48 protein-coding genes (1 of these 48 running past the window's edge) are annotated in these 57,671 nt (G+C 44.6%); 28 read left to right on the top strand and 20 right to left on the bottom strand.

Features of this window, described 5'->3' with window-relative positions; all coding sequences use genetic code 11:
• The 7 genes from V7R39_RS16140 to V7R39_RS16110 form a co-directional block, all read left to right on the top strand.
• Positions 1 to 301, top strand: the 3' portion of a protein-coding gene (locus tag V7R39_RS16140) for a DUF2726 domain-containing protein (protein ID WP_032097370.1). The gene continues 287 nt to the left of window position 1, outside the view; only the last 301 of its 588 coding nucleotides appear in the window; its start codon lies beyond the left edge, outside the window; its stop codon occupies positions 299 to 301.
• Positions 302 to 527: 226 nt separating this feature from the next.
• The gene (locus V7R39_RS16135) at positions 528 to 1,226 is read left to right on the top strand and encodes a 5'-methylthioadenosine/adenosylhomocysteine nucleosidase (RefSeq protein WP_334031953.1); all 699 of its coding nucleotides are present in this window, start codon (positions 528 to 530) and stop codon (positions 1,224 to 1,226) included.
• A 37-nt stretch (positions 1,227 to 1,263) separates the two neighbouring features.
• Positions 1,264 to 2,205, top strand: coding sequence for a cobalamin biosynthesis protein CobD/CbiB (locus tag V7R39_RS16130; protein ID WP_334031952.1), 942 nt, complete (start codon positions 1,264 to 1,266; stop codon positions 2,203 to 2,205).
• Between the two features lie 5 nt (positions 2,206 to 2,210).
• Positions 2,211 to 3,260, top strand: coding sequence for a cobalamin-binding protein (locus tag V7R39_RS16125; protein WP_334031951.1), 1,050 nt, complete (start codon positions 2,211 to 2,213; stop codon positions 3,258 to 3,260).
• 49 nt (positions 3,261 to 3,309) lie between these two features.
• Positions 3,310 to 3,714: a rhodanese-like domain-containing protein gene (locus V7R39_RS16120; protein ID WP_334031949.1), complete on the top strand. Its 405-nt coding sequence runs from the start codon at positions 3,310 to 3,312 to the stop codon at positions 3,712 to 3,714.
• A gap of 164 nt (positions 3,715 to 3,878) precedes the next feature.
• A complete protein-coding gene (locus V7R39_RS16115; RefSeq protein ID WP_032097366.1) occupies positions 3,879 to 4,262 on the top strand; it encodes a DUF2721 domain-containing protein in 384 nt (127 codons plus the stop codon).
• Complete coding sequence (locus V7R39_RS16110; RefSeq protein ID WP_334031948.1) at positions 4,262 to 4,891, top strand: GNAT family N-acetyltransferase; 630 nt, start codon at positions 4,262 to 4,264, stop codon at positions 4,889 to 4,891. The genes V7R39_RS16115 and V7R39_RS16110 overlap by 1 nt, the downstream gene beginning before the upstream one ends.
• A gap of 228 nt (positions 4,892 to 5,119) precedes the next feature.
• Here the strand turns inward: V7R39_RS16110 and tyrS are convergent, their stop codons facing one another.
• Entirely contained in the window at positions 5,120 to 6,319 is a 1,200-nt protein-coding gene (gene tyrS / locus V7R39_RS16105) for a tyrosine--tRNA ligase (protein ID WP_334031947.1), read from the bottom strand.
• Between the two features lie 358 nt (positions 6,320 to 6,677).
• Here tyrS and V7R39_RS16100 point away from each other — a divergent pair, with 358 nt between their 5' ends.
• The 3 genes from V7R39_RS16100 to V7R39_RS16090 all read left to right on the top strand — a co-directional run bounded on the left by V7R39_RS16100 (position 6,678) and on the right by V7R39_RS16090 (position 10,781).
• The gene (locus V7R39_RS16100; RefSeq protein WP_334031982.1) at positions 6,678 to 8,030 is read left to right on the top strand and encodes an OapA family protein; all 1,353 of its coding nucleotides are present in this window, start codon (positions 6,678 to 6,680) and stop codon (positions 8,028 to 8,030) included.
• A 45-nt stretch (positions 8,031 to 8,075) separates the two neighbouring features.
• Positions 8,076 to 9,479, top strand: coding sequence for an anhydro-N-acetylmuramic acid kinase (locus V7R39_RS16095; protein ID WP_334031946.1), 1,404 nt, complete (start codon positions 8,076 to 8,078; stop codon positions 9,477 to 9,479).
• Positions 9,480 to 9,659: 180 nt separating this feature from the next.
• Positions 9,660 to 10,781: an alkene reductase gene (locus V7R39_RS16090; protein ID WP_334031945.1), complete on the top strand. Its 1,122-nt coding sequence runs from the start codon at positions 9,660 to 9,662 to the stop codon at positions 10,779 to 10,781.
• A 160-nt stretch (positions 10,782 to 10,941) separates the two neighbouring features.
• On the opposite strand, the gene V7R39_RS16085 is transcribed toward V7R39_RS16090, so the two are convergent.
• The 3 genes from V7R39_RS16085 to V7R39_RS16075 form a co-directional block, all read right to left on the bottom strand.
• Positions 10,942 to 11,388: an SRPBCC family protein gene (locus tag V7R39_RS16085; protein WP_163104399.1), complete on the bottom strand. Its 447-nt coding sequence runs from the start codon at positions 11,386 to 11,388 to the stop codon at positions 10,942 to 10,944.
• A 342-nt stretch (positions 11,389 to 11,730) separates the two neighbouring features.
• Positions 11,731 to 12,675 (bottom strand): GGDEF domain-containing response regulator, encoded by a 945-nt coding sequence (locus V7R39_RS16080; protein WP_334031944.1) that lies wholly within the window; start codon positions 12,673 to 12,675, stop codon positions 11,731 to 11,733.
• A 14-nt stretch (positions 12,676 to 12,689) separates the two neighbouring features.
• On the bottom strand, positions 12,690 to 14,816 hold the full coding sequence (locus V7R39_RS16075; RefSeq protein WP_334031943.1) for a putative bifunctional diguanylate cyclase/phosphodiesterase: 2,127 nt from the start codon (positions 14,814 to 14,816) through the stop codon (positions 12,690 to 12,692).
• A gap of 261 nt (positions 14,817 to 15,077) precedes the next feature.
• Between V7R39_RS16075 and V7R39_RS16070 the strand changes: the two genes are divergently transcribed.
• Positions 15,078 to 18,530, top strand: a complete 3,453-nt coding sequence (locus V7R39_RS16070) for an ATP-binding protein (protein ID WP_334031942.1) — start codon at positions 15,078 to 15,080, stop codon at positions 18,528 to 18,530.
• Between the two features lie 74 nt (positions 18,531 to 18,604).
• Here the strand turns inward: V7R39_RS16070 and V7R39_RS16065 are convergent, their stop codons facing one another.
• Entirely contained in the window at positions 18,605 to 20,413 is a 1,809-nt protein-coding gene (locus V7R39_RS16065) for a trans-sulfuration enzyme family protein (protein ID WP_334031941.1), read from the bottom strand.
• A gap of 164 nt (positions 20,414 to 20,577) precedes the next feature.
• On the opposite strand from V7R39_RS16065, the gene V7R39_RS16060 reads away from it, so the two are divergent.
• Entirely contained in the window at positions 20,578 to 21,555 is a 978-nt protein-coding gene (locus tag V7R39_RS16060) for a D-2-hydroxyacid dehydrogenase (protein ID WP_334031940.1), read from the top strand.
• Positions 21,556 to 21,575: 20 nt separating this feature from the next.
• On the opposite strand, the gene V7R39_RS16055 is transcribed toward V7R39_RS16060, so the two are convergent.
• From V7R39_RS16055 to V7R39_RS16030, 6 genes are all read right to left on the bottom strand, one after another.
• On the bottom strand, positions 21,576 to 22,148 hold the full coding sequence (locus V7R39_RS16055; protein WP_334031939.1) for a glutathione S-transferase family protein: 573 nt from the start codon (positions 22,146 to 22,148) through the stop codon (positions 21,576 to 21,578).
• 177 nt (positions 22,149 to 22,325) lie between these two features.
• Positions 22,326 to 22,670 carry an iron-sulfur cluster insertion protein ErpA gene (gene erpA, locus V7R39_RS16050; RefSeq protein ID WP_163104394.1) on the bottom strand — a complete coding sequence of 115 codons (345 nt, stop codon included), beginning with the start codon at positions 22,668 to 22,670 and terminating at the stop codon, positions 22,326 to 22,328.
• 111 nt (positions 22,671 to 22,781) lie between these two features.
• On the bottom strand, positions 22,782 to 23,033 hold the full coding sequence (gene minE / locus V7R39_RS16045) for a cell division topological specificity factor MinE (RefSeq protein WP_032097356.1): 252 nt from the start codon (positions 23,031 to 23,033) through the stop codon (positions 22,782 to 22,784).
• Positions 23,033 to 23,842 carry a septum site-determining protein MinD gene (gene minD / locus V7R39_RS16040; protein WP_071980489.1) on the bottom strand — a complete coding sequence of 270 codons (810 nt, stop codon included), beginning with the start codon at positions 23,840 to 23,842 and terminating at the stop codon, positions 23,033 to 23,035. Before minD ends, minE begins: the two co-directional genes overlap by 1 nt.
• Before the next feature lie 31 nt (positions 23,843 to 23,873).
• Positions 23,874 to 24,644, bottom strand: coding sequence for a septum site-determining protein MinC (gene minC / locus V7R39_RS16035; protein WP_334031938.1), 771 nt, complete (start codon positions 24,642 to 24,644; stop codon positions 23,874 to 23,876).
• Between the two features lie 321 nt (positions 24,645 to 24,965).
• The gene (locus tag V7R39_RS16030) at positions 24,966 to 26,381 is read right to left on the bottom strand and encodes a class II fumarate hydratase (protein WP_334031937.1); all 1,416 of its coding nucleotides are present in this window, start codon (positions 26,379 to 26,381) and stop codon (positions 24,966 to 24,968) included.
• A 321-nt stretch (positions 26,382 to 26,702) separates the two neighbouring features.
• Here V7R39_RS16030 and azu point away from each other — a divergent pair, with 321 nt between their 5' ends.
• On the top strand, positions 26,703 to 27,179 hold the full coding sequence (azu, locus tag V7R39_RS16025; protein ID WP_334031936.1) for an azurin: 477 nt from the start codon (positions 26,703 to 26,705) through the stop codon (positions 27,177 to 27,179).
• Between the two features lie 133 nt (positions 27,180 to 27,312).
• Here azu and V7R39_RS16020 read toward each other — a convergent pair whose 3' ends face one another.
• Entirely contained in the window at positions 27,313 to 28,053 is a 741-nt protein-coding gene (locus V7R39_RS16020; RefSeq protein WP_334031935.1) for a DUF6776 family protein, read from the bottom strand.
• Positions 28,054 to 28,172: 119 nt separating this feature from the next.
• On the opposite strand from V7R39_RS16020, the gene V7R39_RS16015 reads away from it, so the two are divergent.
• From V7R39_RS16015 to V7R39_RS16005, 3 genes are all read left to right on the top strand, one after another.
• On the top strand, positions 28,173 to 29,849 hold the full coding sequence (locus V7R39_RS16015) for a chloride channel protein (RefSeq protein WP_334031934.1): 1,677 nt from the start codon (positions 28,173 to 28,175) through the stop codon (positions 29,847 to 29,849).
• Between the two features lies 1 nt (position 29,850).
• Positions 29,851 to 30,279 (top strand): CopD family protein, encoded by a 429-nt coding sequence (locus V7R39_RS16010; RefSeq protein WP_032097350.1) that lies wholly within the window; start codon positions 29,851 to 29,853, stop codon positions 30,277 to 30,279.
• Positions 30,280 to 30,544: 265 nt separating this feature from the next.
• Complete coding sequence (locus V7R39_RS16005) at positions 30,545 to 30,736, top strand: hypothetical protein (RefSeq protein WP_334031932.1); 192 nt, start codon at positions 30,545 to 30,547, stop codon at positions 30,734 to 30,736.
• 22 nt (positions 30,737 to 30,758) lie between these two features.
• On the opposite strand, the gene V7R39_RS16000 is transcribed toward V7R39_RS16005, so the two are convergent.
• Positions 30,759 to 31,463, bottom strand: coding sequence for a UPF0149 family protein (locus V7R39_RS16000; RefSeq protein WP_334031931.1), 705 nt, complete (start codon positions 31,461 to 31,463; stop codon positions 30,759 to 30,761).
• Between the two features lie 169 nt (positions 31,464 to 31,632).
• Between V7R39_RS16000 and V7R39_RS15995 the strand changes: the two genes are divergently transcribed.
• Positions 31,633 to 32,829, top strand: coding sequence for an Nramp family divalent metal transporter (locus V7R39_RS15995; RefSeq protein ID WP_334031930.1), 1,197 nt, complete (start codon positions 31,633 to 31,635; stop codon positions 32,827 to 32,829).
• A gap of 251 nt (positions 32,830 to 33,080) precedes the next feature.
• Here the strand turns inward: V7R39_RS15995 and V7R39_RS15990 are convergent, their stop codons facing one another.
• The 3 genes from V7R39_RS15990 to typA form a co-directional block, all read right to left on the bottom strand.
• Positions 33,081 to 34,226 carry a MalY/PatB family protein gene (locus V7R39_RS15990; RefSeq protein WP_334031929.1) on the bottom strand — a complete coding sequence of 382 codons (1,146 nt, stop codon included), beginning with the start codon at positions 34,224 to 34,226 and terminating at the stop codon, positions 33,081 to 33,083.
• 148 nt (positions 34,227 to 34,374) lie between these two features.
• Complete coding sequence (locus V7R39_RS15985; protein WP_334031928.1) at positions 34,375 to 34,752, bottom strand: response regulator; 378 nt, start codon at positions 34,750 to 34,752, stop codon at positions 34,375 to 34,377.
• Positions 34,753 to 35,027: 275 nt separating this feature from the next.
• On the bottom strand, positions 35,028 to 36,857 hold the full coding sequence (gene typA / locus V7R39_RS15980) for a translational GTPase TypA (RefSeq protein WP_334031927.1): 1,830 nt from the start codon (positions 36,855 to 36,857) through the stop codon (positions 35,028 to 35,030).
• A gap of 454 nt (positions 36,858 to 37,311) precedes the next feature.
• Between typA and glnA the strand changes: the two genes are divergently transcribed.
• The 4 genes from glnA (at position 37,312) to glnG (ending at position 42,038) form a co-directional block, all read left to right on the top strand.
• Positions 37,312 to 38,721, top strand: coding sequence for a glutamate--ammonia ligase (gene glnA, locus V7R39_RS15975; RefSeq protein WP_334031926.1), 1,410 nt, complete (start codon positions 37,312 to 37,314; stop codon positions 38,719 to 38,721).
• A gap of 116 nt (positions 38,722 to 38,837) precedes the next feature.
• Positions 38,838 to 39,428 (top strand): DUF4124 domain-containing protein, encoded by a 591-nt coding sequence (locus tag V7R39_RS15970; RefSeq protein WP_334031925.1) that lies wholly within the window; start codon positions 38,838 to 38,840, stop codon positions 39,426 to 39,428.
• Between the two features lie 125 nt (positions 39,429 to 39,553).
• Positions 39,554 to 40,639, top strand: coding sequence for a nitrogen regulation protein NR(II) (gene glnL / locus V7R39_RS15965; RefSeq protein WP_334031924.1), 1,086 nt, complete (start codon positions 39,554 to 39,556; stop codon positions 40,637 to 40,639).
• Positions 40,629 to 42,038, top strand: a complete 1,410-nt coding sequence (gene glnG, locus V7R39_RS15960) for a nitrogen regulation protein NR(I) (RefSeq protein WP_163104364.1) — start codon at positions 40,629 to 40,631, stop codon at positions 42,036 to 42,038. The genes glnL and glnG overlap by 11 nt, the downstream gene beginning before the upstream one ends.
• Positions 42,039 to 42,090: 52 nt before the next feature.
• On the opposite strand, the gene V7R39_RS15955 is transcribed toward glnG, so the two are convergent.
• Positions 42,091 to 43,233, bottom strand: a complete 1,143-nt coding sequence (locus V7R39_RS15955; RefSeq protein ID WP_334031922.1) for an HD domain-containing phosphohydrolase — start codon at positions 43,231 to 43,233, stop codon at positions 42,091 to 42,093.
• A gap of 352 nt (positions 43,234 to 43,585) precedes the next feature.
• Here V7R39_RS15955 and V7R39_RS15950 point away from each other — a divergent pair, with 352 nt between their 5' ends.
• The 5 genes from V7R39_RS15950 to V7R39_RS15930 all read left to right on the top strand — a co-directional run bounded on the left by V7R39_RS15950 (position 43,586) and on the right by V7R39_RS15930 (position 50,070).
• Complete coding sequence (locus V7R39_RS15950; protein ID WP_032097338.1) at positions 43,586 to 44,311, top strand: 1-acylglycerol-3-phosphate O-acyltransferase; 726 nt, start codon at positions 43,586 to 43,588, stop codon at positions 44,309 to 44,311.
• Between the two features lie 39 nt (positions 44,312 to 44,350).
• A complete protein-coding gene (rraB, locus tag V7R39_RS15945) occupies positions 44,351 to 44,761 on the top strand; it encodes a ribonuclease E inhibitor RraB (protein WP_334031920.1) in 411 nt (136 codons plus the stop codon).
• Between the two features lie 157 nt (positions 44,762 to 44,918).
• Entirely contained in the window at positions 44,919 to 45,950 is a 1,032-nt protein-coding gene (locus tag V7R39_RS15940) for a choice-of-anchor H family protein (protein ID WP_334031918.1), read from the top strand.
• Positions 45,951 to 46,052: 102 nt separating this feature from the next.
• Positions 46,053 to 47,330 carry an ABC transporter substrate-binding protein gene (locus V7R39_RS15935; RefSeq protein WP_334031917.1) on the top strand — a complete coding sequence of 426 codons (1,278 nt, stop codon included), beginning with the start codon at positions 46,053 to 46,055 and terminating at the stop codon, positions 47,328 to 47,330.
• Positions 47,331 to 47,361: 31 nt separating this feature from the next.
• Entirely contained in the window at positions 47,362 to 50,070 is a 2,709-nt protein-coding gene (locus V7R39_RS15930) for an ATP-binding protein (protein ID WP_334031915.1), read from the top strand.
• A 224-nt stretch (positions 50,071 to 50,294) separates the two neighbouring features.
• Here V7R39_RS15930 and V7R39_RS15925 read toward each other — a convergent pair whose 3' ends face one another.
• The 3 genes from V7R39_RS15925 to pepA all read right to left on the bottom strand — a co-directional run bounded on the left by V7R39_RS15925 (position 50,295) and on the right by pepA (position 55,130).
• On the bottom strand, positions 50,295 to 53,069 hold the full coding sequence (locus V7R39_RS15925) for a valine--tRNA ligase (RefSeq protein WP_334031912.1): 2,775 nt from the start codon (positions 53,067 to 53,069) through the stop codon (positions 50,295 to 50,297).
• 126 nt (positions 53,070 to 53,195) lie between these two features.
• Positions 53,196 to 53,618 (bottom strand): DNA polymerase III subunit chi, encoded by a 423-nt coding sequence (locus V7R39_RS15920; RefSeq protein ID WP_334031910.1) that lies wholly within the window; start codon positions 53,616 to 53,618, stop codon positions 53,196 to 53,198.
• Between the two features lie 6 nt (positions 53,619 to 53,624).
• The gene (gene pepA / locus V7R39_RS15915) at positions 53,625 to 55,130 is read right to left on the bottom strand and encodes a leucyl aminopeptidase (protein WP_334031909.1); all 1,506 of its coding nucleotides are present in this window, start codon (positions 55,128 to 55,130) and stop codon (positions 53,625 to 53,627) included.
• Positions 55,131 to 55,390: 260 nt separating this feature from the next.
• Here pepA and lptF point away from each other — a divergent pair, with 260 nt between their 5' ends.
• Together lptF and lptG are read left to right on the top strand one after the other, a co-directional pair.
• A complete protein-coding gene (gene lptF, locus V7R39_RS15910; RefSeq protein WP_334031908.1) occupies positions 55,391 to 56,491 on the top strand; it encodes an LPS export ABC transporter permease LptF in 1,101 nt (366 codons plus the stop codon).
• On the top strand, positions 56,492 to 57,553 hold the full coding sequence (gene lptG / locus V7R39_RS15905) for an LPS export ABC transporter permease LptG (protein ID WP_334031906.1): 1,062 nt from the start codon (positions 56,492 to 56,494) through the stop codon (positions 57,551 to 57,553).
• The last annotated feature ends 118 nt before the right edge of the window (positions 57,554 to 57,671 follow it).

The following is a 57,671-nucleotide window of genomic DNA, read 5'->3' as shown; positions in this document are numbered from 1 at the left end:
AGAAAAAGATACCATGAGCCCAGTGTTAGCCATCGACCTAGTACACAACCAGGGAAAGGAGGGCTACAAAACCCAAAAAGATTGGTTTGTTACTGGTGCTTTGGACGCTGCTGGAGTTCCTCATGTTCGCATTAAAGTGAAGTCGGGCTACAGTATTGAAGATATTCGAGAATGCCTTGAAAACAAACTTGTGCCATATCGTCGTCTACAGCAAAAGATGGCGCAACAGCCTACGCTGAATCCAGAGCCTACAAAACGCCCAACAAGGCCTATTAGATCAAGCCGCCCTGCTGCTGCTTAATCATATATACCAGTGCGCATAGACAATTACCTCTTCCCCCTGCCTTTGTTACAGCTCAAACTTACACAGAGTGACGGTAACAAAGGCATTTTTCTGTCAGTTTCACCACATTCCTTATACAATTAGGAATACAACAGCTTTTATAACTGCTTGCGTAACAGCTTATAATATTGCGGTTAAAGCAGTGCAACAGCACATTTTAAAACGTTAACTTGTCGGTACAATTATGAAACGAATTGGTATTTTAGGTGCAATGGATGAAGAAGTTGCGCTACTTAAAGCGTCACTCGACGACTTGAAAGAAACGAAGTGGAAACATTTAACGTTTTACGAAGGCACACTCAGCGGCATTGAAGTGATATTAGTAAAATGCGGCATAGGTAAAGTAGCGGCCGCTATCGCAACAACGGTGCTAATTGAGCAGTACGCTCCCGATGCGGTAGTGAACACTGGCTCGGCGGGTGGTTTTGATAAAGACCTAAATATTGGTGATGTGGTTATAGCCAGCCACGTTATTCATCACGATGCCAATCTTACTCACTTTGGTTACAAACTTGGCCAATGCGCCGGTATGCCAGAAGATTTTCGCTGTGATGAAGCACTCATTGAAACAGCCAAAAATGCCACATCACACATTGCTGAAATACAATCTACCAGCGGCTTAATTTGCACCGGCGACGCATTTATTGGCAGCGATGAAGCCGTAGCAAAATTAAGAGAAGACTTTCCAGAAATGAAAGCGGTTGAGATGGAAGGGGCCGCAATCGGCCAGGTTTGCTACATGCTGAATACGCCATTTCTTGTTATACGCTCTTTGTCAGATATTGCCGGGAAAACCTCGACAGTGAGTTTTAAAGAGTATTTAGAGACCGCAGCAAAGCACTCTGCACAGCTGGTAATGGCAATGGTAAAAAACTTTGCATAACTGATTGTCTAATCGAAAATAAAGACTTACCACACCAATGAATTCACTGATTAGTGGCATTGATTTTCAACCACTACTGATACTTTGGTTGGCCATCGCTATCGACGCCTCTTGGCGATGGCCGCAGCGTACTCACCCACTAACACTTATGCGCTATTTGGTCACTCAGATGGGGCGTAAAGTGTTACCGTCCTCATCGTTTGCACCCAGCCAGCACTACATTTCAGGTACACTGGCAGCCATTGTATTACACAGCCCTCTCGTTGCCTGCCTCGCCATTTTAGTTTCAATGGCACAATACCCTGTTTTTTTTGATGCTGTCATTATGATAGTGCTGCTTGATTACGGCTATCAGCGCCAGCAGTACAAAAAAGTGTTGGCGACTGTGGGCAGAAACAAAAAATCTCTCGCTCGTGAGTTAGTGTCGAGCATCACAGCGCGTCAATGCGATACGCTAACTGATATAGGTATTGCAAAAGCGGCTATAGAGTCGCTATGGCTAAAGTTTCTTTATCTCTTCTGTGGCGTTATTTTTTACTATATCGTCTTTGGGCCCATTGGCGCCTTAGTGTATCGACTCCTGCTTTTAACCTCATGGCAGTGGCACTATCGAGACCCCAAAATGGCGCTATTTGCTAAACCCATAAAAAAAGTTGTTAGCGTATTAGTGCTTCCGCCCGCTTTACTAGGCGCGCTCATCACGTTAATAAGCAGCAGACCTATTCGCGGTTTAAAAGCAGTTAAACGCTGTTCTGATAAAGATAAAACCTCGCTGCTATTGTCAACCCTTGGCGGTATACATAATATCAAGCTGGGCGGGCCTGCCATTTATGCCAACAGAAAAATACGCTACCCACGGGTAGGCGGAGTACACGAGGTTAAATTTTCAAGCATGGTTTATGTCAAAAGAACAATCACCAACGCCATGATTGGTGTCACTGCGATAGCCACACTGTTACTCATTGTTATAGGCATGTAGATATAATGACTTCACTAAAGCTCCGTATTCAACGCGCATCTCTTTTTTCTTGGCTTTTTTCTTGGTTTTTTTCGTGGCTTTTTTCTCATCTATTGTCTGGCTTTGCTTGTCGCTCTTCTGCTTTTTGTGGTGTGTTCCTGGCTAAAGGTTTAATAGGGAGTGCTACCCTTAGTTTCTTACTTGTTGCAAACGTAACCGTTGCCGCCAGCTTATTGCCACAAGGGCAAAATAAGGGCTCACCCAATAACTTCAACTCTGAATACCATCAAACAGAAAGCTCTGCATTGCACGAGGGGCAACAGGCTCCTAATAAAGACAGCTTGCGAATAGTTAGCCTGGCTCCACACCTCACCGAATGGGCGTACAGTTTGGGGTTAGGCCCTAACCTTGTGGCAGTCAGTGATTACAGCGATTACCCCGAGGCAGCGAAAGCGCTGCCTCGCGTTGCAGACTACCAAGGCATAGATATGGCCGCCATTCTCGCTTTTAAGCCCGATCTGGTGTTGGCATGGAAAGGAGGGAATAAGCCACAAGATATACAAAAGTTGTCGTCTTTGGGGCTTAACGTGTTTGATAGCGCAATAACGCAAATAGACGATATCCCATCAGAGCTCATTCGTTTAGGTACGCTAACGCATACTAGTTTAAAGGCGAAAACTCTGGCTGAAGCATTTAATGAGAAGATAGCGGCGTTAAAAAACGCTTATTCAAGGGAAACGCCCAAAAACGTGTTCTATTACTCGTGGTCCACACCCTTGATGACAGTAGGCCCTAAAGCATGGCCTAACAAACTACTGAACGTATGCGGCGCGCAGACGGCATTTTATGATAGCCCCATCGATTACCCTCAAGTATCCGTTTCAGAAGTGCTAGTCCGTCAGGTTGATGTAATTATTGCAGCAAGTAACGAAAGCAAAGCGTCATTGTCATCATTCTGGGAACCTCATTCAGACTTTTTAGATGCGGAAATAGTTACTGTAAATCCCGACATAACCAGTCGATTCTCACTGCGTCTTGCAGATGAACTAAAACGACTTTGCAGCGGTATTAATTAAACTTTTGTAGTATATTGTTCATTGAATTATCGCAACGGGAAAGGTCATCATGCGATTTGTTGTGACAGGTTTCTTAATTGCTGTGGGCGTTGCATTGTTTTTATCACTGCAATTTAGCGCTAAGGCCACCACTTATCGAAATATTGAAGCATCACCTTTTCTGCTAGAAAGAGTGGCCAGTAACGATTGGCTGCTAATCGATGTGCGCTCTCCTGAAGAATACGCCGACGGACACATTCCTGGTGCCATCAACATGCCCCACAAAAGCATTGATGAGTACATAAGCGAATTGCAGGAATATAAAGACAAGCCCATCATTCTCTACTGCCGCTCAGGTAGACGAGCCAAACTCGCAATGAAAGTGCTGCAAGAGCAAGACTTTACCGACGTTATGCATTTGGAAGGCGATATATTGGGCTGGAATGAAGCTGGGTATGCTGTGCAAAAAATGTAACAGCTCTGCATTTAGCTATTACCTAGAGATGGTCTTCCCATGCCCTATCTAAGCCCCTATCTAGTTCACAGTGATACCACAACGCGGGCCGTGCGAAGCTGTACAACTGTGTGGTACACTTTTTTCACTACACGTTTTCACACACGCAACCTCAAGAAAACCAAATGCAAATAGATATTGCTACTCCCGCTATGTTGTTTCCTGCTATTTCGTTACTGTTACTGGCCTATACGAATAGATTTCTTACCCTTGCGACTATCATTAGAAACTTTGCGAAAGAGGAACGCAACGACAATACGGTTGCGCAAATCACAAACCTGCGTCAGCGTATTTCACTGATAAAGCGTATGCAAATAGCCGGGGTAGGTAGCTTCTTTTTATGCGTAGTTTCTATGCTTGCCATTTACCTGACGTATCAAAAAGTCGGTAATTGGATATTTGCTGCAAGCTTGGTGTCGTTACTTTACTCACTCTGGATGTCTGTACGAGAAATCTTAATTTCTGTTGAGGCACTTGACGTTCATTTAGACGGTATGAAGGGTGACTGATGCACAACAATGCCTCTAAAGACGCCGCACGCGAAGGAAAAACTCGCCATGACATACACTATGTTCAGCTAGCCCCACAGTATTTTGAGGGCGTAATTGCACTGGGAAATCACGTTCATGGCGATAACTACTTAACTCCCGAGCTTATGACTGATTATTACACGCGTAGCTTTCACAATAACGTTAATGCTAGCTGGCTAGCATTGCACAATGACGTCGTCGTGGGATTCAGGCTTACGTTTGCGCACACTCAATGGACGCCGGATAAATGGTGTACAACAAACCTTTGGACCGTCGACAAAGACAAAGTCTGTTATTTTAAATGCAATACGGTTGTTCCTGACAAACAAGGCTTGGGGATTGGCAGTAAACTGTTGGCCAAGTCGATTGAAAGCGCATCAATACAAGGCGCTCTTGCTGGACTCGCTCATATATGGCTAGCCAGTCCGGGGAATAGTGCGTTTAAATATTTCTCGAAAAATGGCGGTGTACTTATCAAAAAACATCCTAATAAATGGCAGTACGCGTCAATCTACGAAGGTTACGATTGCCCTGTTTGCGACGAGCACTGTTACTGTGAAGGTGCCGAAATGATGCTTTCGTTTTCTCAAAATAAGTCGCAAATCTGACTATAATCTACGATCCCCTCGTTTCTACTTCAGTATCGCCATTACACCCAAAGCCTGCCAACACTATTCAAGTAAATAACTATTTAAATAAATAGCTATTTATGTAAAAAGCGTTGGCAGGCTTCTGATAATTCGCATCAGGGTTTACGCAACGATTGCACAGCGTTGCCGGTAAAGCGCTTATCGTTCGCCGTAAACGCTCGTAACTTTACCGTAAAAACCTTCGAATTAAGAAAGAGTGATACGAGCAAATTTACGTTTACCCACTTGGTAAACATTTTCGCCCTTTTCAACAAGCACAAGGCGTGTATCTTCTACTTTTTCGCCGTTAATTTTAACCGCACCCTGCTTTATCATTCTCATTGCATCTGAAGTTGAGCCCACAAGCTTTGCTTCTTTTAGCAAGTTACCAATAGCTACGCCATCGGCAGGCAGGGCAATTTCTAGCTCAGGCATATCATCTGGAATTGCGTTTTTTTGGAAACGCTGAATAAAATCTTGATGGGCGCCTTCGGCTGCCGCTTCGTCGTGGAAGCGAGCAATTATCTCTTTCGCAAGCAGAATTTTAATGTCGCGAGGGTTCTCACCATCAGCAACGCGGGTTTTAAGGCTGGCAATCTCTTCTAACGGCCTGAAACTGAGTAAGTCGTAATAGCGCCACATTAAATCATCAGATATTGACATCACTTTACCGAACATATCGTTTGGTGCATCGGTAATACCAATATAGTTATTTAGCGACTTCGACATTTTTTGAACGCCATCAAGGCCTTCAAGCAGCGGCACCATTACAATAGACTGCTGGCTTAAGCCCTGCTCTTTTTGAAGCTCACGCCCCATAAGCAGGTTAAAACGTTGGTCGGTTCCGCCAAGCTCCACATCCGATTTCAGTGCAACAGAATCCCAGCCCTGAACCAGTGGATAAAGAAATTCGTGAATTGCGATAGGCTGACCGCCGTTGTAACGCTTTTTAAAGTCGTCACGCTCTAGCATACGGGCCACTGTTTGGCTGGCCGCCAGCTTGATCATGCCAGCTGCGCCGAGGTTATCCATCCACTGTGAGTTAAAACGTATTTCCGTTTTTTCTTTGTCTAGAATTTTAAAAACCTGCTCTTGGTAGGTTTTTGCATTTTCCAAAACTTGCTCTTTGCTTAATGGTTTGCGCGTGACGTTTTTACCTGTTGGGTCGCCAATAAGACCGGTAAAGTCACCAATAAGAAAAACAACCTTATGACCTTGCTGCTGAAAAGTGCGAAGCTTATTGATCAAAACAGTGTGACCAAGGTGAAGATCAGGCGCAGTTGGATCAAACCCAGCTTTGATTGTTAGGGTTTTGCCAGATTTAAGTTTCTCTATTAAATCGTCTTCAGGGAGAATCTCATCAACCCCCCGTTTAATTTCAGCGAGAGCTGTTTGCCAATCATTCATTTGTTATTCACACTCTTTGATAACACTAATTCATTTTGTGCGGCATTTTACGCATACAACGGAACCATTAAAAGGTTTACTCGTCAAAATTGAGTTATAAGCAGTTGCCGTTTTATCAGGTAAGATTCCAACGTTGTGTTGATACTCTTTTTATCTTGCTTTTAAGAAGCTTTTGAATAAACAAACTTTGCCTACTTCACGGCACTGAACACATATAAAAATGGTGGCTTTTGCTTTATAAACAGTAAGAAAAGTTGCATTTTTAAGCAACCTATGTGACATAGTATTTGATGAATAGTACTATGTATGCAGTATTTCTCTAGAAAGCAGTAGAAAGAGAAAAGAAATGAGAAAAGAAATGGCGAAAAAAATAGACACTTCTAAAGCTGTCAATTTAATTAAAAAGTTACCAAAGCAGCACAGAACAAGCCTCGCAATAGCCAGCATGTTCTTAGGTGCGCTTATCCTTTTACCATCAGAGCCGGTAGAAGCGAGTCGCCATCAAGAGGCGTTATCTCTTGATGCAGGTATACGTTACCCCGTTGCACTTCAACTTACTTCGTCTTCCGACGTTTTCATTGGTGAAGAAGAATCACCTTGGCAGACATATAAAGTAAGAAGTGGCGACACGTTAGCAAAAATATTTAAGCGCGCAGGCTTTACTGCACGTGACGTTTATAACGTTACCAATTCGGGAGAGTTAGCGAAAACCTTAGTCACTTTACTCCCTGGCGACGACCTGTCCTTTAAAGCTGACCGCGAAGGTCGTTTTAGCGAATTGAAATACGCTTTATCGGCAACCGAGACATTGCTGGTACGCCGAAATAAACCTCAAAACGATGCAAGTGAACACACCAGCGTTCATTCAGACGCACTAGTCGCAGAGCTTGAAAAGCGTAGCGTAGATATTCGCTATAATTTTGCTCAAGGCGAAATAACGTCTAGCTTTTGGAATGCCGCCCGCGAAGCGGGTATGAGTAGCAACCAAATTATGAACCTTGCGGGGATCTTTGGTTGGGACATCGACTTTGCGTTAGAAATACGCGCTGGAGATACCTTCAATGTGGTGTTTGAAGAACAGTACATCGACGGTGAGTTTGTTGGCTATGGCGATATCGTTGCCGCTGAGTTTACCAACCAAGGCGAGCAGTTTAGCGCTATTTTACATGAAGATGGCAGATACTATACGCCTGAAGGGCGCAGTATGCGTAAGAGCTTTTTACGTGCACCTATTAACTTTCGATATGTTAGCTCTAACTTCTCTAAAGCCCGCTTTCACCCTGTTCAAAAACGATGGAAGGCTCACAGAGGCACCGACTATGTCGCGAAAGTGGGAACGCCAGTTATGGCAGCAGGCGATGGCAAAGTAGTTAAATCAGCTTACGATAAGTACAACGGCCACCACGTGTTTATTAAGCACGGTGAGAAGTACACTACAAAATATCTTCACTTTAGAAAGCGTGCGGTAAAAGTTGGCGATACCGTTAAACAGGGACAAACGGTAGGTTATTTAGGCAGCACGGGTCTTGCTTCAGGTCCACACGTTCACTATGAGTTTTTGGTAGATGGCGTGCACCGAAACCCAAGAACGGTTCAGTTACCTAAAGCGCTGCCCATTGCAAAAGAAGAAAAAACGCGATTTATGGAAATTGCGTCGGTAAGGCAACAGCAACTGGATAATAACAAGCGCATTATGCTTGCTATGCAATGATAGTATAATACCAGTCGGTATAAATGGTTATGTGAATATTTACTAATGGCTAAATACATTGGATTGATGTCAGGGACGAGTATGGACGGCGTGGACGCCGTCCTTTGTGATATTTCCGATGGCACTTCTGTCTCAGATAACGAAGGCAGAGAAAACAAAAAAGAAACCGTTTGTAGAACACTTGCCGCTTATTCACTTCCCTACCCGGATGAGTTACTTAGCGCCCTAAATGCGCTGTGTGTAGAGGGCTCCAATGAGCTAAATACACTAGCGATAGCAGACAGGCTAGTCGCCGAGGTATTTGCCGAGGCTGTGCATGCCCTGTTAGCGCAAGAAAAACTATCTGCTAGTGATATCACAGCAATCGGATCCCACGGGCAAACCATAAGACATCACCCAGACTGCAACGTGCTTTCATTAAGCTTTAGCAAGGACAATCTGCGCACATTTACCTGTCAAATTGGCGATGCCAATACCCTTGCCGTACTCACCGGAATTGATGTGGTTGCCGACTTTAGGAAAAAAGATATTGCACTTGGTGGTCAAGGTGCTCCCCTTGTGCCAGCCTACCATAATGCCGTATTCGCACATCCCTCAAAATACCGGGTACTGGTTAATATTGGCGGCATTGCCAATATAACTGTTGTGCCACCCGCTTATCAGCAACGTCCGCCTTTAGGCTTTGACACTGGGCCTGGCAATACGCTAATGGACAATTGGATCCGCCTACATTTAAACCAACCGTTCGATAACAAAGGCAGCTGGGCAGCCCAGGGACGCGTGAATCAGTCGCTGTTAAATCACATGTTAAGCGACACCTACTTCTCCTCACCCTGCCCTAAAAGTACCGGCAGAGAGTATTTCAATATCGACTGGCTAAGTAACTATTTATCATCCTTTTTCTCTGAGAGAACGGGGCACATTGACGAGAGCAGTAAAGACAACGCCTTTCGCCCCGTCGACATTCAAGCCACGCTGTTGCAACTCACGGCTAAAACTATTACCAATGCAATACAGCAAGTGGTAGGCACTCAGCATACAAACCATGATGAAAGGGATTTCGAACAAAACGATATTGAAGTGATTGTTTGTGGCGGCGGCACCTTCAATAGCGCGTTAATGAATCAGCTAGCTTCCGACTTAGCTTACGAGACACCTGCTGAACCTTTTGCTAATTTGGCTGCTAACTTGGCTGCTAACTCACTCTCCGACTTGGCTGCTAACTCACTCACTGACTCTTCTGCTAACTCACTCACTGACTCTTCTGGTCAGCCATCGGGCTACACCGTACTGAGTTCTGACCATGTGGGCATTCACCCACAGCACGTTGAGGGAGCGGCATTTGCTTGGCTAGCGTTTGCTTACCTTCATGATATTACAGGCAATGTGCCGCAAGTTACCGGAGCAAGCAGAGCTGCTGTTCTTGGAGGGCTTTACAAAAAGAACTAGCGTACTGATTTTGCATCAATACGAACATTTCACCGGTTTCCTCAGTTACAACGCGAGCCTTTAAAGACTCAAAACATCTTTATTATATAATTTCGCACTAATATCGCCTATTGAATCAATCCAAGTTACATCCACTTATGTATCCACTACGACTAAAGTAGAAACCATAAAGGATACTTAATGACAGATTCAGCATTATTCCAACCCATCGAGTGGGCCGGAAAGACATTACAAAACAGAATGGTGCTTGCACCAATGACCCGTGGACGCGCAGGCAACGAAAGCATTCCTAATAAAATCATGGGCGACCAGTACGTACAGCGTGCTGATGCAGGCCTTATCATTTCTGAAGCCACATCAATTTCTCCAGAAGGTGTAGGCTGGGTTAATGCTCCCGGTATCTATAACGATGAAATGGTAGAAGGCTGGCGTTCAGTCATTGATCGCGTGCACCAAGCAGGCGGAAAAATTGTACTGCAGCTATGGCACACAGGCCGCGCATCGCACAGCGACTTTCACAATGGCGAGCTACCTTTTTCAGCGTCGGCTATCAAAATTGAAGGCGACGAAATTCACACACCTAAAGGTAAAAAACCTTACGAAGTACCCCGCGCTATGACTGCTGATGACATTCAGCGCACGGTAGAAGATTTCAAAAAAGCGGCGATAAATGCAAAAGCCGCTGGTTTTGACGGTATCGAAGTTCACGCTGCCAATGGTTACCTGCTTAATCAATTTTTAGATAGCCGCAGCAATCAGCGTGACGATAACTATGGCGGCAGTTTGGAAAACCGCTATCGTTTCCTTGCTGAAGTTATGGACGCAGTGCTAAGCGTTTGGTCTGCAGAAGATGTAGGCGTGCGTTTATCGCCTAATGGTGTGTTCAACGACATGGGTGCCGACGACTACAGAGAAACCTTTACGTACGTAGCACAGCAACTTAACAAGCTGAAAGTTGGTTATTTGCATGTAATGGACGGACTGGCTTTTGGTTTCCACGAACGTGGCGAGCCAATGACTCTTGCAGAGTTTAGAGCGCTGTTCGACGGCATTATTATTGGTAACTGCGGATACACGAAAGAAGAAGCAGAAAAACGCATTAGCGATGGCGACGGTGACATGATTGCTTTTGGTAGACCGTGGATAACCAATCCAGACCTTGTGACGCGCTTTAAGCACGACTACCCGCTAACCCCCTTTGATGATCCATCTACATGGTATGGCGGCGACGAAAAAGGCTACACCGATTATGAAACGTATCGCGAATCAAGCGGTAAAGACGCGATGTCGTCGTTAACATAACAGGGTTTGCTTCACCACAGCCTAAGCACGGGCTACGAAATACAAAGTAATAAGCGCAGAATTAAGTAAGCGCCAGTAAAAATAAAAAACGCCTATCGTTTAACAACGATTAAGCGTTTTTTATTAGCGTGTAATTTGACGTAGCCCTGGAGATGCAACTTTAGCTAAGCGCTTTTTGCTTACTTGCCAACACGGCCAATTTCTCTAAGCATGACATCCATGCGTATTCATGTTGCTGGCACTCTTCTTGAGTCATAAAACCACTTTGCTCTAACACAACGTTAACGTGGCCTTCCTCAACTTCATTAAAATGAATGTTTACTGAAGTCATTACAGAGTCTTCTAGGTTATCTTCCCAAGCCCAAGAGAATACCAGTTGCTCGTTAGCTAACAGCGTAACGTACTCCCCCGTTAACGACATTTCGACTCCGTTAGGCTCCATCATTTTAATGCGATATCGTCCGCCCTCTTTAAAATCGTTCATTACTTGAGTTACTGAGCAATTGCCTGGTGCAAACCACTGAGAGAGGTACTCAACTTCATGGAACGAGGCATATATGAAAGGGAGTGACGCATTAAAGGTAACGTCTATAGTAAATTGATGCATAAGATGGCCTTTGTCATTTTACATGGAGTACTTTATAAAGAGTCACTTTTAACACTGACGTAAGCGAGATGGACTCTGCTTTGCTGTTGCTGTTGCTGTTGCTGTTGCTAATGATATCGACCAATGTCCATAAATGCTTAACGTTTCGTTCCTCTTCGCCCCTCTTTCTCCCTCTCTTTTCCTGTCTTTGTAACAGGTTGTTGACCTAGTAACGGCGCAACAAATTATTCAATCAAGGTTGTGCAACTAATGGAACTGTATAGACTGACCGCATGCTACGCAAATCTGCGTTGTCAGATTTACAGCTACAATAGGGCTCATATCAAAAACCCCTTTAATCTCCTAACCGCACAGGCGATTTTTACCAGCAGACTTGGCTTTAAATAATGCCTTATCTGCCTCGCCGATGAGCTGCTCTATCGACGTATTTTGCGATGGTTGACATGCTGAAAAACCAGCGCTTACCGTTACCTTGCCTAGTGGGCTTGCACTGTTGGTCATTGCCAGCGAACCAACAGCTTCTACTAGCTCTCTCCCTACGCTAATGCATCCATCCCTATTTGTGTAAGGCAATATTACTAAAAATTCCTCTCCACCATAGCGAACTACACAGTCTTGAGGGCGCTTGACATTATCATTCATGGCAGTAGCTACCGACTTTAAACACGCATCACCTTTTATATGCCCGTAGGTGTCGTTGTACCCTTTGAAATAGTCGATATCGAGCATGATGACACTAAAAGGGTCACCATCTCGGGCTGCATGCTTTAATAGCAGTGGTACTTCAGTCGCCAAATAGTATCGATTATACAATTCGGTTAACTGGTCGTGAAAAATTAGCTCTCTTAGCAGCGACAAACGCAGTGCATTCTGCAGCGCGTTTTTAACCCGGTGGACCAAGGTTGATGCCACTATGGGTTTTTCAATAAAATCAGCCCCACCCGCTTGCCAACAATTGTCTTGTACATGAGGATCTGCACTTCCAGTCACAAAAATAACCGGTGTATCAGCAAAGTTAGCGGTACTTTTTAACTCTTTACATAAAGTAAGCCCATCTTTTTTAGGCATATTTACGTCTAACAGTATTAAATCGGGGCGAATATCTTCACATGTCTGACAAACCAAACTACTGTCGTCAACGACATGACATTGTGCAAACTCATCAATAATTGAGGACAGCACTAGCCGACTCGATTGCTCATCATCCACAATAAGCACTTGGCAATCAGGTAAGCTTTTACGGTCAATATCAGGCAGGTCAATAGTTGTATAGTGGTGCTCTGACATGCTGACTCCTGCTATTATTTTATAAGTTCTAGAAGTAACTCATTGTGTGCTTCAGCAGGTTTAGGGTAAGCAAAATAATATCCCTGACCATACTCGCACCCCATTTCCTTTAATGCCTGCATTTGGCTTTGTGTTTCAATACCTTCGCACACCACCTCTAAATGTAGTGAATTAGATAAATCGAAAATGGCTTTTACAATGCTCAGAGCCTGTTTGTCTGTCTCAATATCAATAATAAATGAGCGATCTATTTTTAGAACATCGAAATTAAAGCTCTTTAAGTACGATAAACTCGAATAACCTGTGCCGAAGTCATCAAGCGCAACAGACACGCCTAATTGCTGTAAAGAGTAAATGGCTTTTTTAGCACTGGTGATATTTTGAATAAGCGCAGACTCGGTAATTTCGAGCTCTAACCATTGTGCCGGTAAACCATACTCAGCGAGGGTTTCCTTTACAGTTTGAGCAAAACCAAACTCATTAAACTGCGATGCACCTATATTCACAGCAACTTTTACTGGAGTACCACTAGCTAGCCATTTTTTTGCCTGCCTACAGCTCTCTTCTAGCACCGCTTTCCCTAAAGACTTTATTAATCCGCACTCTTCAGCAATAGGCACAAAGGTGAAGGGCGACATGAGTTCACCGTTATGCCCCTCCATCCTTACCAGCGCCTCCATGCCCGTTATACGATTATCTTTAAGGCTAAATTTTGGCTGAAAATGCACTATCATAGCGTTCTCTTCAAGGCGCTGGTGAAGCAGTTGCTCTATGCTCACGCGCTCCTCTAAATTTTCGGAAAGTTCATTTGCATAAAAAGAAACGCCATTCTTGCCATCGTTCTTTACTTTGTACATGGCGGTGTCAGCATGCCGCATAAGCTGTTCGGGCGTTTGAGCATCATCTGGAAACACACTCACGCCTACGCTCACTGTTAGCCTATGCTCTTGGTCATCAAGCTGAAATGGGGTATTAATAGTGCTGATTACGCTACTGGCAATTTGATTAACGTAACTATAGCTTTTACATCTGCTAAGCAGTATTACAAACTCATCGCCACCAATGCGAGAAACTGTTGTGTAAGCATCTCCCACACCTTCTAGTCTCGACGCCACGTGCTTAATAATGGTATCGCCTAAATGATGACCCTTGGCATCGTTAACATATTTAAAGTTATCAATATCAATAAGCAAGGCGGCTACCATAATGTCAGTATTCTGCGACAAACTAATTGCCTGCAGCATTCTATCGTGCAGCAATACTCGGTTGGGCAGCCCTGTTAATTGGTCGTGATGGGTGAGATGCGTCATTTGCGTTGACATAGCAACAGACGCGGTTACGTCTTGAAATACGATCACCCCACCAATTATGTGCTTCCCTTCCATATCAAAAATAGGGCAAGCAGTATCTTCAACACGATAACAAGTACCGTCGTTACCCATTAACTCGGCATTAAGCGCCATCGCTACTGCACGCTTTTGTTCTAGTGCAATTGATAGCGGATTTCTCATCGGCTCATGATTTGATGCATCTCGTAAATTCATAACCTCTGCAATCGGTCTACCTAGCGACTCTTTCTCTGAATACCCTGTTAGCCTTTGCGCTACCGTGTTGATAAACGTTACACACTCATTGTTATCTGTAGCAATAACAGCATCGCCAATAGAGCGTAAAATCGTATTTAAATGGTTTTTTTCGCTATGCAGCAGGGTATAGGCTTTGTGCAACGATCGAGCCTGCTGCTTAATGAGCATTTGGCTTTGCACACGCAGGCGGCAGATGTCTAGATGAATAGGCTTTCCAATAAAATCAGCCGCGCCCAATTCAAGCGCTTCGGTCTCTATAGATGCGTTGTTGTGACTAGTAATAAAAATAAAGCTGCTAAACGAGAGTTCAGGAATATTTTGCATAGCTCTACATAGCTCAAAACCGCTGATTTTCGGCATATCAATGTCTAACAAAATAACATCAGGCAGGTGCTGCTTTGCCAATACTAAAGCGTCTTCTGGCGACGTGGTAGTTATAACTTGGTACATGTCGGACAACGCACTTTCGATGACTAAAAGATCCGATTTTTGGTCATCAATTGCTAAAACTGTGCCCTTTTGTAGGACTAATTCCCTAAATTGTTCAGTTGCCAAATTGTACACTCTCTATTAATTTGTATTTAGTTCTGCGTAAATTATTACACTGTGTTGCAGATTATATGCGGAAAAATCTATACACAAATATAGACAGTTTTATACTCTTCCTGCAATAATTACGTTGCTATTTGTAGCGAACCTATCTAAATTTAATGTTGAAGAAATATGATTGCTTTTGGCTAACTCCTACGAAATTTGAGCTTTTGTTCGCCGATTTCGGTAATTAATCTCGCTGCTGCTCTATAAATTGTGTATCCAATGAAAATACATGCATCCTCCGCACTCTATTCAATGCTGGTTTTAATTAGCATCTCTATAGTGACATTTTTTGCCAATAAACAGGTTATCAATTCTTACAATACAGAGTTAAACGACGATATACGCAATGACCTTTTTGAACTAGAGACCTTGCTGGTAAGTGAGTTTGAAGCATTTAACGACGACTTGGCTTTGCTGTACAATACGCCCCCTATTAGCGGTCTTGCGCGTGCTGCGCAAAATAATGGTATAGACCCCTTAGACGGAACCACCACTGCACGCCTAAAAGACCGCCTAGCGCAAATTTTCGCTAGCCTAATACAAAGCAACGGCAGCGTTTTTCAGCTACGTGTTCTCAATGCTCAGGGTCATGAAATTGTAAGAGTTGATAAAGCGGAGGGCAGCGTGCGTCGCCTTACCAATAGTGAGCTACAGGACAAAAGCAAACGCTTTTATTTTCTGCAAGCCAAAGCGATGGTAGACGGCCAAGTTTTCACCTCGCGTATCGACTTAAACGAAGAAAATAATGCATTATCGTTTCCTTACACGCCAACAGTACGACTTGCTCGACCTATTTTCAGTACAACAAATGAATTTTTTGGTGTACTGGTTATGAATGTCGATACAACCGATTTACTAAACGCTATCGAGCAACTGGTTTCTAATAAATACAATATTGTACTATCTGACAGCGATGGTTTTTTTATAAAGCACTTCGACAGAGGTTTAGAATATAGCCGCGATTTAGCCCCCGACGCTACATTGAGAACTATTTATGAACAATCTCAGTTTTTAAACAGCGAAATGACGCAGTATAGTTTCAACGAAAAAAGCTGGATAGGACACAGTCAAACCATCACCGTTGCGCAAACACCTCAAGGCGGACTGCTTACGATATCGTTACTCCTTTCAGAACAACAATACCAAGATGGTCTGTTTTCGCGACGAATTCAATCATGGCTGCTGCTTGCTGGGGTTCTGGCAGTGTCATTGGTTGCAATATATTTTCTGCAGAGAAACAACTTAAAACTAACAGAACTACTGAAAAAAAGCGAAGAATCTGAGGCCGCGGTGGACGTTGCAGAAGACGCTATTATAACCACCGACGCGTCTTGGCAAGTTAATTCAATAAATAGGGCGTTTGAACAGCTTTTTTCGTTGCGTATTGGCGATGTACACAAAGCATCGCTGTCTCATGTTTTACAGCAGTTAGGTGATACTCAGTTTGATGTTGCGTGCAACGAGATGAGCCGAAAACTCATCTTTCCTGAATATGACTGGCTTTATGAACCGGCGAACAGCGATAAAAAGTGGCTGCGGATCAAGGTATCAAAGGTGCGCGCGGAACAGTCTAATGCGGCTTATGCCGTCGTTGTGCAAGACGTAACAGGTGAAAAAATAGCACTTGATAAAGTTGAAACGGTAAATCGAGAGCTTGAGTCGACGGTAGCCGAGCGTACAGAGGAACTTGAAAGAGCAATAGGTAAAGCACTTGAGGCAAATGACATTAAGACAAATTTTATTTCAAATGTTAGTCATGAAATGCGTACTCCCCTTAATGGCATTGTTGGCGCCACTAGCCTATTAAAAAAAGAAACGCTGAATGAAAGACAGATAAATCTCGTCAAAATTGCAGAAAATAGCGTAGATTCGTTGCGCGCTGTTATTAACGACGTATTAGATTTATCCAAAATTGAAGCGGGTAAACTTGAGCTAAATTTTCGTTTTTTCGAACCAGAATCACTGCTAGAGAGCGTAACCAGCACCATGTCGGTTATTGCTAAAGATAAAAACCTTACCCTTTACATAGATACTAACCACTTGCGCTTTGCACAAATTTATTGCGATCCCCACAGACTCACACAAGTACTCAACAATCTACTCAATAATGCAATAAAATTTACCGAGCAAGGCGAGATCTGGGTTAAGGTTTGGAGTGATATCAAGCCGCACGTCAGCTATTTACATATTGAAGTAAAAGATACGGGCGTTGGAATCGCCGCTGACAAAGTAGACAGTTTATTTGAACCCTTTGTCCAAGCCGAAGACACTACCTCAGCTAAATATGGAGGCACCGGTCTAGGGCTATCAATTTGTAAGCAGATACTCTCACTCTTGGGTGGGGAAATATCAGTAAGCTCGGTACTGGAAAAAGGCTCTGTTTTTAGTTTAGACATTCCTGTTGAAGACTGGAGGGAAAAACACGACAACACCACAAGTTTGATGGCGGGAAAAAGTGCAGGATTAGTCATTCAAAACCCGGGGTTACTGACACTTTTGCATGACATGGTGAAATCCTTTGGTGGCGAAGCTTTAACGCTGAATGGCCCATTCCACTCCCAAATGTTCACACAATGCTCTGCTTTAGTTGTCGATTATCAACACCCAGACTTTGCTTTATTTAAAGACCGTTGGAATGGACTCCCTTCTTCAGTCACACAGACTATTAAATTGATAGTAATATCTGACTCATCTCAACCTTCATTTAGCTTACCAGACAACTCGACTAATTTAATTACTCCCTTATATCGTTCTATTTTTGCCTCACAACTAAGTGGTAATACGTCGATTGGTCGAACAACTACCATTGAAACAAAAAATGCTCACAGCGCTGAGTCTGGCATGGTTTCTTTCAAGTCACATAGCGTTCTGATCGTTGATGACAATGAAATTAACCGGCAGGTTGCTCAGTTTATTTTAGAGCCCCTTGGCGTCACGTTAGCCACTGCAAGAAATGGTAAAGAAGCATTAGATGTGCTCACAAAATCACCTCACACTTTCGACCTTATTATGATGGACTGTAATATGCCGGTTATGGATGGTTACGACACCACAAAAGCGATTAGACGTGGAGACGCAGGGCAAGGCTACCAGTCTATTCATATTATAGCCGTCACCGCTAATGCCATGAAAGGCGAGAGTGATAAATGTTATCAGGTGGGCATGAACGATTATGTGACAAAGCCTATTGAACCGGATATTCTGATTGGTAAAATAACCGACCAATTTAATACAAACAAAGCGTTGTCGCCTAATACTGTTGTCGTCGACGAACATGAAGAAACACTATCAGAAGCGCCTTCGCAGCAAAAAAACAACCAAGAAAATGATACTTTATGGGATAAAGAAAGTGCCCTATCACGATTGAGCGGAAGACATAAATTGTTAGACCAACTCATTCAGTTGTTCACTAACGAGTGCGATCTTAAAGTTCAATCTCTAACCACTGCATTCGCTGCGCAAGACAGAGAGCAGATTAGAATGGACGCCCATGCTTTTAAAGGCAATTGTGGTGACGTCGGCGCAGCTGCGCTTTACAACACTCTCGCTATGCTAGAAGATCATGCTATAGAAGCAGAGTTTGACGCTTTAGAAACATTGTTCAATCAAATCAAGGATCAACTTTTTCTTACCTTGAAATTATTCGAATCTCACAACGCAGAACAAGAGTGACCTAATAAGGCTATATTCCCACAATCCAGCTTAATACCATTTTCTCATTAGAATGGCGCTGAGATAATCATTCCTCAGCATGAGTTGCCCATAAGTGACTTCATACTGGGCTTACCACCAAAATGCTGAGCGCAGACTCTTTGGCTTACCTTTACATACAGCGCATCAATTGCCTCATTATTCATAAATTGATGACTAAACCCTGGCGTGCTGGAATCAATGAAGTGACGAGAAGCCAGCATAAAATGTGCAATGAGCTGCTTTACGTTATCGCTACCCATCGCAATGCGCATAGTAGTAAGCTCAATTCCCGCTTTCGACTGCTCGCCTTTACTTAACTCAGAATGCGAGGTTAACGCAGGGCAAAGCACAATAGTGTTGTTCTGACCAATACTCACTTGATGACTAAACGCAGGCTCTAGGGCATCGAAAAAGCGAGTAAATACGTCTTTCGCTAAACCAGCGGGTGCCATATCGATAGTAAATAAGGTACACGGCCAGCCATGAGCGTGCTGTTTTTCCCTAAGTCCTGCATTTTCGTGCTCTGGCAGTGCATGGCAATTCACTCTAATGAGCGGATGAGAGCTTAAAAATGTCGTAAACACTTGTGTATTGATAACTTTCGTCATCATTCGCTGCTCTAACGTTTTCATGCCATTTAATACATCAAACGCTTTTTCAGAGTCTAAGAAAGCGCCCTTGATGTAATACACGTCCCAGAACATGGTTTGCGACCAATCTACACCGTCTACACTGCTTCCCTTAGGCTGAAACATGCGGTGGCCTTCACCTATCACCACACCAGCGGTTGTTGCGCCACTGCCGCACAAGTCTTTGGTATAGCTATGAACAACATAATCTGGGCGTGCAGCTTTATTTTTATGCTGCAGTGGCTGATGTAATACCGGCGTGGCAAGCGTAGAATCAAGCATTACCAGCGCACCTTCAGCATGAGCAAGCTCACTGATACCAGGCACATCGAGAACATAGCCATGGGGGTTACACGGAGACTCCATGTAAACATGCATTGAAGCACCATTGTTTAAACGCTCAGCGTGCTGATGCTTAGTGTGTGCTATAAAATCTGCAAAGCTCTCTTTGTCATACCCGTCGAACCACACAATTTGAATATCCATCCTATTTTCTCTGGCGAAGAAATCGTGAAGAAGCTGGTAAACGCCCCCATACACATTTCTAGACACAATTAACACGTCGCCATGACTTAATACGTTCGACAGCATGGCATCAATCGCTGCCATTCCAGAGTTAAAATTCCAAGCAAGGTATTCAGAAGCATAGGGGCCTGCTTCCATGTCCACAATGGCGTTCGCCAGGGAAATATTGGTTGGGTTCAGTAAACGAGAATATATTTGGTGAGTAAACTCTTTGCCTTGAAATGCATCGTCTACCCACTCTGTGCAGGCATACACGTAAGTTGCTGTTCTCACCACGACCGGAGTCGCTGAAAATAGCGCAGTAACGTTATCAAACATTGGGTAATGACCCTGAGAGCCATTGCCGCTAGACAAACTTTGATAAGTTGCGCGAAACGGGTTTTGTAATGTATCTAGCACCTTGGCAATTTGAAAAGACAAGAACTTTTTAGCATTGAAATAGGCGACCCTGTCTTCTTTGTCCAACGTTTGCAATGTGTTGGTAGTAATATTCCACAGCTCCATTACACTTGATTGTGCGCCATATAGGTGGTGCGCGGTTTGTGCTAAAGCCTTGCCGTAGTCGCTAGACGCATCGATGCCAAAATGGCTTAGCTGTTCGCTAACTAAATCCTCTGTGGTATTGGCCTCAGTGGTATTGCGTTTAGGTGAAAGTACTTTAGCGTGTTCAACCGAGATAGAATGATTGTGGGTATTATCCGACTGCATGATAGTTCCATTAAAATAGTGAAATTGGATTAGGACTGTTGGCTAAGCTAAAAAGCAAACCATTAACTAAAACTTAAAACGATATTTACAATTTGAGAACAAACAGGCATGCGATAGATGAACATGCACTAGGAAAGAAAAGTTTACTTAAGAGTAAAATCTGAATGAATGAAAGCGCTCAAAAACCATTAAAAGTCGTCATTTTAAGCAACGAGGCAGAGCAGATTGCTGACGCTATTCGTACAAAAGCGGAAATTTTACCCGATACTTTTCAGTACATTGATATAAGCATCGCCACTGAGAGCACCGAGGATATCGACTGTGATAACACCGAAGTGCTGCTTGCAGATCCCAATCTAGCGGCTAGGGTTATTCCGCGCTGCCAGCATTTGAAATGGTGCCAATCTACCTGGGCTGGCAATGCTCCACTTCTCAACCTTGAAAAAACTGACTATGAATTAACGGGGCTAAAAGGCGTATTTGGGGAGTTAATGCGTGAGTATGTGTTTGCCTACTTACTACAGTTTGCACGAAACATACCCGCATTTGCCGCGAATCAAAACGCTGAGCCACCGGTGTGGCGCGCTGAGACACGCTTTCCCCTCAACGGTTTAACACTGGGTATTATTGGTTTAGGTAATATCGGCCGTGCGCTTATTCCTGTAGCACGTAGTTTTGGGATGAAAGTGATTGGCGTGTCGAGAAGCGCTAAGCCAGTCGACGGTGCAGACGCCATGTATATGCCTTCGCAAATTAACCAATTTGCAGAGAATGTCGATCACGTTGTTAATCTTATGCCCGACACCTCGCACACCCAGCAGCTGCTCTCTAAAGACTTCTTTGCTCACCTACAGCCCCATTCTATTTTAATCAATGCAGGGCGAGGAAGCGCTATAGACGATGACGCATTAATTAATGCGTTAGACGAAGGCCGGCTGGCTCACGCTGTTTTAGATGTTTTTGACCATGAACCATTGCCAGCTACTCATCCATTTTGGCATCACCCAAAAATAACGGTAACTGCTCACACTGCGGCAGAGTCTCAACCTGAAGATGTGGCACAGGTGTTTTTAGACAATGCCGAGCGCTATCTCAACCATCAACCGCTACGCTATAAACTCGACTTCACAAAGGGCTATTAGAGGTTATCAGCAGTGCAAATTTATGTGCGAGGATCGGTAGCTGTCACTTCAATTTTGTTTTGATGTTTTTCATGAAACATCAGTAGCTCAGGATAATCTCGCATGTCGTGTAGCTCTCGGAACAGTACCCAATCGACTAATGAGTAAAGGCATATTTCAGGATAGTGCCAGCCTGCAAATTTCCCCTCATTTATTTGCTTTGCAAGTATAGATAACACGCCCTCTATACGTTCCCTTTGCAAGTTGAAATATAACTTTTCTTTTTCAATATCAAAGTCAGAGCGCTTGAGCAGTAAAAGCTGTACTAGGGAGTCGTTGACTGCGTCAATTAAGGTTAATTGATTCTCAGCCTTCCACGAGAGTCGCTCGTAGTTATACTTTTCGGCAAGGTAGTTATAAATAATGCGCGAATCGAGAATAATTTCACTGCCATCTTCTAAACAAGGCACTTTCATTGTGGGGTTGCGCGAAGCTAGCAGTAGCCTGTCATTACCAGAGAATATATCTAAATTTAAGAATTCATGCTCTGTTGAAGCGAGCACAATGCGGATTCGTCTTACATACGGAGAAGTTGTGGAGCCATATAATTTCACAATTGCGTCCTTCCATAGTTATGCTTTAATCATAGTGTAGACACAAAGTTGCCTCTATGAAAAGGATGAAACGAAATGAAAATGGATAAAATTGAGGAACAACAAAAGAGGGTAAATTAGGCAGATATAAAATGAAAAAACTATATCTGCCCGCTACTGGGTTTAAGATGGGCGACCTTATACGCTGAAGCTAGCTCCGCATCCACACGTTGTTGTGGCATTAGGGTTTTGCACTAAGAATCGAGAGCCTTCTAACCCATCAACATAATCGACAACACCGCCGACTAAATATTGTAAGCTCATTGGGTCAACAACCAGTGTTACACTGTCTTTTTCAATGGTCATATCGCCTTCATTGACTTTCTCATCGAAAGTGAAACCATACTGAAACCCTGAGCACCCGCCACCGGTAACGTAAACACGCAACTTAAGCTCTGTGTTCTCTTCTTCGGTAATCAGCGCTTTCACTTTATGTGCCGCCGCATCAGAAAACTCTATTGGCAACGCCGTTTCGACTGACATATTTACCCCTAACGTTAATTACTTTTCGTTCATTTTACTATGCCTTAGTATCTAATACATCAGTATTTACGGCAAATAACGTGAGTTTAATTCGGTACAAGTAAAAACTAACTACTCTGGCAACGTGACGTTTAGCTCTAACACACTACAGTCATCGTTGTTATCTAACTGTACAGACACTTGATCGTCCGCTATTGCCACGTACTTGCGAATAACTTGGATAATCTCTTGCTGCATCATCGGCAAATAATCGGGTTCAGTGCGCTTTCTGCGCTCATGAGCCACAATAATCTGTAAGCGCTCTTTTGCCACCGCCGCTGTGCTTGGCTTTTGCTTCTTCTTTAGTAAATCGAAAATGCCCATTACTTACCTCCTAGTAGACGCTTGAAGAATCCTTTTTTCTCAGCATCAAGGAAACGATGTTCAACGGTTTCGCCAAGCAGACGTTTTACGGCATCGGTATAGGCTTGCCCTGCATTGGCTTCTTCATCAAGAATAACAGGCTGGCCTTGGTTAGATGCTTTAAGCACAGACTCTGACTCTGGTATTACACCAAGTAGCGGAATAGCTAAGATTTCCTCTACATCTGCAACGCTAAGCATTTCTGCTGTTTCTACTCGAGCCGGGTTATAGCGAGTAAGCAGTAAATGCTCTTTTACTGCTTTGCCTTGCTCTGCGCGCATCGATTTGCTTTGTAAAATACCAAGAATACGGTCTGAGTCTCGTACTGACGACACCTCAGGGTTTGTCACTACAATGGCTTCATCAGCAAAATAAAGCGCCATCTGTGCACCTTGCTCAATTCCTGCTGGTGAGTCACAGATAATAAAGTCGAAGCTCTCTTTAAGCTCGTCTAATACCGCTTGTACGCCTTCAATAGTAAGCGCGTCCTTGTCTCTGGTTTGCGAGGCAGGCAGTATAAATAGATTGCTGGTGCGCTTATCTTTTATAAGTGCCTGTTTAAGCGACGCTTCTTTGTTGATAACGTTAACGAAGTCATACACCACGCGACGCTCACACCCCATGATAAGGTCGAGGTTTCTCAAGCCTACATCGAAGTCGATAACCACGGTTTTGTGACCTGCCAACGCCAAACCTGTGCTAATTGCTGCACTTGACGTGGTTTTACCCACACCGCCTTTGCCCGATGTTACTACTATAATCTTAGCCATTTACTGTTTTCCTTTGTACCCGCACAAACCGTTAAACCAACGCCTTTATGCGTAATGTATCTTCTTCTAAATATATTTGAGCAGGTTTTTTCCAACATTCACCTTTCACGGTGTCGTGCATAATAAACTGCCCTGCAATTGAAACGAGTTCTGCATCAAGAGACTGGCAAAAAACCCGTGCGCTACTATTTCCTTTTACACCCGCAAGCGCCCTGCCTCGCAGCGTGCCGTAAACATGAATGTTACCATCGGCCAATAGCTCAGCCCCTTCGCTGACTGACGCTGTCACTACCAAATCGCTGCCTTCGGCATAAACTTGCTGACCTGAGCGCACTGGGCGCATAATGACTTTTGCCGGTTTTAGGGCCGCGGCAGTGGGTGTCGCCACGGGCTCTGCTGCTTGGTAATTAACCGTTGAATGTGAATTCTGCTTATCACGATCTGAAGCTTTTTCCTTTGCGGGTTCGCTTCTAGGCGCGTTTACTTCGCTGTCACTAAACTTACTTTGACTAACATCAGCAAGCCCAAGGTCGTTGATGACGGCTTTTAGCGCTCCCACCTCACCTTTTACCGCCATTGGTTGCAATTGCAGGCGTCGGCAAAGTGCAATAAGTAGTTCAAACTCCGTTGCAGAGAGTGACTTCATTAGGTGTATTATCAGCGAGGAACGCGTAAAAAACTGAGGTGCACTGGCGACTTTACTCTCTAATTGCGATGTAAATGCATCTGGCTCAAAGTCGATTACTTCCAGTACTATGCTGGTGAGCGTAGTACCCTTCATGCGAAAGCACGTTGCTGTCATTTAATTTTCCCGAAAGACTTATAGGACGCTGGCTGTAAAGGCCATAAAACGCTGCGTCACACTTGTATGTTAACTGTATCAAAAATCCCCTTTACAGCAACTATAAAGCGAACATCATTCCCATAAACGTCTACTTAATAGCCAATAAAAGAAAATAAAAACGAAAGGCTGTGCAATTGCATCGAAAGGCAGGCTTCAATAAATATAATCGATAAGAAAAGCCTTATAGAAAATAGTGATAGAAGCCTTTGCAAAAGCAATTACAAAGGCCGTTTTTTTGGTCGACTGCGAGTAAACTACTTACCCCATATAACAACTGTTTCATTCACGGTTTGACGTTAGCTTTTTGGGGTCGAGCAATGCAGTCAGCTCGTCTTTCGGTATATCCGTCATTGCTTCTGCCACCTCTAAAATAGGCTTATTTTCTTTGTAGGCCACCTTGGCTATTTCGGCCGCTTTGGCATAACCAATCACAGGGTTTAACGCGGTCACTAACACCGGGTTTCGGTAAAGCACTTCCTCTAAGGCCTCTTTGTTAACGGAAAATGTTTTAATTGCCTTTTCGCCAATAAGCGAAGCGCTGTTTGTCATTAAGGTGATGGAGGAAAGTAAGTTACTCGCTATCATCGGCAGCATAACATTGAGCTCGAAGTTACCAGACTGACCGCCAATGGTAATTGCCCCATCGTTACCAATAACCTGCGCACTGGCCATGGCAACAGCTTCAGGTATAACCGGGTTTACTTTTCCAGGCATAATTGAAGAGCCTGGTTGTAATGCTTCTAGCGCTATTTCCCCTAAACCGGCAAGAGGCCCCGAGTTCATCCAGCGTAAATCATTGGAAATTTTCATCATGGTGACGGCAAGGGATTTTACCGCGCCTGACAAACTAATCGCTGTGTCCTGAGAGCTAATAACAGCAAAGAAATTTTCTGCTGGGGTAAATTTTAGCTCTGTTAACTCGCTGATGGTATCTGCAAATGTAGCGGCGAAATCTGGGTGGGCGTTGATACCTGTACCCACGGCAGTGCCGCCTTGGGCAAGAGATTGAATCGCAGGTTGATGGGAGCGAAGTGTACTTACCTGTTGTTTAAGTTGCGCCGACCATGACAACAAACTTTGATCCATTCTTATTGGCATGGCATCCATTAAGTGTGTGTGACCTGTTTTACAGTACTGGGATACCGACTCTGCTTTTTCTTCTATTTGCGCAATCAGTATTTCAACAGCGGGAATGAGGTGCTTTTCTAATTCTAATGCCGCACTAACATGAATAGTGGTGGGTATAACGTCATTCGAACTTTGACCATAATTGACGTGATCGTTAGGGTGAATAGTCTCATTTGGGTGGATAGTCTCGTTTGGGTGAATAGTCTCTCTCAAATAGCGACTCGCCACAGTAGCTATCACTTCGTTGGCATTCATGTTTGAACTGGTTCCCGAACCCGTTTGAAAGACATCAACCGGGAAGTGCGCCATGACATCATTGCTATTAAGAAGCTCATCGCAGGCACTTACAATTGCCTTCCCTCTTGATTCGTCGAGGGCTTCAAGTTTCATATTGGCTAGCGCGGCTGCCTTTTTTACGGTGATGAGTGCGCGGATAAAAGGTTCGGGTAATCGCTGACCACTAATTGGAAAGTTATTAATCGCACGCTGTGTTTGCGCGCCATACAAGGCATCATGGGGTACGTTTAATTCGCCCATACTGTCTTTTTCCACTCGCGTTTTAGTCATAGCATTCATCCTTTTTGCAATTCAAACATCTCGTTAAATAAATGGGGTTAACCAAGTAGGGTTAAATAAGTCGGGCTAAATCGATGCGTTAAAAAACGCAATACATCGAGGTATGTTTGCCCTACCTCTAACCTTACAAGTTTGTAATGCTATTTTACGGTTTTGATCACTTTATCGTTGAAACAACTGTATAACAAAGCCAACAAGAAATTAATGATAACTATTATCAATAAGGTGATCTCTCATTAACCCGCAGCGTAAAAAAGGTAAGAAAATTAGTAGGCTGGCAATTGCCGCCTCATGTAGTAAAAAAAGGAAAATGTGATGAGAAAATTATTGTTCAGTACAGCGCTATCGTTTCCATTGGCTATTGCAGCATTATTGACAGCAACTAACGCGGCGGCGGCAGACGAATGCGCCACAACGGTTGAAAGTAATGATGCAATGAAATTCAACACAGCTAATGTGGTCATTCCTGCAACCTGCGACGACTTTACCGTCACGTTAAAGCACACGGGACAGTTGCCTAAGCAAGCCATGGGGCACAACTGGGTAATGACGACTAAAGCAGACGGCCAAGCAGTCGCCACTGACGGCATGAGTGCTGGCTTAGCTAACAATTACTTGAAGCCAAACGATGCAAGAGTGATTGGCGCTACTGATGTCATTGGTGGCGGTGAAGAGGCAACAGCAACCTTTTCAGTAAAGGGGCTAGACGCTAACGAGGAGTACATGTTCTTCTGCTCTTTCCCAGGCCACATTGGTATTATGAAAGGCACTGTAACGGTCAAAGCGTAGCGCAGTAGAGGTGTCAGCGTAGCGCAGTAGAGGTGTCAGCGTAGCGCAGTAGAGGTGTCAGCCTAGCGCAGTAAAGGTAATAACCTAGCGCTGGAAAACCTAAAAGCCAGTTCGCCCCAGGCGGCTGGCTTTATTAAAGCGAGCTAACTGGGCTTTGTGACAGGCCATTCTTTCGAACATCCGTTTCGATGTCGCTCCAAAGCAGCGTTCGCTCATAATTACCCTTGTTCGTTTTATATCGATACACTGTGGTGAAGAGCAAAAGAGATTCGGGCTCAAAGGTTTCAGGGAGCGAGAAGTCTATGCTCACTGCTTGGAAATAGCGGAAGCGAAACGTAATGTCATCGCCAATAAAGTTATCATCGTTTGACTTATACGCCACGGCTTCACCCCCCAGCTCCCCTTTTATGATTAGCTTAAGCGAGCCGTTAATGACAGATTTCTGCTGAGTAGGCTGCAGCAATACCATTCGCAACTGATAGTTATTATCGCCAAGTGAAAATAGTTCGATATCGTCGGCAACAAATATGCTGTCAGACTTCTCTGGCGCAACTACCCTCTCGTAAAAAGTCAGTAGCTGCTGCTGCTCTTCAAGCTGCTGCTTAATCTCGACAAGTGTTTTTGTAAGAGACTCATTTTCGAGTTGCGTGAGTTCCATTTCTACATCTAACTGATTCACACGCGTGGTCAGCTTATTATTGTCAGTGGACAGGATGGCGATAGTTTCTTTTTGCGCTTTCACAATTAACCCATCGCCTTTGTCTATATAACGCGCTAATTGAAAGCCGAAGCCAAGCATTATCAGCATTAGAAACGCGACTAACAAAGCGAATTTGTGGTTGCCAAGAAGTGTTTTGAGTTGGTCTGTTGTCATAGTTGGCTGTGTGTAAATCTTGTTCAATGCTGATTACTGCTAAGACTACATTCTTAACATTATGAAATTTAAGTGGTTGTGGTAAGCTTTATAACACAATTACTTTACTGTACCACATCATGCGCTTTCAGGCTTTACGACAGGAAGTGGCTCACCCACGCACATCGGTTCAATTATGCCTTTTGGGCATTGTTGGAGGAACCCTTGCTGCGCTTATCATTATTCTGTTTCGTCTGTGCGTTGAATGGATACGCGAAAGTGGCGTGGCTACGCTAACATCCTGGCTGGCTCACGATTGGCTAGTGTTACTGCTCATGCCGCTTATCAGTGTAGCGATTATTCTTTTCATTGCCTTTTTAACCGGTTTTAAGCATTACCGGCTTGGTATTCCATTCGTTATTCACCGAGTAAAATATTTTTACGGCAACATTCCTTTTCGAACCACAATAAACCAATTTTTTGGTGGCATGCTCGCGCTGGCCGGCGGCTTTGTAGTTGGCAGAGAAGGCCCTTCTGTTCATATGGGAGCGTCAAGCAGCGGCCTATTGGGACAGTGGCTGCGCTTGCCCTACAACAGCGTGAGGATACTTGCCGGCTGTGGTATCGCGGCGGGTATTTCCGCCTCGTTTAATACCCCTTTTGCCGCCGTTATTTTCGTCATGGAAGTGGTATTAAGAGAGTACAAAACTCACATCTTTGTACCTATTATGCTTGCGGCGGCCTGCGGCTCGGTGCTTGCGCGCAGCGTGTTTGGTGAGGTCAATGAACTCTCCTTTCTCTCATTCACCGCGTTTAGTCAGTGGATGTACTTGTACTTAGTGGTATTAGGTATACTACTTGGCATGTTAGCTACCTTGTTCAACCGACAGCTAATGCGGGTGATGACGTGGTTTAGACCGGTGTCTATGGTGTGGCGTTTAATTCTTGCCGCCTGTATCACCGGAACCGTAGGCGCACTACTTCCAGAGGCGTTGGGCGCAAACTTTATTGATGTAGAGCACCTGTTTGACAGTGATCCCGGCACACTCTTGTTAGTGTCGGTGCTGGTGTTTAAAGTCATTCTTGCGGTTTTTGCCATTGGGCTTGGGATCCCAGGCGGTATTATTGGCCCAGTGATGGTCATTGGCATGCTCGCTGGCGCAGTGCTGCTATTGCCGCTGTCATACTTTATTGATGTGCCCGAATTTACCAATAGTTTTGCTCTCTTAGGGATAGCAGGCATGCTTACCGCTGTATTGCATGCACCGTTAGCTGCACTTTCTGCCGTAATGGAGCTGTCTTATAGCCCTCAAATTATACTTCCAGCAATGCTGGTGATTGTGCCGGCATACGTTACCTCAACCCAATTTTTTAAAAATCGTTCTATTTTCATTCTCCAGCTCGACTATCAAAACTTGCCTTACGCCATCTCCTCCATTAGAGAAGCACTAGAGAAAACCGGTGTACTGGCCGCCATGAATACAGACTATAAACTGTTTAACGATGCGCCAGAGAAAGCGCTGACCGATCATTTGGAAAAAGAGCCAACCAAAATAGTGGTTCAGCAGTCTAAATTTGAAATTGATGTTCAGTACAAGCTGGTGCAATACAATGTGAGCTTGGAACACGACGCTACAGCGCTTAGCTATTATCAAATGGAAGGCCTCAGCGCACAGTCGACACTGCATGAAGTGTACGAACATCTTAAAAAATCGCGTTCTGGCGCAGTTTATATTTACGACCAAGACTATAACGATATCATTGGCGTTATTACCTGGAATATTCTCCAAAGCTTTTTACTGAAGGCAAATTACTAGTATGCACATTTTATGGTTTAAGGCGCTTCATCTCTTTTTTATGTTGGCCTGGATGGCTGGCCTTTTTTATCTGCCTCGCCTTTTCGTGTATCACGCCACGACAACGTCACAGGTAGTGAAAGACGAATTTAAAGTCATGGAACGACGCCTTTGGTATTTTGTCACCCCCTTTGCGCTACTCACACTGGCCTTTGGTATTGCGCTTATCGTAAGTTACGGCGGCGCATGGTTTAAAGCGTCGGGATGGCTACATATAAAAATTCTTCTTTTACTTGCCATTTATGGCTATCACTTCTATCTGTTTAAGCTAATGAAGCAATTTGCTCGCGATGAAAATACACACACTCCACGCTTTTATCGCATATTAAATGAGGCGCCGGTATTAATTATCTTCGCAGTAGTATGCCTTGCTATTTTGAAACCTTTTTAACATCTAATCCTGCATAGGCATCTCAACCTACACAAAAGAGCAAAGTAAATGGATAGGACAAAAAGCAGCGAGAAAGATGCAATGAAGGAAGTTCGACTTATTGCAGCTTAATACGTTCAATAACAGTGTCATACTCACATTCTGGGTCTATGATAAGGAAGTTGATAGTGACTAAGCCTCGTTGCCTGAGTACTACAGCATTTGAAGCAATGCTTTAGAAACAAGAACTTACGTTCGTACGTAACGCTAAAATACAGGGAAGACCATGGACGACAGTAATCAGCACTTGAAAGAGCTATTGAAGCAAACCGACATTGCATTTAAAGCCCTCATGCGTGAGCCCAACTCGCTATCACTTAATCAGCAATACGAAGAGGCGAAAATAGCGCTCGATACCTACACCTCGTCTCTTAAACAAACTCTTAATGACAAATACCTTCAACAAAGACATCGCTAGCTGTCACTGCAAAGGCTGCGCCCTAAGACTGATTGTCCGTTGCCTTATTCTCCGTCGACTTACTAAAGGTCTCGAACTGATTGGGTAAAGCGCACGCCAAATCACCGGCAAGGTTGGTGTAATCTTTAAGTAGTGCAGGTAGCTGTTGTATGAGTAACGGCAGGTTCTCGCTAAGTTGAGCGACTTGCTCTACACGTCTTTGCTGATACGCTAACTCTATGTTGGCCAGCGTTGAAAACATCTTCAAACATCGCGTGAGTCGTGCCTCCGGTGGCTCACTTGAGCCCGTTTCAGCATTTCTCTCCTTTTTTTCTGCTTGTTGCCACGCGTTTTGCCATACTGACTCCACATTTTTATGAACATACAATAAACCGGTTAGCCATTGGGATAGCGCGTCGCTTGGCCGTTTGGTGTCATCGTTAGACTCAATAGCATCCACACAATAACAATAAGGTGGTAATGCAATTCGACCTTGACGCATATAGTCTAAATGAGAACGCAAGCCATTCATCAGTGTATCGGCCAAAATATCCACATCGCTGTCTACTAGTCGACTAGCGCCACTTTGAATAAGCCAGGGCATCCACTGTTCCGGCATCGGAATGTCAGGGCATGCAGCAACGGCAAAAATCATTCCATCCACCTTCTCTGCGCAGGGTAAGACGCTGCGAAAACTGTCTTGCTCTATTACTGGCTTTATAATTTCTATTGGTAATAACTCACTCACGGCGTCTTCTCATTTTCGTTTGCGTTATGATTTTTGAAACGTTAGGCTGCGCGCCTTTTTTAACATGGATATCAGATAGCGCAGACTGCTTTTTATGTCTAGGGTCTGTCTACCTATTGTCCGTCTAGCTGTTATCATACTAGCAAAACATAACTAAGAGTCGTTGCAAATGGCAAAAGATAAATCAGGATATATCATCGCGGCCGCCTTTATTGGCCCTGGCACTGTTACCACTGCTAGTTTAGCGGGCGCAAACTTTGGTTTTCACCTTGTGTGGGCGCTGATCTTTTCTGTTTTCGCAACGATTATTTTGCAAGATATGGCCGCTCGGCTCGGTGTTGCAACCGGTCAAGGCCTTGCTGGTGCTATGAAAGATATGGCCTATAAGCCATGGCTTAAAACCGTATTTATTATTCTTATTGTGAGTGCCATTGGCATTGGAAATGCGGCTTATGAATCTGGAAACTTAACAGGAGCGGCTATTGGTCTTAATGCATTTATCAGTATTGGTATTGGCCCCTGGGCTAGTATTTTAGGCGCCATTGCCATTATTCTGCTGTACTCTGGTAGCTACCAGTGGATAGAAACCGTACTGGTATATTTAGTGTTTATAATGGCTGGAGTATTTTTAATAACCCTACTCGTTGCCAAGCCCGACCTATCGGCAATGTTCAGCCAGTTAACGTCACCTAAACTTAACAGCGATGCCATTACTACCGTGCTGGCGTTAATCGGTACGACCATCGTCCCCTACAATTTATTTTTGCACGCTAGCCTGGTCGCTAAATCCTCTAAGGGACAAGATAAGCAACAGGCGGTTGTGGCCTGTCGAAGCCAGTCAGCAAGAGCCATTAGCATGGGTGGCCTTATCACGCTTATTGTCATGGCAACCGCCATGATGGCATTTTTCAATCAAGCTGCCACCATGGATGCTAGCAATATGGGTGAGCAGCTAAAGCCTGTTCTTGGCGATAAAGCGCAGTGGTTTTTTGCCTTAGGTTTATTCTCAGCGGGTTTAACTAGCGCTATTACCGCACCGTTAGCTGCGGCCTATGCCGTAACAGGTGCGTTAGGCTTAAGCGATGACATGAAAAGCAAAAGCTTCAAAGCGGTGTGGATGGTGATTATTTTGGTTGGGGTAAGTGTGGCCGCTCTTGGTTTTAAACCATTACCAGCCATATTGTTCGCCCAAGCGACTAACGCGCTGCTACTTCCCGTTATCGCTATTTTTCTACTGGTCGTTATGAATAAAAGTCAGGCTTTAGGCGCGTTTAGGAATTCTTGGAAGAGCAATGCTGCCGGTATTATTGTGGTTGGCACCGTTGTGGGCTTGGGCTGCTATAAATTGATCAACGTTTTTAGCTAGCCTGCTTTTTATAAAAGCGCTTTGAGCTTTATAAAAGGTTTAGCTGCATCATGGACACAACGGGCGCAGCGATTTATGCCAACGTAATATCAACACAATTTCACGCAACTCAGTACCACCAAAAAAGAAAGCCTTGTGGCTATGACAAGGCTTTGTTAACAAGGCTCTCTTCGTTTAACTTATAGCGTGAGAGCTAGTTTAAACGCTCTTTTTTAAGCGGTACTTTTAAATCACTCTTTTTATATAATCTTTTAAGCGCCCAGACGAACCAATATATCCTCTAGCATGGCTCGACTACAGCCAAAGTTTATTCTGAAATGGTCAGCCTTATGGAAGTCAACACCCGGAGATGGGCCCACGCCTTTTTGTTCCGCCCACGTTTGCACATTGTCAACGCCTAGCCCACTTGCATCTACCCATGCTAAAAAAGTAGCATCCGCTTTGAGCATGCTAAGCCCGTCGATATTATTGATAGCCTTAAACACTCTGTCTCGATTGCCACGAAGGTAGTCGAGTTCTTGCTCGTGCCAGTCGTCACATTGCGTGAAAGCTGCTTCAGTGGCGGCTAAGCCCATCACATTGACCCATGGAACAATGCCTGCTGCCGCATTAGTGAATGACTGTCTTAAGGCTCTATTTGGAATGATGGCGAAAGACGTTCCAAGACCTGCAATGTTGAACGTTTTACTTGCCGCCATAAGGGTGACGCTATTGTCAGCAAGCGACGCTTCGCGACCGGCAGGAATATGCTTCTTACCTGTCTCTAAAATGAGATCGCAATGAATCTCATCAGAACACAGTTTCACATTATTCTTGCTGCAAATATCAGCTATTTGGTCTATTTCCGCTTGCGTTAACACCGTGCCTACAGGGTTCATGGGGTTACACAAAATGAAGAGCGTACATTTTGGATCGGCTGCTTCGCGCTCAAGGGCGTCAAAATCGAGTGTATGACGCAGAGTATCACTTTCTGTGTCGATAACCGTACCAATATCCACCCGCTCTAATCCGTTAAGCTTAGGAGCAGCCAAAAGAGGCGGGTAGTTAGGGGTTTGGATGAGTACTTTGTCGCCCGCACTGCAGTATGCCTTACACGCTGTGTTAAAGGCCGGCACCACACCTGGCGTCCATACCAACCATTCAGGTTCAATATGCCAATCGTGCTTTTCTTTTAACCAACGTACTACTGCATTAATAGCACTAGTGTGTTGACCAGGAAGCATGTACCCCATGTTGCCATGTGCAACTTGCGCCGAAATAGCATCGAGTATGGGCTGGGCACAAGAAAATTCCGTGTCTGCTACCCAAGCCGGAATAATGTCTTTGCCCTTATATTTCTGCCATTTAAATGAATGGGTATCTTTACGAGAAGGAGTATTATCAAATAATGCGCTCACACTACATCCTGTTGCCGAGAAAGTTATGGATTGAGTGTAAATTTTTGCATTATAAGAAACTAGGGCAAATAACAACTTTCCCTATAACAATTTGTACTTAATTAGGACTAGCTGACAAGTGATGAAGCGAATCGAGGTTAGCTGTTGTTTAAATTAACGCTGCTGTCACTTTGCTAGACGTTGCCACAAGTTCTTCCATTCTGATTGGTTTAGCAAGGAAGCCAGCGACCTTCAGTTTTACCGCGGCTAATACAAGCGCCTTATTCGGGTCGGCGCTTATCAGCAGAAAAGGAATATCTAACCCTCTAGCACGGCATACCTTTAACAGGCTTAGTCCGTCGTAATCGGGCATTACTTGGTCACTTATAATTAGATTAAGAGAATCGGTGGTTTGCTGTAACAGAAAATCCCGGGCCAATTTGCTTCTACTAAAAGGATAAACCGTCGCATTAAGTTCGGTTTCAAGAGTAACAGTGATTAAATCGAGAGTGATGAGATCATCTTCAATTACAGCGACAGATAGCATTACAAACCTCTCGAAAAATGCCCTTTAGCTAGACAGTCCATAGCAACAATATGTCAAAGTGTAGGGTCAAATCGCCCAAATGGCTACTCGCCTTTGGTAGAAGTTTGCCAATTCTTTCAAACGCCATGCTTTCAAACGCAAATTCTTTCAAACAACATGGCTTTAAACATTATCGTTTTAAGCGCCGTGCATTCAAATAACAGAGAAGCAAAAACAAAAATGCCAACACGAGGTTGGCATTTTTTAACGTTTAAACGATGAGATTATCGCGTTAACTATTTTGGCGCTCGCGACGCACGCTTGCGTTCGTTCTCTGTAAGCAACTTCTTACGGATACGAATAGATACAGGCGTAACTTCTACCAATTCATCTTCATCGATGAACTCTAAGGCTTGCTCTAGAGACATTTTGATCGGTGGTACAAGTGTTTGCGCTTCATCAGTACCAGAGGCACGAACGTTAGTAAGCTGCTTACCTTTCAACGCGTTTACCGTTAGGTCATTGTCACGGCTGTGAATTCCGATAACCATACCTTCGTAAACTTCAACACCATGACCGATGAACAAACGACCACGTTCTTGAAGGTTGAACAATGCGTTAGTCAGTGCTTTACCGTTAGCGTTGGCAATGAGAACACCGTTTTTACGCTTACCAATAATGCCGCCTTTGTAAGGACCGTAGTGATCGAATGAATGGTATAGCAAACCAGAACCAGACGTCATTGTCATAAATTCTGTTTGGAAACCGATAAGACCACGACTTGGAATAACGAAGTCGATACGAACACGACCTTTGCCATCTGGAGACATATCAGTCATTTCTGCTTTACGAAGACCAAGCTGCTCCATTATAGAACCCTGATGCTGTTCTTCACAGTCAACGGTCAGTGTTTCAAACGGTTCAGTTGTTTTGCCGTCTTCTTCTTTCAGAATTACTTCTGGGCGAGAAACGGCAAGCTCGTAACCTTCACGACGCATATTTTCAATCAGTATGCCTAAGTGAAGCTCACCACGACCCGACACGCGGAATTTATCCGGATCAGCCGTTTCTTCAACACGTAGTGCAACGTTGTGAACAAGCTCGTCGTTCAAACGCTCAAGAATATTACGCGACGTGACATACTTACCTTCTTTACCCGCAAAAGGTGATGTATTTACTTGGAACGTCATTGTTACAGTTGGCTCATCTACCGATAGTGCTGGCAGTGCTTCAACGGCATTAACGTCACAAATTGTATCAGAGATCTTCAGTTCACCAAGACCAGAGATAGCGATAATATCGCCCGCATTCGCGCTGTCTACTTCGTGGCGATCTAGGCCTAGGTAGCCATATACTAGGCCAACTTTACCGTTGCGAGTTTTGCCATCAGCAGTAACAATTGTCACCTGTTGGTTGGTTTTAACTGAACCGCGGCTGATACGACCTACACCAATTACACCCACATAAGAGTTGTAATCTAGCTGTGAAATCTGCATTTGGAAACCACCGTTGGCATCAGCATCTGGTGCAGCAACCTGGTCAACAATAGTTTGGAAAAGCGGAGTCATATCTTCTGACGGTGTGTCAGCATCGTTAGATGCCCAACCGTTGAGTGCAGAAGCATAAACAACTTGGAAATCAAGCTGCTCATCAGTTGCGCCAAGGTTATCGAACAAATCAAATACTTGGTCCATTACCCAATCAGGGCGAGCGCCTGGCTTGTCGATTTTGTTGATAACAACAATAGGCTTAAGGCCTTGAGCAAACGCTTTTTGAGTAACAAAACGCGTTTGCGGCATTGGACCTTCTTGGGCGTCAACAAGCAGCAGCACTGAGTCAGCCATTGACATTACACGCTCTACTTCACCACCGAAATCAGCGTGTCCAGGAGTATCAACAATGTTGATACGGTAATCTTGCCAGTTAATTGCCGTATTTTTCGCCAAGATGGTGATACCACGTTCTTTCTCGATGTCATTCGAGTCCATAACGCGCTCTTCTTGTACGCCGCGAGATTCCAACGTTCCAGATTGCTGAAGAAGCTTATCTACCAAGGTAGTTTTACCGTGGTCAACGTGGGCGATGATTGCGATATTACGCAACTTACTTATATCAGTGGTATTCATGCTTATATAGAGCCTGTATAAATCGATACATACCAACACGGTATGCATGAGATTTCGTGCAAAAATGCAGATGGAAATTTTGCGCGGATTGTACAGAAAAAACGCGCCGTTTGCGCATCTTTTTTCACTTTGCAGTGAATGTTTACGGTTATCTTATGTTTTTAAAGGCCTTTAGCCCGATTTACCTCGCACCATAATTCCGCGCACGTTAGAAAAACGGTGGCAAGGGATGAAAAAGTATTCTAGTCTAAATCTCTAAGGCGCCTGCACACTGCACCAAAATGCAACTTCAAAGCACCAACATAGTGCAGCAGGAATCATTAACTAAGTATCGATCCTTTCTCACGTCACAGAATACGGTGGTTGGATAGATGGCATGATTATCGCTTTCACATTTTCACTGTTGGAGTGAGCCTGATCACTCTGCATTTTTACATTAAACCTGGAGGACACGATGTCAGTAGAAAAGGCATTAGAGCTGATTAAAGAAAGCGAAGCGAAGTTTATCGATTTACGTTTTACCGACACTAAAGGTAAAGAACAACACGTATCTATTCCTGCGAGCCAAGTTGATGACGATTTCTTTGAAGAAGGAAAAATGTTCGACGGTTCTTCAATCGCTGGATGGAAAGGCATCAACGAATCTGACATGGTTCTTCTTCCAGACGCAGACAGCTGCGTAGTTGACCCTTTCGCAGAAGAAACGCAAGTTAATATTCGTTGCGATATCGTTGAACCTACTACTATGGAAGGTTATGAGCGCGACCCACGCTCTGTTGCTCGTCGCGCGGAAGAGTACCTAAAATCAACAGGTATCGGTGACACAGTATTCTTTGGCCCAGAGCCAGAGTTTTTCTTGTTTGACGACGTTCGCTTCCATACTGACATGGCGGGTTCGTTCTACAAAATTGATTCATCAGAAGCAAAGTGGAATTCAGGCGAAGAGTTTGAAGGCGGAAACATGGGCCACCGCCCAGGCGTGAAAGGCGGTTACTTCCCAGTACCTCCAGTAGATTCAGCACACGATATCCGCGCTGCAATGTGTATGGTTATGGAAGAGATGGGCCTTGTAATTGAAGCGCATCACCACGAAGTAGCGACTGCTGGTCAAAACGAAATCGCGTGTGAATTTAACACGCTTGTTAAGAAAGCCGACGAAATTCAAGTGTACAAGTACGTAGTTCACAATGTGGCACACGCATACGGCCAAACAGCTACCTTTATGCCTAAGCCACTTGTTGGCGACAACGGTTCTGGTATGCACTGTCACCAGTCTATCTCTAAAGATGGCAAAAACATCTTTGCGGGCGACAAGTATGCTGGTCTTTCTGAAGAAGCGCTTTACTACATTGGCGGTATCATTAAACACGCTCGTGCAATTAACGCGTTTGCTAATGCATCAACTAACTCGTACAAGCGTCTTGTACCTGGATTCGAAGCACCGGTAATGCTTGCTTACTCTGCACGTAACCGTTCTGCATCTATTCGTATTCCTTATGTAACAAGCGACAAAGCACGCCGTATCGAAGTTCGTTTCCCTGACCCAACTGGTAACCCATACCTTGCATTTACTGCAATGCTTATGGCTGGCCTTGACGGTATCAAAAACAAGATCCACCCTGGCGATGCTATGGATAAAGACTTGTACGACCTACCGGCAGAAGAAGCAGCTGAAATTCCAACAGTGGCGAGTTCACTAGAAATGGCGCTAGACGCACTGGATAGTGACCGTGAGTTCCTTACTGCTGGCGGCGTAATGACAGATGACATGATTGATGCGTATATCGATCTGAAGTCGGAAGAAGTCACAACGCTTAACATGACAACTCACCCTATCGAGTTCGACATGTACTACAGCGTTTAATATCGTATCTACACAGATATTTTATTAGAACAAATATCAAAGCCCGCTTGTGCGGGCTTTTTTATTGCCCAAACATTATCTATTATGAAGACATACCACTTTCAGGAATAGCTATCATGACTCATCTAACAAAACGCGCTTTGCAGCTTTTATCGTTGTCGTCATGCTGCTTGCTCCTGAGTACGCAAAGCGCACTTGCATGGCAGGATGCTGAGAATGCACCAGAACAGCCACCCGCCAAGAGCGCCCCTCAAATATATAAGGTGGTTAACGAAGACGGCTCAGTGACCTATACCGATACGCCACCACCTAATGCAGATATCGTTGAACTTGATGTAAAGACCCGCAATGTGGTGTCTGCAATGAAAGTACCTAAACCACAAAAAAGTAAAATTACAAAGAAAAAGCCAGACTACAGCGTCAGTATTACCAGCCCCGCTCCCGAAGCCACTATTAGAAACAATGCGGGAGACTTTGTAATAAAAGCGTCACAAAACAGTGCATCAAAGGCACCTTTGTATCGCTTAGTGTTTGATGGTGCCCCAATTCAGCGCAACTCTTCGGGCATATTTAAGCTAGAAGGTATTAATCGTGGAGCACACGATTATAAAGTTGAACTTACTAACAATACGGGCAAGACTCTTGCATCGTCTCCTATACAAACCCTATACCTACATCAGGCATCGGTGTTTATTAATAACAACTAGCGTGCAGTCCTTACAAACAAGCGCACCACGGCGGTTCATTCAAAATAATTTTTGAGAGAATTCGAGGCGGTCTTCTTAGCTGTACGCTACAATGCACAAACTTGGTGCAAAGGAGACATGCTCGGATGGTATCTACCGAGTCAGAGACACAGCTGCTATTAAATAGTTTAAACACAGCGCTCGTTACCGTTGATAGTAGCCTGCGCATTGTTTACGCCAACCATGCTGGTGAGGCGCTATTTGAAACAGGGATGAAACAACTTCAAGGGCACTTTCTGCCAGACTTCTTTTTGCCTGATACTATTGAAACCACACGGCTTAAAGCGGCTATAAGAAAAGGCGAAGACTTTACTGAAAATGAAATAAAGCTCGCGTTTAAAGATAACCGCTATGTGTCTGTCGATTTAACCGTAACAAATATCACTACGGCAAATGGGCCCGGCCTACTTTTTGAAGTTAAGAAGATTGATCAGCAAAAGCGAATTACCCGAGAAAACCTACAAAACGCCCAACATTATGCGGCGCGAGAACTTGTGCGAGGCCTAGCTCATGAAATCAAAAATCCGTTAGGGGGCATCCGCGGCGCAGCCCAGCTTCTAGAAAAAGAGCTACCCGAGCAGCATAAAGAATTCACCCGCATGATTATTGAGCAATCTGATCGCTTGCGCACATTAGTTGACAGATTGTTAGGCCCGAACTCTCTTCCCCGCTTCGAGATAAGTAACGTTCATCAGGCGCTAGAGAAAGTTCGAAGCCTAATGTTGGTAGACTCGGTAAATCCAATATCAATTATTAGGGATTACGATCCGAGCATTCCCGATTTAAGAATCGATCCGGATATGATTCAGCAGGCAGTATTGAACATCGTCAGAAACAGCATTCAGGCGTTAAACGAGCACAATACGCCAAACCCAGAAATTCAATTGATCACGCGTATCGAGCGCCAGATGACCATTCAGTCTGAGCGCCATGCATTAGTGGCTAAAGTTAAAATTATCGATAACGGACCGGGTATTCCAGCAGATATCAAGGACACGTTATTTTATCCCATGGTAAGTAGTAAGCAGAATGGATCAGGCTTAGGGCTATCAATATCGCAAACTCTTATTAACCATCACGGCGGCAAGATAGATGTGGATAGCCACCCGGGTTATACAAAATTCGTGATATACATTCCAATTAACAGCAAGGAGACAGGCGATGACGAATGAATCGGTATGGATTGTCGATGATGACAGTTCAATTCGTTGGGTGCTGCAAAAAGCCTTACAGGCAGCAGATATCAGCTGCTTAAGTTTTGAAAACCCTGAAGACTTGCTGCGTCAAATCCAAAGCGGTCAAGCCCCTGAAGTGATTATATCGGATATACGTATGCCGCAGATGGATGGCATGACGCTATTAAATGAAGTACACAGCTCTCATCCGTTGCTTCCGGTTATTATTATGACTGCGCACTCAGATTTAGACAGCGCTGTGAACGCTTATCAAAAAGGTGCTTTTGAGTATTTGCCCAAACCCTTCGATATAGATGAAGCCGTAACACTGACCCAGCGTGCATTAGATCATTCCAGAGAGCAGTCTTCAGCCACTAAGGTACAGCCTGATGAAGTGGTCACTGAAATCATTGGTGAAGCCCCTGCAATGCAGGAAGTCTTTCGCGCTATTGGCCGACTTTCGCGCTCATCAATCAGTGTGCTCATAAACGGGCAATCTGGAACAGGTAAGGAACTTGTTGCTCACGCCCTTCACAGACACAGCCCGCGATCACACAAGCCGTTTATTGCATTAAACATGGCGGCCATTCCCGCTGACCTCGTAGAGTCCGAATTATTCGGGCACGAAAAAGGGGCGTTTACCGGTGCACAAGCAGCCCGCCAAGGAAGATTTGAACAAGCCGATGGTGGAACGTTGTTTCTCGATGAAATTGGCGACATGCCGTTAGACGTACAAACCCGGCTTTTAAGGGTGCTTGCTGATGGCCAGTTTTACCGAGTCGGTGGTCATCAATCGGTGAGCGTTGATGTGAGAATTATTGCAGCAACCCATCAAAATTTAGAAATTAGGGTTGCTGAAGGTAAGTTTCGCGAAGATTTATTTCACCGTCTCAACGTAATTCGTGTGCACCTGCCCTCACTTTCTGAGCGCCGGGAAGATATTCCGTTGCTGACTCGTCACTTTTTGCGTCGCGCTGCAAAAGAGCTCGATGTTGACGCCAAAAGCATTAGCAAAAACGCTGAGCGAGTTATGTCGCAATTACCGTGGCCCGGTAACGTTAGGCAACTAGAGAACGTATGTCGCTGGCTTACCGTAATGGCTAGCGGGCAGGAAGTCATACCGAGCGATTTGCCTCCTGAAATTCACAGCGATGGTAGTGTCGAAACCGCTGCCGCAACCGTGGGCGACTGGCCCGAGCTTCTTGCTAATTGGACAGACAAACAGCTAAGAGATGGCCGCAATGACATACTAAACGACGCCATGCTGACATTTGAAAAAGTGATGCTAGAGCGTGCGCTTCAGCACACCCACGGTCACAAACAAGAGGCGGCCAAGCGATTGGGATGGGGACGCAATACGCTTACTCGTAAATTAAAAGAGCTTGGGATTAACTAAAGCGCATTGCTCAAAAGTTTTCTTATATTCTACTCAAGAGTAACAAAAGGGCTTAATGCCCTTTTGTTAATAAGCCCGTCATGCCCTGATTAAATAAGCGTACCCATTTCATACTGAACTGGCCTTTCGCTTGCTTGTTGATATGTATAACCGCGTCTTTTTTCGACATTACTTTGTCTTCACTGTGCGCTCTGGCATGCGTTAAGGCATCATACGTATCAATAATTGCTAACAGCTTTGCGCCTTCACAGATATCGTCTTCTTTTAAGCCCAGAGGGTATCCTGAACCATCAGTACGCTCATGGTGCTGCATAACAATCTTTCTCGCTAAATCCCATTCGTCTAAATGCTCCAGCAATCGGGCACTTTTGTAAACGTGAGAACGCATCAAATTAAATTCATTTTCACTCAAGGTATCGCCCTTGTTGAGCAACTTCATAGGCATAAACGCCATACCAAAGTCGTGAACATAGCTGGCCACCGCGAGCTGGTCTTCATCAATGATATTATCGGCAACGTCGTTGATATACATAGCCAGTTTAGCGATGCGATCGCCCTTACCCGCCCAGAAGTTTGAACGGCGCTCTACCGTTTGCATAAGCTCTCTAAAGAACAAGACATCTTGCTTCTTTTCATTGCTAATGTCTTTTGGAATACCCGTGGATGCCAGCACCGGGGCTTTTGATTGGCCTGCGGTAGTCGCAGTGCTGTCATTTTTTGCTACATCGAGAGCCGGATTTAACAGTAATACTGCGTCGGTAAGCAGGTGCTCGTGTTCAGCTGAGTTTTCAGGTGAAACTCGACTTATCGCAAGCACTAGCTGCTCGTGCAGCGTGTTGTCATAGTCAGCTTTGCCCCGCTGCATCACTTCTTCAACAAACGCTTTCACCCTGTCCATGGTTAACAGAACTAGGTCGCTCATGGTGCTGGTGTAATCAACTTGGCCTTTGCGAAGAAAGTCGAGTAGGTCTTCTACGTGCTGCAGAAGAGGGATCATTGGAGAAAAATTAACTAACCCTAAGTCGCCCTTGATAGTGTGGATTGAGCGAAACAGAGCCCGTTGCAATTCGTTGTCTGCTGGGCGTAGCTCAAGTTCGATTAACGTTTGCTCACTTGACTCATAGAGTTCGTTAATTTCTTCCATGAGATCTGCAAGAATATCTTCTTCTAGTTCGTCAGGGGTAAATGTCAACATACTTATTGGTACCAACTACGGTTAGGCTGCACGTTCTTCTCTATTGTAATGGGCTATCGATAAAAATGCTTCATACTAAAGGTGATAAAACATCGTTTTAACGCAATTCACGTCGGCCCTGCTTATTGTTGCTGACAGCATGATTTTGAATCTAAGCGGTTTATCACCTCGGTTGATGTAGCAACACGCTGGGCTATACCCATGTTAAGCTAAACCTGTGCAACCCGCAAAGTCACAAGGCACCGCCTTTAAGCGTAGACTAGATTAGAAACTTCACTATAAAAACTCATCGGACAAGTGTACGCTGAAATTTCTTCTATACTGCGCGCACAATTATTCGCTTGGAGTCGTTTTGATAGCATTGTTCCGTATTCCCATTCTTCTTATCGCATTCTTGGTTATTAACCTAGTGCTGCTATTCGTCTGTATCTTACGCCCGTTTCACAAAGATAACGTTCAGGCCGCTGGTGCACTGTATTCTCAAATGGCCAAGGTTGTGGGCTTAACAATTATTATTAAACGAGACCCAGCGGTGAAACTGAATGAGCCCTATGTGTTTATCGCGAATCATCAAAATAGTTTCGATATAATGACTATTTGCAAAGCCGCACTGCCCGGGGTTGTTACCATTGGCAAGAAAAGCCTTAAGTGGATCCCTATTTTTGGTCAAATATACTGGCTATCAGGCAACATCATGATAGACCGCAAAAATTCTGGCGCAGCCAGAAACACACTCGATATCGCTGCAAACCGCATTGCCAAAAAGAAAACCTCAGTGTGGCTGTTTCCAGAGGGCACTCGCAGTAATGGCCGAGGAATTTTGCCATTTAAACAAGGCGCGTTTCGTTTGGCAAAAACCACCAATGAGCCAGTGGTTATGGTAACGGCGAGTAATCTACACAAAAAGGTTCGCTGGAATAAGTGGAACAACGGCATCGTTCTTATCGACATTAGCGCTCCCCAGCCTTTAACCGAAGAGCACTCTATTAAAGAGTGGATGGGAATATTTAACGAGCAAATGAAAGAAAAGTTCGAACAGTTGAATGAGCAGGTCGATGATTTAGAGAAAAGCAGGTAAACTTGCAGCCAATTTCAACGCATAGGTTAGGCCGAAAAAATGAATCAATTTGACGAAAGAGAAGAGTGGTATGAATTCAATCAAGAAACGATTGATGCACTGCTAGAAGATGGCAGCCAAGCCGATGCCGATTACGCTATTGAACATCATTTTGCGAGTACCGACTTCGATGTGCTTGAAAAAGCAGCCGTAGATGCTTTCAAAGCCGGCTTTGAAGTTTCTGATGCAGAAGAATTAGTGCTAGACGATGGTGAAGAAGTGTTTTGTTTCGACGCCGTCGTGGAACGCAAACTCGATATCAACGTGCTTAACGAAGACATTGATAAGCTGTTAAAGATAGCCGACAAGCACGATGTTACCTACGACGGTTGGGGCACCTATTTTGAGCCTCGCGAAGACAGCGTAATGGATGGTGAAGGTGAAGAAGAACACCATCACTTAAACGACTAGCACGCTCTGTATTTACCCACGGTAACTCGCTAGCGTTAATAGGTAGAAAAAGCGCTAGCTTGCCGTAAAACCCATCTATTAAGTTTCGCTTCAGCTTTGGTTCATCTTTTTCCGTCAACAATGACAGTGTTATTATTGATTGGAAAAGGATGTACACATGAAATTGTTATCTGTTGTCACCGCACTACCCAAAGCTGCTTCTTGTAGACGTAACCCATGCAGCAACAGTTCTCATATCAGCGCCATTAACAGAAGAAGCAAGCTAGGCGTTAGCACTCCCCTTTTTAGAGTATTATCAGCACTTACATGTTTAGTACTGCCTGTGACATACGCCAATGCGGAAAATACTGAAGAGAGTGCTGCAGCAAATACTGCAGAAAGCACCTCTGTAAAGAAAACGGTGACCTCGAAAGAGTACCGTTACAACCAGCCTTATGTTGGGGCGGAACAAGCTGCCGTTAACGAAAATAGCGAACAAGAAAAAGGTAAAGAGGCGCCTCCTACGCCAACTCAATCTAATACTGACAGTTTACCAGCCCAGCCTAGCAAGGATGAAAGCGACGCTGATGTTGACACTGCCTCTACAGGGAGCATTTTGAAGACCGCCCCGAGCGGCTCAAAACAAGCTGCACGTATTGAGCTACATGCAAACACAACAAAGTCATCAAGTGATATTGTCATTACCGGTGTGAATGAGTTTTGGATTTACCATAGCTGGGTTAGCCTGCAGCATGATTTAGATTACGACGGCTATTACTCTGCGTTTTCGGTGGAATTTGATGCCGACACCATTTTTGTCGATGCGCCTGTCTATGCAGTGCTCTATTTAGGTCAAAACGGCGTCTATGATGCAATCCATGTGTCATCAGAATTTTTTATTTATGGCGAAGACTCCAGCGACAGCTTTGTAATAGAAAGTACCTTAGTGTCGGGATTTCCCTCTTACGATTACGACATTTTACTGGAACTGTACGATGCGCAAACTGAGCAGCTTGTGGCATTTTCTGACGGTTACGACAACGCTGAGTTTGCTTTTGTACCGCTAGAAAGTGAAACCAACGAATATATTGTAGAAGACACGGTTGTTATTGTTGAAGAACACGGTGGTTCTATGTCATGGCTCTCGCTTTGCTTTATTGTTAGCGCAGCAGGGCTGAGGCTTTTTGCAGCAGGTGCATCGCGAAAATGACTTAAACGCTAGGACTCGCCCTAGTTTCAAAACCTGTTGGTAACTTTCATAAATCAGTGCCACACTACAAAAAGTTAATGCTTTGAAAGTGATAGTAGTGACATGACGCAAAAGAAAAGTACACCATCTGTCTTCACTCGCCGCAGCGTGATCAAAGGAAGCCTCGCGCTTGGCATCACAGCAGGGGTTACTCCGTTTGCCATTGGTAAGCCTAAACCCACGCTTACGGTGATGGGAACCCACGTAACGCTTCAGGAGGCCATAAGACAGCGGGCAATGGAAGATTTGGGTATTAATATTCAGTTTAAGCCCGGCGGCAGTGCAACCGTGCTGCAAAAAGCATCGATGGACCCTACTTCTTTCGATTTGTACGAGCAATGGTCTAATAGTATAGGCGTGCTGTGGCGCGCAGGAGCTATTCAACCTATTGAGAAAAAACGCATTGGATATTGGGAAGAAATTAACGATCTGTCTAAAACAGGTAAACTCACCGCGAATGCGCGAATGGGAGCAGGAGATGCCCCCCATAAAATTTTAAATATTCAAAATGATGGTACTTTAGGTGCTAACTCTACTGATGAAGTCAGCTTTCTGCCCTACGTGCACAACGTAGATTCTTTTGGTTACGATAGAAGACGTTTACCTAAAGAAATGCAAGAAGACGCTGAGAGCTGGGGATGGCTTTTAGACAGCCGTTACTCGGGAAGCGTTGCCATTGTCAATGACCCCACTATCGGTCTTTTCGACTTAGCGTTAGCCGCCCAAGCTAAGGGCTTTGTAACATTCAACGATATGGGCGCCATGACCGAGCAAGAACTTGATAGCTTGTTTAGTGTGCTAATTGAGCTGATGCAGCTTAACCATTTTAATGGCTTTTGGACTTCCGTACCGGAATCAGTGCAGTTTATGAAAAGTGGCAGGGTGGCCATTGAAAGTATGTTTTCGCCTGCGGTTTCAGCACTCAACGGACAGGGCATACCAGTGACTTTTGCTGCACCCAAAGAAGGATATCGCGGATGGCATGGCGTGATGTGCCTCTCTTCTGCCTCCACAGGACGTAGCAAAGACGTAGCCTATGAATATATGAACTGGTGGTTGTCGGGCTGGCCTGGCGCATTTATCGCCAGGCAGGGGTACTATATCTCTAACCCTCAGCGTTCAGCGAAATACCTATCTCGTGCTGAGTGGGATTATTGGTATGAAGGTAAACCCGCCTCCTCTGACCTCACCGGCACAGACGGTAAGATAAGCGTTTTAAAAGGGGCGCAACGAACCGGTGGCAGTTACGAAAACCGCTTTAGTAATGTGGCAGTTTGGAATACAGTAATGCCAACCTATGAGTACAGCCTACAAAAGTGGTACGAATTTATTACCTCTTAGTCAGTAAACAAAAATAAGGCTTTCGCGCTACATGCTATCCTCAATACGAACTCAGCTTGTCATCGTTCTTGCTGCACTTATTGCACTGATACTTGTTCAAAGTTACATCGCCCATGAGAACCAGGTGGTATTAAATCGAGGTGTAGACTCTGCCAGCGCTGCAATTACTGCGGTAGGCACTGTAAAAGAACTCGAACGTGATGTAGTCGACCTACAGCGAAATGTGCTGATTTTTAAAGAAAATGCGAGTTCCTCAGCCATTACCCGTTTCACCCGACTAATGGCTTCAATAAATGTAAAGCTCGACACACTAGCGCAATCTAACATCGTCTATTCAGAATCAGATGAGAATCATGTGCTTACTCGAATGCATGAGCATCTCAATGCGTACAAGGATAATTTTTCTCACGTTGTTGAAGCTCGAGCAAAGCGCGATAACTTAGTTTCAGAGGGTACCCTTGCCAACATTATTGCCTTACAAAACCTCACAACCCGGCTTGTAGAGCAAGGCGAAATAAGCGCGACTACTTTTAGCGAGATTAAAAGCCAGCTTATTCTTGCCGAAAACGCCACCCTCAAGTACCTGCAAAAACCAGATATCATCTTTGTTAACGCCTTTAACCAGGCACTGCGCCCGTTTGCCTCAATTGTGAATGGAGAAAGTGATAGCCAAGCTGAGCGTATTACGGCGAGAGTGGATAGACTTAAAGCCGATTTTTTAACCCTGACTCAAATTACTCAAGGGAATTTGTTTTTAGTTAATGTGGTGATGGCTGGCTCGGCGAGAGAGTTTCTGTACTTAAGCGGCGAATTAGCAAATAACGTATCGGAGCAGTCTGACGCTATCACAAGGCAAACTTATGAACTTGCAGCAAGAACGCAGAAAAACGGTGAGCTATTTTCATTAATTTCTATTTTATTAGCCCTTGTAGCCGCCATTTTTACCATGGTAAGAATTCTTGGGCCTATTCGCTCTATTACGAGTGTTTTTAATAAGCTTTCTCAAGATGTGCAGATCGAAAATATTCCCGGTAGCAAACGCATTGATGAAATTGGCAAGCTGTCGAGAGCAGCTATGGTGTTTCGCGATAAGAACAGGCAAACCCAAAAGCTACTAGAAGATGCACAAAATTTAAATGTTGAACAAGAGCGTCTGAATCACGAACTGAGAGTATCAAAACTTAAAGCGGAACAGGCCACCGCATCAAAAAGCATCTTTTTAGCTAACATGAGCCATGAAATTCGTACCCCTATGAATGGCATTATTGGCTTAATAGAACTTGCTCAAAAGCAGACCCTCAGCAATACGGTGAGAGACTATCTTGATAAAGCCGCCTATTCCGGTCAAATTTTACTAAGCGTGATTAACGATATTTTAGACTTTTCAAAAATTGAAGCGGGCGAATTGAGAATTGAGGAAGTGAATTTCTCCCTCCATTCACTGTTTGATAATTTAATTGCCGTCATAGCGCTTAGGGCGAAAGAAAAAAACCTTTCAGTTCGTTTTTCAGTCAACCCTTCTCTGTATTCACAAATTGTCGGCGACCCTTTACGCATTGCTCAAATCATCATGAATATAGGTAATAATGCGGTTAAGTTCACCGAACAGGGACGCATTGAAATAGGTTTTGACGGCGCTTTAAGTGATTCTGGTGACGTATTCAATCTGACTATGCGAGTGTCTGATACTGGCATAGGAATGAGTCAATCCCAGCTTAGCCGAATATTTAAACCCTTTACGCAAGCAGACGGCTCAACAAATAGAACCTATGGCGGGACGGGGTTAGGCTTAGCCATTGTGAGCCAACTTGTCCAGCTCATGCATGGCGAATTACACGCCACATCAACCTTAGGTAAAGGCAGCGAGTTCGTTATCTCCCTTCCGCTTAAAGTGATTAATCAGCAAAAAGGTGTGTTACATCAAACCCCAGCGTTACCTAATGACAGTATATATGTGACTGACTGTGCACTGCTGCCTCAAGGTTATATTCAACATATTCAGCTTTCGTCACAGTCGATTGTGACTATTGAACAAGGGAAAGGTATGACTAATCTGCCAGCGCATATTCTTATTGACGTGCCCGACTTTGTTACATTTAGGCAAAATTTAAGCTGGTTTAAAACATTGATTGAAAAGGGCAAATCTGTAGGTCTAGTGTTGGAAAGTGCGGGTAGTGCGCTGCAAGCAAAATATGCATCCCTTTGGCATAGTCCGCTTATTATGCACCCGTTTACACCGCTTCAATTTGAGCGGTTTATTAAGCAGGTGATAACAAAAGACACACCTGAGGAGTCTCAGATTGTAAAAGACAAAGAGAATGAAGAGAAAAACGTTCTGTTTGAAGGGCATGTTCTACTTGTAGAGGATAACAATATCAATCAACTTGTGACGGGTGAAATGCTGACCAACCTAGGGCTAACGTTTGACGTGGCCGAAAATGGTCAACAAGCCGTTCGCAAAATAGAAAACTCTTCGGAGTACAACATCATTCTAATGGATGTTCAAATGCCAGTTATGGACGGTTTCGAGGCTACCAAAGCACTAAGGGCAAAAGGCTTTACCGACATTATCATCATTGGCCTCTCTGCTAATGCGATGAAAGAAGATAAACAAAATGCCATTGATGCAGGAATGAGTGACTATCTTACTAAGCCTATTAAGCAAAAGGCGCTAACCGTGAAACTTGCGCAATTCCTCTCAAGTGGCTCTCACGATGGGAATAACAAAAACAACTATTAAATTTAAGCCATTGCGAACAAAAAACGGGGCCGACTGTACACACATAGCGTACTGTAGCCCCGTTTTTTTATAGCTTGTTTAGCGTATGTACGTTACCGAATACTGAGACTTTAAGGCAAAGGTAAACGTCGCACCAGACATTGAGCGGGCTAAGCCTCAAGAAGGCTTAGCCTTAGCAAACGTCATTTAAAGTAACTTAAATATTCGTTAGCTGAATCACTCACTTAAAGTGCAGCAATAGTATCGTACTGCTCTTTAAGCTTGGCCAGTGCCTTTTCACCTTCGTCTAATTTTGCGCGCTCTTTTTCAATAACCGCTTCAGGCGCATTACTAACAAACTTTTCATTACCCAGCTTTCCACGAGTTCGAGACACGTCTTTGTCTACTTTCTCCATGGCTTTAGAGATACGAGCAAGCTCTGCATCTTTATCAATCAGCCCTGCCATGGGGATAAGAATTTCCATCTCCCCTACTAACGCAGTAGCACTCGCTGGCGCAGTATCGTCTTTGGTTAAAATAGTTACACTCTCAAGCTTGGACAGTTTGTCTAAGAAAGCTTTCGCAGCATCTAAACGTAACGCATCAGAGTCACTGACATTCTTCAGCAATGCATTTAACGGCTTATTCGGTGAAATATCCATTTCGCCTCGAATGTTGCGAATACCAACAATAAACTTCTTCACCCATTCAATATCAGCGAGAACAGTGTCGTCTTGCTTAGCGCTGTCTACTTCTGGGAACGGCTGCACCATGATGCTAGCGTCGTCGTCTATTTTAAGCGCACTTAATGGCACTACACGCTGCCAAATAGTGTCAGTGATAAATGGCATTATTGGGTGCATTAAACGCAAAAGACTTTCTAGCACGTTGATGAGCGTATGGCGAGTTCCGCGCTTTTCAGCTTCGCTACTCGCGTCGTTGCTCAGTACCGGCTTAGTCAACTCTAAATACCAGTCGCAGAACTGATTCCACGTAAACTCGTAAATTGTTTGTGCTGCAATATCAAAACGGTAGTCAGACAGTGCTTTTTCAAACTCAACGAGAGTTTGCTGGAACTTTGCCCAAATCCAACGATCGGCCAGACTCAGTACCATCTCGCCGCCGTTAGCACCCGTATCGTGCTCTTCTGTATTCATTAATACGAAGCGCGACGCGTTCCAAATTTTATTACAGAAGTTGCGGTAGCCTTCAACGCGAGACATATCAAAATTAATGTCACGGCTGGTCGATGCCATTGCAGCAAACGTGAAACGAAGTGCATCTGTACCGTAGGCATGAATGCCGTCAGGAAACTGTTTGCGGGTGCGCTTAACAATTTTTTCCGCTAGCTGAGGCTGCATCATTCCGGCGGTGCGCTTTTCAACAAGCGACTCGAGGTCGATGCCGTCAATCAGGTCGATAGGGTCAAGTACATTACCTTTTGACTTCGACATTTTATCACCGCTTTCATCGCGAATGAGACCTGTGATATAGATGTCTTTGAACGGAATTTTGCCGGTAAACTTCTTCGTCATCATGATCATTCTGGCTACCCAGAAGAAAATAATGTCAAAGCCTGTTACCAACACTGACGAGGGAACAAACGTTTCTAAATCAGGGGTTTCTTTAGGCCACCCCATTGTTGCAAATGGCCATAACGCACTTGAGAACCAGGTATCAAGTACATCGTTATCTTGTGAAAGCGTCACATCATCACCAAGGCTGTGTTTTGCACGCACCTCTTCTTCTGTGCGCCCTACATATACCTTGCCGCTCTCGTCATACCATGCAGGAATTCGGTGTCCCCACCAAAGCTGCCTTGATATGCACCAGTCTTGAATGTTGTTCATCCATTGGAAGTAGGTTTTGTTCCAATTCTCTGGTACAAAACGAATCTCTCCACTTTCAACAGCTTCAATGGCTGGCTTAGCAAGTGACTCTACCGCTACATACCACTGGTCGGTCAGATACGGTTCGATAACCGCGCCGGTGCGATCTCCACGAGGCACTTTAAGTTTATGCGGTTCAATTTTAACCAATACACCTTGGCTGTCTAGGTCGGCAACAATTTGCTTGCGCGCATCGAAGCGATCTAAACCGCGGTACGCCTCTGGTGCGCCATCGTTAATTTTGGCATCGTCGGTTAAGATATTGATCATAAGTAAGTCGTGGCGCTTACCCATGTCATAGTCGTTGAAATCGTGAGCTGGCGTTATTTTTACGCAACCGGTTCCAAATTCCATATCTACATAATCATCAGCAATAATAGGAATTAAACGGCCCGTAATAGGCAGTTTAATGTCTTTGCCGATAAAATCTTGATAACGCTCATCGTCAGGATGAACGGCTACAGCGGTGTCACCTAACATGGTTTCTGGGCGGGTTGTGGCAACCACAAGCTCACCACTGCCATCGGCAAGAGGATAACGCATGTGCCACATATGGCCGTCTTCTTCTTCGTTTAGCACTTCTAGGTCGGAAACGGCGGTGTGAAGAACAGGGTCCCAATTGACCAAGCGTTTACCGCGATAGATAAGCCCTTCTTCGTGCAGTTTTACAAACACTTCGGTTACTGCTGTTGAAAGGTCATCGTCCATAGTAAAGACTTCGCGAGACCAGTCAGGCGAGGTGCCCAATCGACGCATTTGGCTAGTGATTGTGCCGCCACTGTGTTCTTTCCATTCCCAGATCTTTTTAATAAAGTCTTCTCGACCTAAATCGTGGCGAGTTTTGCCCTGAGCGTTTAGCTGACGTTCAACCACCATTTGCGTAGCGATACCGGCGTGGTCGGTACCCACCTGCCATAGAGTATTGTCACCCTTCATGCGGTGATATCGAGTAAGTGCATCCATAATGGTTTGCTGGAAACCATGACCCATGTGCAGGCTACCCGTCACATTCGGTGGAGGAAGAAGAATACAATAGGGGTCGCCGCTACCAGATGCTTTAAATAAACCCGCCTCTTCCCATTTTTGGTAGCATTGCTGCTCAATAGACTGCGGTTCGAAGGTTTTATCCATTACTGACTCTCGTTTAAAAGCTGATGTAAAAAAGTTGACGACTGTAGGCGATTTTTGTTGTTTCGCTCAAACCTAGCCATGCACTATAAAAATTTGCGTTGAATAAGCGGTACCAAGTACGCTATGTCACGCAGACTTAAACTGCATATTACATCCAGCTTGCTGATAGTTTTTGTATCTCACCCGCGCTGCTTGCTTAGCATTGTCATCCACGGGCACAAAATCGATGATTTGGCGGTGCTGGTTAGGCGATGACACCATGCCAGAACCAACGTTAACCACCATTTGTCGTCTGGCAACCTGCTCAGGCTGCCAGCATATTTCTACCGGCGTGCCCGCTTGCGGACCCTCACCATAAAGGTTGTGAGGAACAAAACGGTTCGCCGGTAGTTGCCACAACAATTCATCAACTTCTTCTGCTTGTGCTTGTGTATCACACAGCACGCTAATTTTTTGTTTGTTAGCAAACGCGTTAGCAACGACTTCACTGGCTTTACCCGTTACGCCGTTGTCGCTAGCACTGAGTTGATAAAAAATAACCTGTGGCATAGAAGATTAATCCTCTAGCTTAATGTCGGCACGATTCATCAAGAATTGTGACAACATAGGTACTGGGCGTCCGGTTGCGCCCTTGTTCTTGCCACTGCGCCATGCTGTTCCTGCAATATCCAGGTGGGCCCAGTTGTACTTTTTCGTAAAGCGGGACAAGAAGCATCCAGCAGTAATACTGCCTGCAGGTCGTCCACCTAGGTTTGTCATATCAGCAAACGGGCTTTCTAACTGCTCTTGATAGTCGTCCCATAGCGGTAGTCTCCACGCACGATCTGAACTTTGCTCAGAAGCATTTAACAGCTCGTGTGCAAGTGGGTTATGCGTACTCATGACCGCCGTAGCATGATGACCTAACGCAATAATTGCCGCGCCAGTGAGCGTTGCCACATCAATCACTAACTCTGGCTCATAACGCTCTACGTAGGTAAGCGCATCGCACAATACCAATCTACCTTCGGCATCGGTGTTAAGCACTTCAACGGTTTGTCCCGACATAGTAGTCAGTATGTCGCCTGGACGATAGGCGTTGCCACTGGGCATATTTTCACAGCCAGCCAACACGCCAATAACGTTGATTGGCAAATTCAGCGCAGCAATGGTGTGCATGGTTCCCAATACACCGGCAGCGCCGCCCATGTCGTATTTCATTTCATCCATGGCTTCGCCTGGCTTAATTGAAATACCACCGGAATCAAAAGTCAGGCCTTTGCCTACTAGTACAATAGGCGCTTGGTCTGCAGGACCGCCGCGATGATGCATAATACTCATCATGCTTTCATTTTCTGAACCGCGGCCTACAGCCAAATACGCCTGCATGCCTAGTTCGGCCATTTGCGTTTCATCCACCACTTCAGCCGTTACGCTGTTATAACGACTCGCGAGCTCTTGGGCTTGTTTCCACAAATAGTCTGGATTACAGATATTTGGCGGCATATTGGCCACGTCTTTGGTCACCTTAGCACCGCGAGAGATAGCTAGACCGTGATCGACGGCGCGCTCACCTACTGTCAATTCACGACGTGTAGGCACATTGAACACTATTTTGCGCAGTGGGCGGCGAGGCTCGCCTTTTTTGGTTTTCAGCTGTAAGAAAGTGTAAAGAGAGTCTTCAGTAGCTTCTACTGCTTGACGCACTTTCCAGTAGGTATCACGACCTTTAACATGAAGCTCGGTTAAGAAGCACACCGCTTCCATTGAACCCGTTTCATTCAGTGTTTGAATTGTTTTAGCGATAATGTTTTTGTACTGGCGCTCGTCTAGCTCTCGCTCTTTGCCACAACCGACAAGAAGCACGCGCTCGCTTAATACGTTGGGTACGTTATGCAGTAGCAACATTTGCCCGGCTTTACCCTCAAGGTCGCCGCGGCGCAACAGGTTGCTAATATAGCCATTGCTAATTTCGTCAAGCTGCTCTGCCACTGCCGTTAATCGGCGTGGTTCGAAGACACCTACAACGATACAGGCACTACGTTGTTTTTCGGGGCTGCCACTTTTTACACTAAACTCCACGATATTACCTCGCTTTTCGTCGTTTATAGTTTGCACGATAACTAAAATCACGTAACGTTTCGCGCTGCTTTATGTTTTAATACGCAGCATAACTTTTTAGTTCACTGCAATTAACGCGTTTGCCCATAAATATAGGCCAATTTTGCGTCTAAACATCATGCAAACGGTTTATGATTGCAGGCAAAACTTGTAAAAACGGTAAGTTTAAACAAAATTGTGCTTTCTTTCACTAAAATTCCTAATTATCCGGGCAGACTGAGATGCTGATATTCCGCTATTTACTTAAGGAAACGCTTAAATCTCAGCTAGCGATTTTCTTTATCTTAATGGCCATTTTTGTCACTTTACGCTTTGTTCGCGTTTTAGGTGACGCGTCTGATGGCGATATCCCAGCCGGGCTCGTTTTAGGCTTTCTAGCGCTTTATGCCCCCATACTATCATCTCTTGTTCTTCCGATAAGCGCTTATCTTGGAATAATGCTGGCTCACGGTCGTTTATACGTCGATAGTGAAATGACCGTCATGCGCGCCTGTGGTATCAGTGAATGGTACATTACCAGAGTAATGCTGTTTCTATCGGTGCTGATCATGATAGTGACTGGTGCAATCACGCTGTACTTTGCGCCCCTAGCTGCAGAAAACGAATACCAGCTAAGAGAAAAAGCGCGCAATGAAGCAGGCATTTCCGCCCTTATGCCCGGCCGTTTTCAACAAACCGGTAACGAAAAGGCGGTTATCTTTGCTCACGACGTAGATGAAAACGATAAGCTTCAGCGGGTATTTTTATCGCAAAACCAGAGCGACGATAGCAAAGAACAAGTTCGTGTGGTTTACGCCCAAAGCGGCGACGTGGCAACCAATGCCGACGGCACCCGAAACCTTATTCTCAAGCAGGGCGTGCAGTACGAAGGCGCTCAATCTGGCAAGGCCTACCGAAAGGTAGAATTTGACGAATACCAGATTCAAATTGCAGATAAGCCCGCTGAAGAGCCCCGCAAAAAAGTCAGCGTTTTGCCCACGGTAGAGTTATGGAACGAGGCCAGTATTGAAGCGCGAGCAGAATTGCAGTGGCGCATTGCTATTCCACTGTCGATCCCGTTTTTAGTCCTTATTGCTGTGCCATTAAGTGCCGTTGACCCAAGACAGGGGCGCTTTGGAAAGATGTTCCCTGCTATTCTTCTTTATTTGGGCTATTTCTTATTATTACTGGCTAGCCGCCGCGTATTAGAAGATGGAAAAATGCCTCCTCAACTGGGTTTGTGGTGGGTTCATGCTGTCATGTTGGTTATTGGATTTGTGTTAATTGTGCGCGATAGGAAGACCGGCACGCTGCTGCGCGCTTGGGTACTGGGTAAAAAGTAAATGTTTAAAATCCTCGATTTATATGTCGCTCGCACATTACTTGGTACGGTAACCGTTACTTTAAGCGTGCTGATTGGCCTAAGCGCTCTAATCAAATTTGTAGAACAGCTACGAAAAATTGGTGAAGGCGACTACGATATGCTCGTTGCCTTTCTCTATGTGATACTGAGCCTACCTCGTGACCTAGAGCAGTTTTTCCCTATGGCTACCCTACTCGGTGGCTTAATAGGTATGGGGGTACTTGCCAGCAACAGCGAACTGGTGGTGATGCAAGCTGCGGGATTAAGCCGATGGAATATCATTAACTCTGCCATGAAGTCCACCCTCGTTATGATCCTTGTGGTAATGGCAGTAGGCGAATGGGTAACCCCTATTAGCGAAACAAAAGCCAAACAAATTCGCACAGAAGCGATTTCTGGAGGAAGCTTGTTTTCGTCTGATAAGCTGGTATGGGCGAAAGATGGAGAGCGTTTTGTCAGCATTGGCCAAGTACTCAGCCAAGACGCATTAAAGGACATTCGCATTTATACGTTCAACCCAGACCTCTCCTTACAAAGCATCAGCTATGCAAATTCAGGGGCATTTGATGATGACGGGTGGTGGCTAAATAATGTAGATATCACGTCGTTTACCGAGCAGCAAATTACCAGCGAAAGCTTTGAAAGAAAGCGTTGGAATTCCACGCTTACACCAGACAAATTGGGCATTGTTGCTGTAAAACCAGAGGCGCTATCTATTTCCGGGCTTGTTGATTACGTCAATTACTTAGAAAGTAACGACCAAGACCCTGCTCGCTACGAACTGGCCCTATGGCGCAAAATACTTCAACCGGTGTCTGTTGGTGTTATGTTGCTCATGGCGCTGTCTTTTATTTTTGGTCCACTGAGAAGCGTGAGCATGGGGGCTCGGGTTATTATGGGCGTGCTGACAGGATTTGGATTCTTTATTTTAAATGAAGTGTTCGGCCCGGTGAGTTTAGTTTATCAGCTGCCGCCCGTCTTAGGCGCTATTTTACCAAGTCTACTGTTCGCTGCCGTGGCAGGCATTATGCTCAGGCGATAAAACTATTCGACGTGATCTGGTATAAATTAATTGGTGTTGACTTCACTTTGGGCCTGTTTGTTATGAAACAGTCCGTTTTAAGCCAGTTTTTTCTAAACTAGGGCAGTGTTACTGCCCT

Origin of the sequence: Alteromonas sp. P256 (assembly GCF_036864455.1) — a bacterium.
Lineage (GTDB): Bacteria > Pseudomonadota > Gammaproteobacteria > Enterobacterales > Alteromonadaceae > Alteromonas.
The sequence above is the reverse complement of the archived record's forward strand: the minus strand, read 5'-3'. Positions and strand labels throughout refer to the sequence as shown.

What these genes read in the sequence shown, in the direction of transcription:
- V7R39_RS16135 (WP_334031953.1), top strand. Translation starts at nt 528, where the DNA reads ATGAAACGAATTGGTATTTTAGGTGCAATGGATGAAGAAGTTGCGCTA.
- V7R39_RS16130 (WP_334031952.1), top strand. Translation starts at nt 1,264, where the DNA reads ATGAATTCACTGATTAGTGGCATTGATTTTCAACCACTACTGATACTT.
- V7R39_RS16125 (WP_334031951.1), top strand. Translation starts at nt 2,211, where the DNA reads ATGACTTCACTAAAGCTCCGTATTCAACGCGCATCTCTTTTTTCTTGG.
- V7R39_RS16120 (WP_334031949.1), top strand. Translation starts at nt 3,310, where the DNA reads ATGCGATTTGTTGTGACAGGTTTCTTAATTGCTGTGGGCGTTGCATTG.
- V7R39_RS16115 (WP_032097366.1), top strand. Translation starts at nt 3,879, where the DNA reads ATGCAAATAGATATTGCTACTCCCGCTATGTTGTTTCCTGCTATTTCG.
- V7R39_RS16110 (WP_334031948.1), top strand. Translation starts at nt 4,262, where the DNA reads ATGCACAACAATGCCTCTAAAGACGCCGCACGCGAAGGAAAAACTCGC.
- tyrS (WP_334031947.1), bottom strand. Translation starts at nt 6,319, where the DNA reads ATGAATGATTGGCAAACAGCTCTCGCTGAAATTAAACGGGGGGTTGAT.
- V7R39_RS16100 (WP_334031982.1), top strand. Translation starts at nt 6,678, where the DNA reads ATGGCGAAAAAAATAGACACTTCTAAAGCTGTCAATTTAATTAAAAAG.
- V7R39_RS16095 (WP_334031946.1), top strand. Translation starts at nt 8,076, where the DNA reads ATGGCTAAATACATTGGATTGATGTCAGGGACGAGTATGGACGGCGTG.
- V7R39_RS16090 (WP_334031945.1), top strand. Translation starts at nt 9,660, where the DNA reads ATGACAGATTCAGCATTATTCCAACCCATCGAGTGGGCCGGAAAGACA.
- V7R39_RS16085 (WP_163104399.1), bottom strand. Translation starts at nt 11,388, where the DNA reads ATGCATCAATTTACTATAGACGTTACCTTTAATGCGTCACTCCCTTTC.
- V7R39_RS16080 (WP_334031944.1), bottom strand. Translation starts at nt 12,675, where the DNA reads ATGTCAGAGCACCACTATACAACTATTGACCTGCCTGATATTGACCGT.
- V7R39_RS16070 (WP_334031942.1), top strand. Translation starts at nt 15,078, where the DNA reads ATGAAAATACATGCATCCTCCGCACTCTATTCAATGCTGGTTTTAATT.
- V7R39_RS16065 (WP_334031941.1), bottom strand. Translation starts at nt 20,413, where the DNA reads ATGCAGTCGGATAATACCCACAATCATTCTATCTCGGTTGAACACGCT.
- V7R39_RS16060 (WP_334031940.1), top strand. Translation starts at nt 20,578, where the DNA reads ATGAATGAAAGCGCTCAAAAACCATTAAAAGTCGTCATTTTAAGCAAC.
- erpA (WP_163104394.1), bottom strand. Translation starts at nt 22,670, where the DNA reads ATGTCAGTCGAAACGGCGTTGCCAATAGAGTTTTCTGATGCGGCGGCA.
- minE (WP_032097356.1), bottom strand. Translation starts at nt 23,033, where the DNA reads ATGGGCATTTTCGATTTACTAAAGAAGAAGCAAAAGCCAAGCACAGCG.
- minD (WP_071980489.1), bottom strand. Translation starts at nt 23,842, where the DNA reads ATGGCTAAGATTATAGTAGTAACATCGGGCAAAGGCGGTGTGGGTAAA.
- minC (WP_334031938.1), bottom strand. Translation starts at nt 24,644, where the DNA reads ATGACAGCAACGTGCTTTCGCATGAAGGGTACTACGCTCACCAGCATA.
- V7R39_RS16030 (WP_334031937.1), bottom strand. Translation starts at nt 26,381, where the DNA reads ATGACTAAAACGCGAGTGGAAAAAGACAGTATGGGCGAATTAAACGTA.
- V7R39_RS16020 (WP_334031935.1), bottom strand. Translation starts at nt 28,053, where the DNA reads ATGACAACAGACCAACTCAAAACACTTCTTGGCAACCACAAATTCGCT.
- V7R39_RS16015 (WP_334031934.1), top strand. Translation starts at nt 28,173, where the DNA reads ATGCGCTTTCAGGCTTTACGACAGGAAGTGGCTCACCCACGCACATCG.
- V7R39_RS16010 (WP_032097350.1), top strand. Translation starts at nt 29,851, where the DNA reads ATGCACATTTTATGGTTTAAGGCGCTTCATCTCTTTTTTATGTTGGCC.
- V7R39_RS16005 (WP_334031932.1), top strand. Translation starts at nt 30,545, where the DNA reads ATGGACGACAGTAATCAGCACTTGAAAGAGCTATTGAAGCAAACCGAC.
- V7R39_RS15995 (WP_334031930.1), top strand. Translation starts at nt 31,633, where the DNA reads ATGGCAAAAGATAAATCAGGATATATCATCGCGGCCGCCTTTATTGGC.
- V7R39_RS15985 (WP_334031928.1), bottom strand. Translation starts at nt 34,752, where the DNA reads ATGCTATCTGTCGCTGTAATTGAAGATGATCTCATCACTCTCGATTTA.
- typA (WP_334031927.1), bottom strand. Translation starts at nt 36,857, where the DNA reads ATGAATACCACTGATATAAGTAAGTTGCGTAATATCGCAATCATCGCC.
- glnA (WP_334031926.1), top strand. Translation starts at nt 37,312, where the DNA reads ATGTCAGTAGAAAAGGCATTAGAGCTGATTAAAGAAAGCGAAGCGAAG.
- V7R39_RS15970 (WP_334031925.1), top strand. Translation starts at nt 38,838, where the DNA reads ATGACTCATCTAACAAAACGCGCTTTGCAGCTTTTATCGTTGTCGTCA.
- glnL (WP_334031924.1), top strand. Translation starts at nt 39,554, where the DNA reads ATGGTATCTACCGAGTCAGAGACACAGCTGCTATTAAATAGTTTAAAC.
- glnG (WP_163104364.1), top strand. Translation starts at nt 40,629, where the DNA reads ATGACGAATGAATCGGTATGGATTGTCGATGATGACAGTTCAATTCGT.
- V7R39_RS15955 (WP_334031922.1), bottom strand. Translation starts at nt 43,233, where the DNA reads ATGTTGACATTTACCCCTGACGAACTAGAAGAAGATATTCTTGCAGAT.
- rraB (WP_334031920.1), top strand. Translation starts at nt 44,351, where the DNA reads ATGAATCAATTTGACGAAAGAGAAGAGTGGTATGAATTCAATCAAGAA.
- V7R39_RS15940 (WP_334031918.1), top strand. Translation starts at nt 44,919, where the DNA reads ATGAAATTGTTATCTGTTGTCACCGCACTACCCAAAGCTGCTTCTTGT.
- V7R39_RS15935 (WP_334031917.1), top strand. Translation starts at nt 46,053, where the DNA reads ATGACGCAAAAGAAAAGTACACCATCTGTCTTCACTCGCCGCAGCGTG.
- V7R39_RS15930 (WP_334031915.1), top strand. Translation starts at nt 47,362, where the DNA reads ATGCTATCCTCAATACGAACTCAGCTTGTCATCGTTCTTGCTGCACTT.
- V7R39_RS15925 (WP_334031912.1), bottom strand. Translation starts at nt 53,069, where the DNA reads ATGGATAAAACCTTCGAACCGCAGTCTATTGAGCAGCAATGCTACCAA.
- V7R39_RS15920 (WP_334031910.1), bottom strand. Translation starts at nt 53,618, where the DNA reads ATGCCACAGGTTATTTTTTATCAACTCAGTGCTAGCGACAACGGCGTA.
- lptF (WP_334031908.1), top strand. Translation starts at nt 55,391, where the DNA reads ATGCTGATATTCCGCTATTTACTTAAGGAAACGCTTAAATCTCAGCTA.
- lptG (WP_334031906.1), top strand. Translation starts at nt 56,492, where the DNA reads ATGTTTAAAATCCTCGATTTATATGTCGCTCGCACATTACTTGGTACG.